Source organism: Acetobacterium fimetarium, assembly GCF_014284475.1.
Taxonomy (GTDB): Bacteria; Bacillota; Clostridia; order Eubacteriales; family Eubacteriaceae; genus Acetobacterium; species Acetobacterium fimetarium.
This window is the reverse complement of the sequence record NZ_WJBC01000008.1, coordinates 1-57,671: the sequence shown is the minus strand read 5'-3', so window position 1 is coordinate 57,671 and position 57,671 is coordinate 1. Positions and strand designations below refer to the sequence as shown.

Sequence of the window (57,671 nt, the reverse complement as noted above, 5' to 3'; positions counted from 1 at the left end):
CAATTTTACCGTCAGCCGTTGGGTTTTCAAGGGAAGGGTGATTGCTATTGTTTAAAATATTGGTGATTGAGGATGAGGCGAAAATCGCCGGCATCATGGTGGAAAACCTGTCAAAAGCGGGATATGATGCTGCAGCGGTGACGGAGTTTTGTGATATCCTGCCTGAATTTATCGCGTTCAAACCGGATCTGGTGCTGCTGGATATCATTCTGCCCTTTTATGACGGCTATTACTGGTGCGGTAAAATCAGGCTGCTTTCAAAGGTACCGATTATTTTTGTTTCATCCAAAAGCACCGATATGGATATCATCATTGCCACCAATATGGGCGGTGACGATTTTATTGTCAAGCCGTTTTCAATTGACATTCTGCTGGCCAAGGTCGCCGGGCTTTTGAGACGAACCTATTCCTATGATAATAGCGAAATGGATATTATTGCCCATGAAGGACTGATTTTCAACAGGAGCAGCGGGGTGGTGTCCGTTAATGAAAACACCATGAAACTCACCAAAAATGAAGCCCAGATCCTGGCGCTGCTGCTTAAAAACCGGGGCAGAGCAGTCAGCCGGGAAAGAATCATGAGAAGCCTCTGGAAAGATGCCAGTTTTATCGATGACAATACCCTGACGGTGAACATCACGCGCCTGAGAAAGAAGCTCAGGGATCTGGGGCTGGAAAATGTCATCGAAACGAAAAAGAATCAGGGCTATATGATATGAGGCTCAGGGATTATCTGTTTGATAAAAAGTTTCTGATCATGCTGTACCTGACGATGTTTGGTTTTGCCGGGGTCGTGATATCCGTTGGTGAAGCGGTTCCCTTCGGCCGGTCCAACGGCTTGTATGTGATTGAAGTCGCTGTTTTTCTGTTTTTCGTCTATCTGAGCATCGATTTTCTGTACCAGAAGAGTTATTATCAAAAGCTCAAAAGATTATCGGAGACCGAGGGCCTGGACTGGGTGAATTCCCTGCCGGCGTCGGCCAGTTCGCAACAGCGCATCTACCACGAACTCCTGCAGAAACAATATCGGGAGATCAATAAAAAGCTGCGCGAGTACCAGTCAAAAAGCAGCGAGGATACAGAGTTTATCACCATGTGGGTGCATGAAATAAAAACACCGATTGCTGCAGCCAAGCTGATCATCGAAAATAGTTTGAATGCGCCGTCAGAGGAAGTTCTGTACAGTATTGAGGACGAGATCGATAAAATTGAGGACTTTGTGCAGATGACGTTATTTTATTCCCGCGCGGATGATTTTGCGAAAGATTATCTGATCAGCAGCACCAGCCTGGATAAGGTTGTCAGGGAATGCATCAAACGGGAATATGCAAGCATTACAAACAAGCATCTGAATCTGCAGCTGGATCAGCTTGATTTTCAGATCGACACTGATGAAAAATGGCTGGGCTTTATCATCAAGCAGATTGTTGACAACGCCGTTAAATATTCATACCCCAATGGAAAAATCAGTATTTATGCCGAACAGCAGGAGGCAGAAACGGTGCTGATCATTGCGGATCAGGGCCCTGGTATCAAAGCAGAGGATATCCGGCGCGTTTTTGATAAACATTTCACCGGCAACAATGGCCGTAAATTTGAGGCGGAGACGGGTTTCGGACTTTATCTGAGCCAGAAGATTGCCCGCAAGCTGGGTCATCATATCGCCATTGCTTCCGATTATGAAAAGGGCACAAAAGTATCCGTCCATTTTCCGGTCTGGAACGATTATTATGATGTTTGACGTTGACAAAACGCTTGTGAGCTTCGCTGCCGGTTTGCGCGAACCAATTGTTACACTGTACGGCGGACAGTCTATCGACTGTTCGCCTACACGTTACACAACTGGTTGCGGAAACCGACAGCAAAGCAAATTTTGTTTGCGTTTTATGAGTTATGCAAGGATCTATGAATAAAGGCGAGGAGAGAAATAAATGAAACCTATTGTCGCGATACCCATGGGGGATGCCGCCGGAATCGGTCCGGAAATTATCGTCAAGGCGTTAGCCGATCCGCTGGTTCAAAAAAAAGCCCAATGCATCATTGTCGGCGATAAAAACGTCTTGCAGCAGGCGCTCGATTTTTGCAAGCTTAAGTTGAACATCAATGTTGTAACGGACCCTGCTGACGGAAAATACGAAGCGGGGATGCTGAATCTGATTGATCTTAAGAATATTTCCATGGAGCAGTTAAAAATCGAGGCAGTGCAGGCAATGACCGGCCAGGCGGCATATGACTACATCGAAAAAGCGACCCGGTTATGCCTGGAAAAAAAGGCGGATGTGCTGGCGACAACACCGATTAACAAGGAATCACTGAAAGCGGCAAAAGTGCCTTATATCGGGCATACCGAAATCATCGCTGCGCTGACAGCAACGGAAAAACCGCTGACCATGTTTCAGGTGCATGATCTGAGAGTTTTCTTTTTAAGCCGGCATGTCTCGTTGAAAGATGCCTGTGGTCTGGTAACCCCGGATAATCTGGCAGTTTTTATTGATCAGTGCGTCGAGGCATTGGAAATATTAGGGGTAAAAAAACCGCATCTCGCGATCGCGGGACTTAACCCGCACTGCGGTGAGCATGGCTTGTTCGGGCACGAAGAAGTCGATGCGGTGATGCCGGCAGTTGCAGCGGCCAGGGCGCGGGGGATTGCTATCGACGGACCCGTCGGCGCGGACAGTGTCTTTCATTTTGCGCTGAAGGGTGCCTACGATGCGGTGCTGTCTTTGTATCATGATCAGGGACATATTGCGACTAAAATGGTTGATTTTGAAAAAACCATCTCACTCACCATCGGCATGCCGATACTGCGCACATCGGTGGATCATGGAACCGCTCTGGATATCGCCGGAAAAGGCATTGCCAGTCCGGTGAGCATGATTGAAGCCATCCGTCTGGCGGTTGCGTACGCCCCGAATTTCAGGCAGAAAAAATAGTGGATAATGCGGCGGCGAAAGCAGGGATCGCCTTCGAAATAATAGAAAAAGACAAACCATTTGACGCCAATGATTATCTGGTTATGCATATCAAGGCAACAGGGGGAGCCTGTTTTAACTTGAAACATCATCATTGGGTCAATTTCGGTTTGTCGTTTTTCGTTTGCCATTTTGTCAGTGTTCCGTAGCAGTTTTTATCAATTGATTGAGTCTGAATGCTGTATCATCCATGAATACGCCTTGGGGATTTCAGAACTCAGACTCAGGAAGGTTAGCGTCGGTTCAGGTGTTTCGGCCGCCGGTAATCATCAGTGAATCACCGGTGATGAAGCTTGACAGATCGGAAGCGAAAAACAGTGCCGCCGTGGCGACTTCATCCGGATCGCCCATTCGGCCCATCGGAATGGCAGACAGGCGTTTCTCCCGGGCTTCATCACTGAGGTTTTCAAAATTGCGCTTGATCATGTCGGTATAAATCGTTCCGGGGGCCAGGGCATTGACCCGGATGCCGTAGGGGGCCAGAAATTTGGCGGCATATTTGGTCAGCGCGATGATTCCCGCTTTGGAAGCACCGTAATCCGGGCTGGTATTGCCACCGGTGATACCGGCGATGGAACCCATATTGACAATTGCCCCGCCGCCATGATCTTTCATATAGGCCGCCGCATACTTTGTTCCCAGAAATGCCGAGCGCATATTGATGTTGATGACCAGATCCCAGTCGCTGGCCGTGGTGCCGAACAGATCGTTTGATTTGGAGATGCCGGCGTTATTCACCATCACATCCAGGCGCCCCCATTTATCCACCGCGGCATCAATCATTTTTTTGACAGCCTCTTCATTGCTCATATCGCCCGCGACTAAAAGGACTTCAGCGCCATAGGCTTCGGCCTCTTTTTTCAGTGATTCCGCATGTTCGTCAATTTTCAGGTCATTTACAACCAGGCCTGTGCATTCTGCTTCAGCCATTTTTAAAGCAATGGCCCGTCCGATTCCCTTGGCAGCACCGGTGACGATGACGACTTTATCTTTTAAACTTACATTAATCATTAATTAGCTTCCTTTCATGATATTTAAGGTAAGATTCAACCCCAGTGCTTTTTAGATACAGCAGCCAGTTTATTGTAGACATCAGCGTCTCGCAAGGCCAGGAAGGTATCTTTGAAAATATTGTACATATCCGTATAAATTTTGTGATTTTCCATATTCGGTTCAATAATGCCAAAGGTGTGAACCATTTTATCCACCGCCTCCTCAATGCTTCCGAAGACGCCGGCCCCGGCAGCGCCCAGGATGGCAGCGCCCAAAGTCGTGCAGTCGGATACGTTGAGCTTTTCGACCGGTCGGCCGTAAACATCAGCCTGCATTTGGCACCACAGTTTTGATTTGGCGCCGCCGCCGGATAATCGAATCGCTTCAAAAGGCCGGCCCAATACATTTTCCATCGCTTCCACGCTCATTCGCAGTTCGTAGATGACGCCTTCCATCACGCCGCGGGCCATCATGCCGCGGTCATGGGCCAGAGTCAGTCCCAGCGAGCCACCGGTGGCATTGTCATGATAATAAGGTGAAACCTGGCTGTTGAAAAACGGCATAAACAGGTAGCCCTTGCATCCGACCGGGGCCTGTTCCGCTTCCAGGGTAATCAGATCATAGGGATCCAGACCCAGATCAGCGGCGGCTTCTTTTTCCGGTTGCGCAAAGGTATCACGCCACCAGCGCAGGGTCACGCCGGCCGCAAAGGTCAGCGCTTCCATGTCCCATTTGTTGGGCATCGCATGGCCGCCAAATAAAACGGTATGATTCACATCCGGTTTCGGGCTGTCCACATGGGCGACCATGACGGCGGCGGTTCCAATCGTGATTTCAGCCAGGCCTTCCCGGATCACACCGGAACCGATGGCGGCACACTGCTGGTCACCACCACCGCAGCAGATCGGCATACCGACCGCAAATCCGGTTAATTCAGAAGCTTTCTCAGAGATAACGCCAACCTGTGTCATCGATGTTTTCACCGGTGGCAGTTTGTCTTTGTCAATGCCGATCGCGTCCAGCAGTTCGTCGGACCAGTCCAGCGTTTTGACATCGAGCATGCCGTTGAGCGCCAGCGATGATGGATCGGTAAATAATTCCTTGGAACCTAAATTGTGCAGCAGCCATTCCTGGCCATTGACAAATTTCAAGGCTTTTTTATAGAGCTCCGGCCGGTTGTCCTTCACCCATTTATATTTGGCATAAGCCCACATGCCGGAAAGCGGATCGCCGCTGACTTCATGGTAGTGGTCCCGGCCAACATGTTCCTCGATCCATTTGACTTCTTCACCGGCGCGGCCGTCCGACCAGACGATGGAGTCGCACAGCGGGGTCCAGTCTTTGTCGATGGGCACAAAGGTGCCGCGCTGACTGGAGATGCCGAGCGAACCGATTTCTTTGGGATCGATTTCAGTTTTGGCCAATACTTCCCGGGATGCTTCACAAACGCCTTTCCATAAATCATTGATATCCTGCTCGACCCAGCCGGGATGCGGGAATTTGCAGGAATATTCCCGATAGCCTGAACCGATAAGTTTTCCTTCAAGGTCAAAAATCATTACAGTAGAACCGGTGGTGCCGGCATCAATACCTACAACATATTTTACCATTTTAATCCTCCTGATAATTTAGTTTCGGGTTAGCGGTGATGAAATGTTGTGTTGGATGCTTGTCATTACCTACGAAGAAATGAGAAATTCGAAGATCTGATTTCCCGTTTTTAATTCTGAAAGAATACGGTTATTTGGCAGCCGGCTGAAATAATTCAATATTGTAATGATCAGGATCAAGCAGGTAGAAAGCATAAGCGCCGGTGCTTGGTCCGTTATCAATGTAGGCAGGTTCATTTCTGGTTGGAATATTGTTGTCCTGGCAGCGCTGATAGGCCTTATGAATGTCGGTGGTGGCAAAACAAATATGACTGCTGCAGATGTTATGCGGACTGACATCCAGCACGACGCCTTGCGGTTCAACATATTGGATGAGCTCCAGACGCAAACCGGGACAAGATACAAATGCGACATTAAGAACACCGTCCGGATATCCCGTGACTTTTCTGATATAGGCCAGGTCGACATTGTAACGAATGTTTTCAAAAGTCATTTCCATGACTTCTGTGTAAAACTTAACGGAACGGTCAATATCTCCAACCGTTATACTGAAGTGATTGCAGCCACTGATAATTTTATCACCCATGTTTATCCTCCTGTTCTCGATTGTATTTCCTGAAAACGCAGAGACGGATTATTCGGAAAATAAAATCGTTTACAAGTTAATTCTATAGTGCATTGATTAAAATTCAATATAGAAAATATTTTCAGTAGCCGCAAATGAACGCTTTGCGATAATAGCGGGATAAATCAGGGCAATGAGCATGACTGAAAACTACGGAGATGAATTGACTTATTTGAAATTTTGATTTAGTATTGTAAATAACAAAGTATTTAAGAAAGAAGGTTTTGAAAATGGTTATTACATGGAATGAGATCATCGAATTAAACGATCGGGTTAGAGAAAATAATCTGGACTATAAAATTCATTTAAGCGATGCCTGCGGCGGTCAAAGCATGTGGATCGAATCACTGAAAGCCGACAACAGTTTTGAAGATCTGGATGTTCTGAACAAACTGATTGAAGACTATTTTACCGAGATCAAAGCTGAAATCGTATATAGTTGGGACAAAAAATCCTTCTGGATGAAAGATCGTTCGTTTTGACTGTTTGAAATAGAAACATCATAAATTTAAAAAGTGGACTATCGAAATTAAATAAAGACAAATCTGTCAGGGACAGCATATGATCCAATACAGGTTTGTCTTTTGTTTTATATTATTTTTTTATGTATTTATTCACGAGACGATAGGATGTAGTTTGGCTCAATCCAAGCGCTTCGGCCATCTCGTTGATGTTGCCGTCATAATTTTCATAATAATCTACGATAATATTTCGTTTGTAATTCTCAACAAGATCATCAAAAATGACGTTTCGTTTTTGGTGATCTTTATTATCAAAAAATGCTGCCAGCTGTTCGGGCAACTTATCCATTCCGATCACACTTCCGAGGCTCATAACAGCCATCTGTTCAACTGCGTTTTTAAGTTGTCTTACATTTCCCGGCCAATCATATTGAATCATCGATTCAATGACCTGATTTGAAAACACTTTATTTTGATTGTATTTTTGATTATATTCTTTCAGATAATACTGAGCGATGGGGAAGATGTCATCCCGTCTTTCTCTAAGTGCTGGAATGGTCTGAGTAATACCATTAATTCGCCAGTATAAATCTTCTCGAAACTTATTCTTTTCAACCAATTCTGCCAAATTTTTGTTAGTAGCGGTAATAATTCGCGTGTTGACGGTTTTTGATTCCAACCCGCCGACGGAAGTAAATCGTTGATTTTCCAAGAAATCCAGAAACTTTACTTGTATATTCGGCATTAATTCTCCAATTTCATCTAAAAATAAGGTGCCGTTGTTTGCCATTTCGACTAATCCCTTTTTTCCCTTTGGACTGGCTCCGGTAAAAGCGTAAGGTACATATCCGAAGAGCTCGCTTTCAATAAGGTTGTCAGGAATAGAAGTACAATTGATTGAAATAAAAGGGCTTGATTTTCTTGGACTGCAATCATGAATAAATTTGGCGATCAGACTTTTTCCGACACCACTTTCACCTAACAATAGTACAGGTATATCTGATTTAGCGGCTTTTTTTAGTTTGTGAAGGGTTTGGTAGAGAATATAGCTGCGACCGACGATATTATTGCTGGCTTTGTTTTTTTCGCCTTTATCCCTTCTTTTTTCCTTGGCTTCTGTTTCTACAATACTTTCTTTTTCAGGGTTTAGATAATCCAAATCAAATTCCACAAAGGATTCCCGTTTAAGCGTGTTATAGACAAGCATAATTAATTCATTTTCATTATTATATAAAGGGGTTGTAATGGTAATGTGTTCTTCATCGGGTAACAGTGAACGTTGTCTTGAAATAATTGTTCGTTTCTTTTCGATGGCGGCAGCTGTAGAAGGAGGCGTCCACAGACCCTGAAAAGATGTTAAAAAATTAAGCTTCCACATTTTTTCTGCGGAAATACCATGATACTGAAGGCACGCTGGATTGGCATATAATACATTTCCATTTTTATCGGTAACGGTTATTTCAAAAAAACAATTTTCTAATATTTCTAAAAAAAATTCATTTGGAAGCGTTTTCAAATAATCTAGGTATTCCTGACTATGTTCAAAGTAATTTCGCATTGTCTTTTCCTTTTCCTACAATTAATTGTAAGTATTCTCGCATTTAAGCTTCAATATCTTACTTTTTTTATGATTCAACTAATTTAATTATAATCTAAATTCTGGAATAAATCAAAATACTTTGCCGTGAAAGGCCTCAAAACATAATGGATTGTTAAAATTGGTAAATTATGGGTCCGTTTTTCATAATTGGTAAATAGTTAGTGTTTAAAAGTACTGAGATTGGCTATAATACTTATGATAAAGAATGAAGTTAGTTGGCACGGTTTTTGCGATACATAACATCAATAACTGACAGAAGATCCATTTAAGAAAAAATGAAAGGAGTAAACAAAGAAAGGGTGTAATCGTTTTGCTGTTTGTTGGAAAATAAAAAGTACGCAATTATATTAATTTAATGAAGGAGCGAAAAAATGTTTAGATTTACTGCAGATCAATTTGTTTATGACATCAATGGAACCAAAATAGGCGGTCAGCCTGGAGAATATCCGACGGTTTTAATTGGTAGCATATTTTATCGGGGACACAAAATTACCAAAGATTCTGAAAAAGGAATCTTCGATGAAGTGGCGGCCAAGGAATTATTAGACAGAGAAGCGGAATTATCGGAAGAAACAGGCAATCCAAGAATTGTCGATGTACTTGGAGACACGGAGATTGCATTAACCAAACATGTGGAATTTGTCTTGAAAAATACCACAACACCAATACTGTTTGACAGTCCAAGCCCAGAGGTAAGGATCGAAACGCTAAAACATTTTGCCAATGATACAGAAGCCATGAGCCGGATTATCTATAATTCACTGGAAGAAAGCTGCACCGAACATGAACTGGAAGTGATCAAAGAGTGTGGCGTTAAAACCGCAGTTGTGCTGGCGTTCAGTAAAAAACATTTGCAACCGGCTAAACGCGTTAAACTTTTAGTCGGGGATGAAAAAAACGAAGGCTTATTGACCAAAGCAAAAAGAGCTGGAGTTGAACAGTTTCTCATCGATCCAGGAGTCCTGGATGTAGCCAGCAGCAGTTGGACCGCAATGGCGATTCGGGATATAAAAGAACAATATGGTTATCCGGGGGGATGTGCATCATCGAATGCATTATATTTATGGAAGAAAATGAGAGCAAAGGGAAGTCCGTACTTTGAAGCAGCCGGGGCATCGGTATTCACTTTTCCACTGACACATGGCGCGGATTTTATTTTATACGGGCCAATGGCCAATGCGGCATGGGTATACCAAGCCGCCGCAACAACTGATGCGATGATGGCTTATTGCAATAAAATCACTGGTACAAAACTAGGAACCTTAAACACCCCACTTATGAAAATATTCTAAAAAAATGTGAACCAATTCTAAAACAGAAGGAGGATTTACTAAAATGCAAGAAAAACAAGCAAAGAATCGAACCGTATTGTACGTTTCAGCTGGAATAGCGATACTTTTCGTATTGGCCAGTATGCTTTTTACTGAAGGTACAACTACGGTATTTAATCTGTTGAATTCGTTGATTACAACTACTTTTGGCTGGTTATATTTGTTGGCAGTTGGTTTGTTTATTGTGTTTGCTATAGGAGTTGCCATCAGTCCCTTTGGAAAAATTATCTTGGGCAAGGATGATGATAAACCTGAATTTACTAATTTTCAGTGGTTTTCAATGCTGTTTGGGGGAGGAATGGGAATTGGATTAGTGTTTTGGTCAGTTTCTGAACCGATCATGCATTATCTCACTCCTCCCATGGGAGAGGGCGGAACACAGGCAGCGATGGAATTGGCCATGCGGACAACCTTTTTTCATTGGGGGCTTCATCCATGGGTGATTTTTGCAATTGGCGGTTTAGGACTTGCCTATTTTCAATTCAGAAAAAATTTGCCATTCTTAATCAGTTCTGCTTTTTATCCATTAATTGGTGAAAAAATACATGGACCAATTGGGAAAACCATCGATATACTGGCTGTCTTTGCAACAATTTTCGGGGTTGCCACCAGCCTGGGACTTGGTTCGACACAGATTGCCACAGGCTTGGAATACATCTGGGGGATAAAATCAAGTCCGCTGACAGTATCCATTATAATTGCGGTGATCACCGTTATTTTCACTCTGGCAACTGTTTCAGGACTGCATAAAGCCATGCAGGCAGCAGCGAATTTAAAAATTTGGCTGTCAGTGGCATTTATGGTATTCATTTTTGTTTTCGGCGGCTCGGTATTTATTTTAAATAACTTTACCAATACGTTAGGTTCTTATCTTCAAAATCTTGTGGGGCAGACCTTCTGGATGGGAAATGTCGAATGGTTAAATGGCTGGACCATCTTTTATTGGGCCTGGTGGATTGCCTGGGCACCGTTTGTTGGACAGTTTGTCGCACGGGTTTCAAAAGGCCGAACGATCAGAGAGTTTATTCTGGCAGTATCGTTATTACCTTCCGGTTTTTCACTGATTTGGATTGCCATTTACGGAGGAGCGGCATTTAATTTAAACGCCATCTCTGGTGGAGCGATCGAAGCTGCAGTTGGTGCTGATTATACCACTGCCCTTTATGCGCTTTTACAACAGCTTCCTTTATATGGACTTACATCTATTTTGGCAATTGTTCTGATCGTTGTCTGCTTTGTCGGAGCAGCAAACTCAGCAACCTATGTTTTAGCCATGCTGACGTCGGGCGGAGACATGGATCCAGACAAAAAATTAAGAGCCGGCTGGGGAATTGCCCAGGGTTTAATTACCATTATGTTAATCCTGGTTGGTGGAACATCTGCATTAAAGGCTTTGCAGACCGCTTCGATTGTAGCCGCGTTCCCATATATGTTTGTGATGATTGTCATGTGTTTTAGTATTTATAAAGCGCTGAAAGTGGATTATACGGAAAGTCAGTTATTACTGAAGAATAATGAATTAAAAGATGTTGGCAGCAGCCAGACGGCTGTAGATATACAAGAATAAAATTTTAAGAAGAAGAGGTATTTTATCATGTTACCAAAATTTGATATTTTGACGGATGAACAAATTAACAAGATTCATGAAAACAGTATGAGAATTCTCAAGGAAATTGGTGTTGAATTCTCCTATGATCCAGCCATTGAAGTTTTAAAAAAACATGGACAACGCGTCGAAGGACATCGCGTCTATTTTGATCCTGATTTTGTAAAAGAGATGGTGGCAAAAGCGCCATCACAATTTACATTGCATGCCCGTAATCCGGAACACAATCTGGTCTGTGGTGGTGAAGATATTATCTATATGCCAGGCTATGGGGCACCGTTTATTTATGAGGCAGATGGTGTAAAAAGAGATGCAACAATGGAAGACTACGACAATTTTGTCAAACTGGCTGGTGCCAGCAAATATATGCATATGACCGGTGGTACGGTGGTAGAACCAACCGATGTTCGCGATGAGATTCGTCATTTAGATATGGCCTATAGCCATATTGTCAATTCGGATAAATGCTTTATGGGAAGTTCCTCAGGATATGAATATGCGAAAGACACGATCGAAATTGCCGCGTTGCTTCATGGCGGAATGGATGTAATCAGAGAAAAACCGGCGTTAATCTGTTTGATTAATTCAGTGACACCACTGAAATATGATGATCGCATGCTCGGCGGCTTAATGGCTTATGCTGAAACTGGCCAGGCGATGGTCATTGCCTCATTGGTAATGTCTGGTTCAACTGGTCCGGCAACCATGGCAGGGGCCTTATCATTACAGAATGCCGAAGTATTGGCAGGCATTACGCTGGCCCAATGCATTAATCCAGGGACACCCGTTGTTTATGGATCGACATCGGCAGTTACAGATATGTCAACCGGTTCGCTGTCGATCGGGAATCCTGAAAATGCCCTGTTTACATCAGCAAGTGCTCAATTCGCACGGTTTTATGGGGTTCCATGCCGAGGCGGCGGGGGCTTGACCGATTCCAAAACAGTTGATGCTCAGGCCGGTTATGAGTCCATGATGGTGCTCTTTGCAGCCAGCACCACCGGTGTTAATTTTGTCATGCATACGGCAGGAATTCTTCAGTACTACATGGCTATGTCGTATGAAAAATTTATGGTTGACGACGAAATTGCCGGCATGATTTTACGATATCTTAAAGGTTTTGATTGTGAAAGTGAAGAAAAAATGGCGTTTGATGTAATCAATACCGTGGGACCAGGCGGACATTTCTTGACACAAAAGCATACCCGCAAAAACTTTAAACTTGAATTCTACAGACCTGAATTAAGTGATCGACAATCTTTCGACGGATGGTCAAAAGAGAGCCTCGATACAAACCAACGGGCAAAAATAAAATGGCAGGAAGTGCTTGCCAGCTATGTGCCACCAGCATTGGATCCTGTTGTTAAAGAAAAAATCGAATCGTTTATTGAAAAACGGGCAAAAGAATTACTAAACAAATAATGAAAATAATATAATAAAAGGAGAATGAGATGAACACAATTTTTGAAGAAATTAAAGATGCAATCGTTGATGGAGATGAGGATTTAGCAGTTGAATTGGCAGAAAGAGTAATAGCAGAAAAAGCTGATCCGGTTCAGGCTGTTCAGTTGGGATTCATCAAGGGGATCGAAGAAGTCGGAGCAAGCTGGATCAGCGGCGAAGCCTTTTTGCCGGATGTTATGATGGCAGCCGATGCGATGAAAGCAGGTATGGATGTGCTTGAAGAAGTATTAGCTGCAGGCGAAGGCGAAGGAGCCTATGAGGATAAGGGGAAAATTGTGCTTGGCACGGTGGCAGGCGACATTCATGATATCGGGAAAAATATTGTCGGCGCTCTTTTAACCTCAGCCGGATTTAAAGTCTATGATATTGGTATCGATCAAAAACCAGAAGACTTTGTCAAAAAAGCAGATGAAGTTGGTGCCAAAATACTGGCTGCGAGTTCACTGTTGACAACAACCATGAAATCTCAAAAAGTATTGATTGAATATCTGGTAGAACAGAATATTCGCGATCAATATAAAGTAATCATCGGCGGCGGTCCAACCAGTGCGAAGTGGGGCGAAGAAATTGGTGCCGATGGCTGGGCAGAAACTGCCGATGAAGCGGTACTGTTATGTAAGAAGTTATTAGGTTAAACAGCATCTTCCAATACTGTATGATATAATAAAAAATAATCCAGAGATTAGCGCCAAAAATTTACAAAGTATATTTTTGGCGCTAACTCACTAAGAAATTGAAAATGAAATGATGATAAACTGGTCTGAAAGACTAAAGAAATAATAAATATACTGATCATATACAACAGTAAAGAAGGTGGAGGTATGATTCTCTATGTTTCTGCAAACGTTTTAATTGCGTATGGTGGAAAAGGAAAATTGATCCGGGAAGGAGAATTCTCATGAAAAGCAGAAATAATCAAACAGGCGATTTTATCCCCAGAGACAGAGCCGAGGTTACAAATAATTGGGGGATTTTTGGCCATTTGGATTCAGCAGTATTCATTATTTCTGCAATAATATGTTTTGGATTTATTCTTTGGGGCGCTTTGGACAACAATTCATTATCTGTAGTGTTGGGGCAGGTTCTTTCAGTAACCGTTTCCAATTGGGGTTGGATGTACGAAGCAGGGGTGCTCTTTTTTGTTGTTTTTTGTTTTGTCCTTGCTATAAGTAAATACGGCAAAATTAAATTCGGAAAAGATGATGATAAACCAGAGTTTTCAAATTTTTCATGGTTTTCCATGCTGTTTGGAGCCGGCATGGGGGTCGGACTCATCTACTGGTCGGTGGCAGAAACGGTCTCTCATTTTCTAAATGGTCCGGCATATGCCGGTGCTTCGGGAAGTACTCAGGCAGCTGAATGGTCGATGGCGATTTCATTTCTGCATTGGGGAATCAGCCCCTGGGCTATCTATGTTGTTGTGGGAATTCCCATGGGTCTGGTGATTTTCAGAAAAGGATTGCCCGCCCTTGTCAGTTCCTGCTTTTATCCGATTTTAGGGGATCAGATTTACGGCCCGATCGGTAAATTCATTGATATTGTAGCCTTATGTATTACCTTTTTTGGGGTATCAACAACCGTTGGATTGGGGACAATGGAGTTGGGAGCCGGGCTCTCATTCAATTATGGAATCACGATGAATAACGAAGCTTACATAATTATTCTGGTTATCGTAGCGGCTGCTTATCTGGCATCGGCATGCCTGCCAATTGATAAAGGCATAAAAGTTGGCTCGGATATCAGCATGATTGCCTGTCTGGGATTGCTATTGTTTTTATTTTTAATTGGACCCACAAAATATATTTTAGATAACTTTGTCAACGCATCGGGATTATATGTACAGAATTTTATCAGGATGAGCACATGGACAGATCCCGTTGAGCAAGCAGGATGGCTAAACAGCTGGACAATCTTTTATTGGGCGTGGTGGATTTCATGGGCACCTTTTGTGGGAATGTTCATTGCAAAAATTTCTAAAGGCAGAACGATCAGGGAATTTGTATTTGCAGGCATTGTTGTACCAGCGATATTCGATATGATCTTCTTTGATATATTCGGTTCGACAGCACTTAATTTTGAACTTGAAGCGGCGACAAAGGGACTGATTGAAACAGCCATTACTTCAGACGTTGCCAGCGGTATATTTGTGCTTTTCCATCAATTCCCTTTAAGCGAAGTCACAACCGTCGTGATTCTTTTCGTCGTATTTACATTTTTTGTCGTTTCCACCGATTCCGCGACCATTGTATTGGGGATGCTCTCCAGCGGCGGAAATGATTCGCCAAGAACCAGTCTCAAGCTGTTATGGGGAATCGCATTGGCATTGTCGGCAGGGATCCTGATTATTATGGGGGGACTGGATGCGGTACAAACCGTTCCGATTGTTGCGGTGTTTCCATTTATTTTTATCATGTTTGCGATGTGTTATTCGACCATCAGGATGGTTCGTCAGGATCCGCTGATGCAAGCGGAGGAAGCCTTTAAAAAAGAAGTAGTAACGGCGATAAAAAATAAAAAAAATGCGGTGGCTGAAAACAGCGAAGAAGAAATTGAAAATTAAATTTGACAATAAAAAACAAACAACCGTGGTTTTATGACCTCGGTTATTTGTTTTTGAGAGTAAAATAAATGATCGTTTATAATTTTTCCAGCAAGTCTTTCTTTTTCTGATTGAATTCTGCTTCGCTGATAATGCCTTTTTCTTTTAGAACGGCTAATTTTTCGATCATCGCGATGGGATCTTCCTGGGGTGAGTCTGCTTGCTGATCGCCGGCTGTTTGCGGCTGAGCATCGGAACTAGCCGGCGCTGTTTCTTTGGAAGCACCGCTTTTGTAGTGGTTGTATATCTGGATCAGGCGCTCAGCTTCCCGGGAGTAGAGAATGCTGATGGTTTCAATGGCAGCGGCGGTATGGATTTCGGTATCGTTCGGGTTCATCCCAAGCGTGAGCGATAAATCCAGAAAAGAAACCGTGCTTTTCTGAGTCGAGATTGAAGTGATGTCATCATAGCTGAAGCTCTTGTCGGTATTCAATTCGCGGTCATACAGAACAATTTTATGATCGGTGCAGATGAGAAATTTCGTGGAGCCGAGGCTGTTCAATCCCCAGGCAAAATAGACCAGTTTTTCACCGCTGGTGACGAATTTGGTTGTGATTTCCCGTGTGGTCGGGTCAAGTTTTAGCGGGATAAAAGCACTGATCTGCTCGTCATCAATGGCGAAATCTTTTGCTTTGAGGCGTCTGAGGTATTCTGACAGGGTAACATAATCAAAAGTTTGGATTTCTGCCGTCGGCATGGTTATCAGCGGCACACTGTTGACCAGAAGCTGGAACTGCTGATCGTCCCGGCTGATACTGATGTCGATCAGTTTTTCTTTCGGGAGCGAGCCGATGCTGTAAAATGAAGTGTTTTCCGGGAAGATGACTTTAAAATAGAGATTAGTGGTTGTCACCAGAACAATCTGTTCTTTTGAATCCTTGAACTGAAACAGAAATTTTTCCTGAAGATTGTAGGTGGCGAATGTTTTCAGAATATTTTTCAGAACCTTTTCCTCGTCAGGGTGCATGTCGATTTTAGTTGCTGACGCGCTATTGGCCGGCAACAGCAGTTCTGTGGAAAAATTGCTGGTAAAAGCAACGAGCTCAGCATCATCGGCATCAATGAAAGGACGGGCCAGCGGGTCGATATTATTGGTGAGTTGACCCAGCAGAGTGTCGGTAAAGCCTTTAATGCGTTTTTCCATTTCTGCGCGGAGACGTTGCTGTTCTTCTTTTTTAAGTGCAATATCTTCCTGAATTGAATCAATACTATCCTTGGCCAGATCGGTAACATCTTTAAACAGATCTTTTAATCCCATGATTGCGCTCCTCTTTTTTATTTTGCTGAATAATTATCTTTCATTCTATCGAAGGATTCTTAAAAAGCAGTTAAAAACAAAAAAATAAACCTGCCTTCTGAATGAATGCTCGCATTAATCCAGAAGGCAGGTAAAACGACTTGCTCAAGGGCAACGTTTATTTAATGGTAAAGTGATCGGATCAGCCTTTTAGAATAGCAAGTGCTTCTTCGCGGCCGCATTCCATCAGATATGGGATCTTGGTTACGCTTGCGCATTCTTCGGTCAGAGACATCAATTCATTACGGGTAATGCTGTCGATGTTAAAGCAGCGGGCACCAGCCATCAGCTGTTGTAAACCGACACGAATCTTGTCAGAGTAGCTGTAGATGCCGATGGCACCCAGCGGAATGTTCTTGATTTCCTGAGAACCGACCAGATTCTTGACGGTTTCGTAACAAACGAAGATTTCTTCAGGAGTCGAGCCAAATTCACTGACGGTTTTGGGCAGATTGTTTTCCTTCATCCACTGATCGATGTTTTTTCCAACCATACCGGGAATCATCAGGGCACGGCCCATACAAACGGCTTTGACAAAAGGTGCGCCGAGAGCAAGCGCTTTGAAAACGCCGTCTTCGCTGCTGAAGCCGCCGGCAAATGCCAAGTCGGGAACCCGTTCGCCGTTATCGGATAAAATTTTTGCAAATTCATAGGCGGCTGAATGCAGGTAAATTGAAGGCATACCCCATTCTTCCATCATTCTCCAGGGGCTCATGCCGGTTCCGCCGGGAGCACCATCGATCGTCAATAAATCGATTTTGGCTTTTGAACACCATTTCAGAGCCATGGCCAATTCTCTCAGGCCGTAAGCGCCTGTTTTCAACGTGATGCGTTTGTAACCAAGGGCTCTGAGGCGTTCAACTTCTTCGATAAAGCCTTCTTCACTGATAAATCCGAGACGGCTGTGACGTTCGAATTCCTTGATCGCGCCCTGGTTGAAAGCGTTCTGAATAACGGGATCCATTGGATCAGGCGTGACAATATAGCCTCTTTTCTGGAGCTCCATGGCCCGTTCGAGCGAATTGACTTTGATTTCGCCGCCGATGCATTTGGCACCCTGGCCCCATTTTAGTTCAATGGTTTCGATATGATGCTTATTGATGATATATTCGGCAACGCCCAGACGCGTATCTTCAACATTCATCTGAATCAGCATTTCACCCTTGCCGGTATGATAGCGCTTGTATGCTTCGATTCGTCGGTCCATGTCTGGTGCTTCAATGACCTTGTTGTCTTTATTCAAAACCAGGCGCGGGTCGATCCCGCAGACGTTTTCACCACAAACGATGGTTACGCCGGAAATGGCGGCACCCACGGCAAAATGTTCCCAATTCTTGCGGGCGATTTCGGTGGAACCCAATGCGCCGGTAAAGATGGGCACGTTCATGGCGACTTTTTTATCCCAGCCATAAGCAGTTTCCGTATTGACGTTTGGAAAGCGTGCGTTGTCTGGGTCACCGACGGCGCCGCCCGGCAATCCCTTGGCGCCGAGAGCGTAACCTTGAATGTTTAAGTGTGAATAATCGATTGGATAATCTTTATCACCACCGGCGGTCACATCGCCAAAAGGACCTGGATAAATCAGTTCGCGGCCCCTGAAAGTGGCCTTGAATATTTCACAGTTACCGCGACATCCGTCGATACATCGTGAACAGATACCGGAACACGGTACTACACTTTTGGAACGATTAGAGGTTCCGGTGGCATCATTGCTGTTTGGTCGTTGAAGATTCATAATTTTCCCCCTTGAAAATTTTTATTAAATTGTCATTGAACTGTGAAGGATTGCAATTGATTTGGTAACAAACCCCATTGTTTTTAACATAGCGTCATTGCAAAACTTACTTTATCATTATAAATCAAAAATCGCAAAAATGTCAATAGATCTGGTCTCAACAAGCCCACAACGACAAAAAAGGCTATCGGTGGATAGCCTTTTTACAACGAACTCAGGAGGGGGGGCTCTGAGTTCGTTGATTTTGAGCAATTTAAACGTAGAATAGAATGTCTTCGTAATTCGGGAATGGCCAGTATTCTTTACCGACGATGGATTCCAGCGCATCGGCGGTGCTGCGGAGTGCTTCCATCGCGGGAATAATCGAGTTGCAGTGATAGGTGGCTTCAGCCTGAGCCGATTCGCAGTTCTGGGCAGCGGCCAGGGTGGTTTCCAGGCTGTCAATGGCTTTGATGAGTTCGCCGGACAGTTTGGAAATGCGTTCGGCCAGCGTGGTTTCAGCCGAGACATCGATGAAATCGCCGCAGGATTTTTTCGCCAGCAGGGTGTCGCAGACCTCTTTGGTGTAGGAGACGACCGCCGGCGAGATTTCGCGTTTGGCCATGTTCAGCATGGTCAGGGCTTCAATGTTGATGGTTTTGCTGTATTCTTCCAGATGGATCTCACAACGGGATTCCAGTTCAGCCGGCGTGTAGATATTGTGACGGCTGAACAGTTTTTCATTCTTTTCGGACGTGTATTCAGCCAAGGCTTCCGGTGTGGTTCTCAGGTTGGGCAGACCGCGACGAGCAGCTTCTTCAACCCATTCGTCGGAGTAGTTGTTGCCGTTGAAGACGATGCGTTTGTTTTCAATGACGGATTTCTGCAGCAGGGCATCCAGAGCGGTTTCGAAGTCAGCCGCTTTTTCCAGCGTATCGGCATAGTCGCACAGCACATCGGCGACGATGGTGTTGAGCGTAATATTCGGTCCGGCGATGGACTGGTTGGAACCCAGCATCCGGAACTCGAACTTATTGCCGGTGAAGGCAAATGGCGAGGTCCGGTTACGGTCCGTCGCATCCATGATCAGCTTCGGCAGGGTGGTGACGCCCATTTCAAGCACGAGGTCTTTCGCTTCCTTGACCGGTTTGCCGGTTTCGATGGACTTCAGCGCGGCGGTCAGCTGTTCGCCGAGGAAAATGGAAACAATGGCCGGTGGGGCTTCATTGGCGCCCAGACGGTGGTCATTTCCGGCGCTGGCAACCGTGATGCGCAGCAGTTCGCTGTATTTGTTCACGGCCTCGATGCAGGCGCAGAGGAACAGCAGGAACTGTTTGTTGTTGACCGGATCATCCCCGGGAGTAAGCAGGTTCTCACCGGTGTTGGTGGACATCGAAAAGTTGTTGTGTTTTCCGGAGCCGTTGACGAAATCAAACGGTTTTTCATGCAGCAGACAGGCCAGATCGTGGCGATAAGCAACCCGCTGCATGAATTCCATAACCAGCTGATTATTGTCCGTGGCAACGTTCGTGTTGGTGAAAATGGGAGCCATTTCATGCTGGGAAGGGGCAACTTCGTTGTGACGGGTTTTGGAAGCAATGCCCAGTTTCCACAGTTCCTTGTCCAGATCCGCCATGTAGTTGGCCACGCGGCCGCGGATACGGCCGAAGTAATGGGTTTCCATTTCCTGGCCCTTGGGCGGTTTGGCACCAAACAACGTCCGGCCGGTGAGGATCAGATCCTTGCGCTGTGTGAACAGGTCGCGTTCGACCAGGAAGTATTCCTGTTCGGCACCGATGGTGGTGGTCACTTTTTTGACATCATTTTTTCCGAACAGGTGCAGGATGCGGACCGCATGGGTATTGAGGACTTCCATCGAACGCAGCAGCGGTGTTTTCTTGTCCAGCACTTCACCGGAGTAGGAACAGAAGACCGTTGGAATGCACAGGGTGGAGCCTTTGATGAACGCATAGGAGGTCGGGTCCCAGGCAGTATAGCCGCGGGCTTCAAAGGTTGCCCGGAGTCCGCCGGAGGGGAAAGATGAGGCATCCGGTTCACCCTTGACCAGTTCTTTGCCGGAGAATTCCATGATGACCTTACCGTCTTCGGTCGGGGTGATGAAGGCGTCATGCTTTTCAGCGGTGATACCGGTCATCGGCTGGAACCAGTGAGTGAAATGGGTAGCGCCCATTTCCAGCGCCCAGTCTTTCATGGCATTGGCGACCACTTCAGCCACGTTTTCTTCCAGAGGCAGATCCTCTTTCATTGTTTTAAGCAGTGAAGCGTAGATGTGTTTTGGCAGGCGTTTTCGCATGACACCGGCATTAAAAACTTTTGATCCGAAAATTTCGTCGATGTTTTCGTGAGTTGTATTTGGCACGTGAGTGTCCTCCTATTTTTTAGTTTTGTTCTAACTGTCGCTCCATGCATTAATCGCATAGATCAACAGTTAGAAAGAATGATAGAAACAAAAAAAAGGCGCCCTAAAAAACGTATCTAAACGTTTAATAAGCACCATTGCTATTTTGATAATCACCAATATGAAGTTGACTTCATTATAGACCATGGCAAATAGCTTGTAAAGCGAATTTTTTCGGAATTAAGGGTGTAAAAGTTTTCAGAAAAATATTTAAAGAAAGCTGGGCTTCGATGACGTTGTCATTCCGGAAATCGATGGATCAGCTTCATTAAGAAAAGATTGGGTTAACCAAAAAATGAAATCCTTATCAATCGGAATTGCCCAAAATAAGAATTGAATATCGGGCTGAAGTGTGTTTTAATATAAAAAAGTACATTGTATACAGAATTGAATTAGGACATACGCAAAGAACAATGGGGTTCAGTCTTCCGAGAAAACAAGATTTCAGAGGGGGTGATTTCCGTGTTCTTTTTTTTGTTGAAACAAAGGCTATGAATTGGATCTGATCGCCATGTTCAAAGGCGTCTGACAGTCAACCACAGTGACGGTTGCAAGGTGTTTTTCGTTGGTTTAGGATTAAGAGAAGAACAAGCGTTGTCCGAATCATGCCGTTGTTTATGAAGTTCGGGATGGGGTAGAATAAATGAAAATAGTATAAGTAGAGCATCGCCGGCAATTCAGTGGTCGCTATTCGCGGTATTCAGGGGATCCGCTTTGCGGTTTCCAGTTGAAGATCTTCTAAATAAATCTTTTATAAATTGACACCAGACAAGGAAAACCCTTATCATAATAGTTATATGTACATAATAAAAAAAACGGAGGTGTAAAATGAGCCTAGAGAAAAAAATAATGGATGCGATGGAATTTATTGAGGAAAATGATGTCAAATTCATCAGACTTCAATTCTGTGATCTTTTCGGTCAGAATCGAAATATTGCAATCACACCCATGCAAATTCAACGCGCCCTGGCAACCGGGATTCCCTTTGATGCCTCATTGGTAGTTGGATTTTCCGAATCCAATCATTCCGATTTAGTGTTGTGTCCGGATATCAGTACCATTCAGATTTTACCATGGCGGCCGCAACAGGGGAAGGTGGCACGAATTATTTGTGATATCCGTTATCCGAACGGTGAAATATTTGAAGCGGATAGCCGCCTGATTTTGAAAGAAACACTGGCACATGCAGCCGCAGAGGGATTTCAGTTTAATACCAGCGCCGAATGTGAATTCTATCTTTTCAGGCAGGATGAGAATGGCGATCCCACAATCATGCCAACCGATCAGGCCGGATATTTTGATTTGGCACCCTATGATCGGGGAGAAAACACCCGTAGAGAAATTTGTCTGACTTTGGAAGACATGGGCTTTGAAATCGAAAGTTCCCGGCATGAAGCAGGTCGGGGTCAGCATGAAATAGATTTTAAACATGACGATGCCCTTTCTTCGGCTGATAATATCATGACATTTAAAACCGTGGTCAAAACCATCGGGCAACGAAACGGCGTTCATGCCTCATTCCTGCCGAAACCACTGGTGGATGAACCGGGCAGCGGCATGCACATTCATGTTTCATTGATAAAAGACGGAACAGATATCTTTGAAAGCAGAAACAATACCCTTACCGAAGAAGCCGGATATTTTATTGCCGGCGTCTTAGCCCATATCAAGGGGATCACGGCTTTTGCCAATCCGCTTGTCAACAGCTATAAACGTTTGACGGGTGGCAAGGAAGCGCCCCGGCATATCACCTGGGGATTCGGCAATCATTCATCACTGATTCGGATACCGCCCCTGATCGATAATTACTTCCGATTCGAACTGAGAAGTCCCGATCCCACGTGCAATCCCTATCTGACCTTTGCGCTGATCCTGGAAGCAGGTCTTGAAGGCATTGAGAAGAAGTTGCCGCTGATGGATGAATCGGATCTGGATGAAGATGAAATATTAAAAGACTCCCAAAAATATAAAAACATCGAAGAACTGCCGATCACCCTGATCGAAGCAATTGATGCGATGAAATCAGATGCTCTGATCAAAAGAGTATTGGGCGAAAACCTGGCAAATAATTACATCGAGCTTAAAACCCTTGAATGGATGGATTACATCAAGACCGTCCATCCCTGGGAAATTGATCGCTATCTTTCAACCTATTAATACGTGCAGCGGATTAAACTAATAAGGGCAGGAGGTGGAGGGGATGAGCAGCGTATTATTAGTATGTAAACAGAATGATGTTATCCGAGTGCTTGCCGATGTGTTGCGGCCGATGAATTTTCAGCTGATTGATTCAGCAACATCGGCTGGCGAAGGGCGTCGCCGGCTTCAGGAAATAGAGTATGATCTAGTGATCGTGAACACCCCCTTAGGTGACGAATTCGGCACTGATTTTGCCATTGATATTATGGATAAATTCATGGTTGGGGTGATACTCATTGTAAAAAGTGATTCAGTCAGCAGTGTTGAGGAAAAAATGATGGATACGGCGGCTTTTGTTGTGCCGAAGCCATTCAATCGCCAGCTGCTGGTTCAAAATGTCCGTTTTGTGCTCCAGTCACGGGATAAATTCCAACGCCTCCAAAAAAAGAACACCGAGTTAAAAGCAAAAATTGAGGATATCGGTATCGTCTATCGGGGAAAACTTTTTTTGATGGGCTATCTGGATATGACCGAAGACGAGGCGCATCGATACATTCAAAAAAAGGCGATGGATATGAGAATATCGCCACGAAAAGTAGCCGAGCAGATTATTGATACCTACAGCAAAAAGAAATAAACAACACCCCCGGTGGATTTGTATATTGCCACCGGGGGTGTTGCTGTTTATTGCTTTATATTAAATGTAGATTTTTTCATCAATGATTTCGGTGTTGAGCACAATGTTGAGATTCCCGTTTCGGCAGCGTAACTTGTCGATGAATTCTTTCTGGTTGATATCGTTTTTAAGGCGAAGAGCATAGACAATTTCGAACAGGGCACCGAAGTCGCTGGTTTTAACCCGTTGAATTTTGTAATCCTGAGTGTACTGATTCAGAATATCATCAAAACAGTTCTGGTAGTCCAGATCTTCCGGGATGGTAATTTTAAGCAGCATGTTTTTGTTTTTGGGTTTGGCATATTTTGTAATGCTGAGGATAACCATGACGGTGCAGAGAATGATGGCAAAAAGAATGCCATAAGCGATGTAGCCCATCCCGCAGGCAAGACCGACACCCAGGGTAAAGAAGACATAGGATATATCGATGGGGTCGCCGGGAGCGCTGCGAAAGCGAATCAGGCTGAAAGCGCCGGCCAAACTGAAGGCCCGGGCGATATTGTTGCCGACCAGCAGGATGATGATGGCAATGATGGCAGGAAGCATGATCAGGGTGATCGTAAAACCGGGTGAGTAACCTTCTTTACCCTGGGTTTTGATATAAACCATACTGATGAATAAGCCCATGACCAAGGCAGCAAAGATGGAAGTCAACGTTGCGGTAAAAGTCAGGGTTTCGGAAATCGTTGAAGCGAATACTGTTTCTAACATTAAGATTCTCCTTTATATATTGATGATTAATAATCGATAATTGCGAAAGTGTCGTAAGCTTTACGATCAGTTTTGCGAATCGTGACTATTTATTGATGCAAGGTTTTAATTCATTGCGGTTGAGTTCGGGGTTGGTCGGAATCGGCAGGGTGATGATTTTGCCCATGCTTTGTTTGCGGTAGGCCTTGTAGGTATTGCCGTATTTTGAAAAGCTTGAAGCATAGATCTTCAATTCCGATAGTGTTTGAGTGAGCCAGAGGGGGATTGCGCCTAAAATCTTAATTTCCATAAGATAGCTGCCTTCAGGTAAAAGCGGATTCCCGAAGTCGCCATTTTCCAAAGCGAGATCGTTCTGACGGGTTTTTATATTATGGTCAAAAGTGACCCGGAATTCCGGATCGTTTTTTCCGAAATAGGCGCTGCGCTCATAACTGATATAGGCTTTGGGCTCAATGCTGTGATGATCCAGAAAGACTTCAATTTCCTCCAGCACCAACTGATTAAGTGTATTGATGGTTTGGGGATATTCTCTGTTTGAGAGAAAACGGTTGGCTTCAGCCAGCGTCATGGTGGCACGTCGTTTGTTGACAATGCCGCCAATTTTCTTTTTCAATTCCAGGAAGACCATGTCGTCCGGAGAAGACGGAATGGCGTAGCTTCGTAGCCGAAGTTTCTCTTTGTAATATGGCTTTGAGAGGGAGTGCCGGATGATATCGTAGTTTTTTGTATCATAATAGATGTTATAGATTGAATAGATATCATTTTGCGATGTAAAAGAGTCGGGCACCATTTCTTTCAGCAGAATGGGAAGCAGCTGTTCAAACTGTGATGCACTCAATTGAAATTTTTTTTCATATCGTTTAAATGTTTTCGTGATCATTTTTTATACCTCCATAGTATCTTTGTGTTGATCGGGCGATGAGCCGTTAAGATTAGCGAAATAGGCTATCACTGTTTCTGACTTGACTATAGTATAAAGGTTCAATTTGTTAAGTGTTTGTTAATTTTGTGTTTTTTCTGTGAAGGTTGTAAAAATAAAGACACACATAAGTGCAGCTCAGGTTGTCAACCCGTACCGACCAATTGTTAATCAGTTGTTTGCTTGCAATTCGTACAGGCTGATCGCCTGTTCGCCTTGATGCAAAGAGCCTGCCCCTTAGGGTGCAACACGATGTAACAATTGTCGGTACTGCGTTCGTGCTTTGTCTACAGGCTTAGACGCATATCAGTGTGCTTGGAAAAGCGGATTTTTGAGATAAAAAAGCCCCGGAAACAACAAATGTTGTTACCGGGGCAAATTTGCGGGAAATTATATTTTCAGGGAAAACCAGAAGACCGAGCCTTCATTGATTTTTGAGGTAACACCACAGTCGCCCTGATGCATACTGATGATGTTTCTTACAATGGATAGTCCCAGACCGGTTCCGGTAACGGCCCGTTTGTGGGTTTTATCAACCTTGTAATACCGTTCCCAAATGTAGGTAAGATCGGCCTCGCTGATTCCCTCGCCGGTGTCAGCTACTTCAATCTTAACCCACTCAGAATCAGAATCCTCCGGATTATTGTAAATACTCTGAGTGACAAAAACCTTTTTATCAGACCCGGTATAGTTGATCGCATTGATCAACAAATTATAAAACACCTGGGAAATCCGGGTTTCATCAGCGATAACCTTGACGTTCTGATCTGATTTAAAGCTGATCGTGTAACCGTCCTTTTCCATCAGCTTATTCATGCGGTTGACGGTTTCGCTGATGCTGGATGTGAGATCATAACACTGTGACTCAATGTTGCAACTGCCGGACTGAAGTTTGGAAATATCCATGACGTCATTGACAAGTGTTGTGAGTCGTTTGGTTTCGTCGACAATGATTTGTGCATTCTCCGAATTGTTTTCATCGGGTAAATCCCGCATGGCTTCGGCATACCCGCTGATCAGAGTCAGAGGTGTCCGCAAATCATGGGAGATATTTGCGATCAATTCCTTTCGCAAGCCCTCAACCTTGGATAGTTCCTTTGCAGTATAGTTCAGAGTGTTGGAAAGTTCGGCAATTTCGCGGTAGCCTCTTCCTTCAAAACGGGTATCGTAGTCTCCGGTAGCCAGTTTTTTGGCACTGTCATTGATCGCTTCAATGGGTTTGGAAATCCATTTGGCAATGATAAGGGCCAGAATGACCGAAAACAGAATCATAAAGGCAGTGATGTAATACAGCTGGACACGGAGGGTATTAACCGTTGCATTAACCGGGGAAACAACTGAATTGAGAACAAGGGTTACATCATTGTTGTTAGCATCTTTTATCGATTTGGTGTAAATAATGTTTTCTTTTTCCCGGGCTATTTTATCGGGAATCGGTTCTTTCTGATCCGGTTTTAGAGTCGCATCAGGTGTAGTCGTTGCAGGATCAGTCGTTGTAGCAGAACCATCCGTCGTGCCGGCAGCAGCATCGGGAACAACAGCAGTATTGTCGGTTTCATTATGTTTGTAATACTGGTAACTCTCACCATCATTTTTATCAATTCCCGATGAAAGTGGATTTTCATCAAACGAGCGGGAATTATTGTGGATCATACACTCTTTCAGTACATGGGATGAATAAAGAACCTCTCCGCTGCTGGACAAAACTTCAATGCAGATGTCATTGTTGACCGAAATGCTGGAGACGATGCTTGAGATGCTTTCGCTGTCGATATTTTTTTCAATCGTATTGGCAGCGGTTTTTATTTCATTGACTTTAATGCTCTTATAAAAATGATCCAGGAAAACAACCTGAGAAAGCCAAAGCAGAACAAGGAGAACGCCGCAAAAACCGAGCAGGAAAAGAAAAATTTTCCATTTGACGCTGATATGGTTCGCTTTTTTTGCCGCTTGGATACGCTTGGATTTATTCTTGCTTCTCAACGGATTTACCCTTCAAATCGATAACCTACCCCGCGGAGGGTGGTAATCAGCCCGGCATATTCACCCAGACTTTTTCGCAGCAGTTTGATATGTGTGTCCAGGGTGCGGTCATCTCCGTAGAAATCATATCCCCATACTTCGGTAATGAGTTTTTCTCTTGTCAGAGCGATGTTTTTATTTCGGATAAAATAAAAAATCAGGTCAAATTCTTTGGGTGACATCTCAATATTTTCATCATCGATGAGAATTCTTCGGGCGGTAAAATCAGCGATCAGGCCGTCTTTCTGATAAAGCTCATGTTCATCGGAGTGGTCCTTGGAAGTTCTTTTCATGATGGCATCGATGCGCATCATTAATTCTTTGGGCGAAAAAGGCTTCACAACATAATCATCAATACCCAGTTCAAAGCCGTGGATTTTGTCGTATTCTTCGCCTCTGGCTGAAAGCATGATCACGGGGACATCCTGGTTTTTGCGGATTTCCTTGACAGCCGAAAAACCGTCGAGCTCAGGCATCATGACATCCATTATCACGATATCGAAGGTTTGATTGCGGCATAGTTCAATCGCTTCCATGCCGTTTGAGGCTTCCACCGCCGCATGGCCTTCAAAAATTGCATATTTTTTTATTAGTGTTCTGATCTTATCTTCATCATCGGTAATTAATATTTTATACATCCATTTCACCTCTTTAACCAATTATAATATAAATAGTGTAATATTGCTAAGTGTTTATTAAGTGAACAAGCCATGATTTATGACTGAAAATTATCCAGATAAAAACACCAACTGATGAAAAAACTCATATCAGTTGGTGTGTTAGAACAGTCAAGGAATCTGATTTACTTCTGTTCGATTTCGGGAAGTGAGTCAAAACCCTTTTGCAGGTCTTCATCGGTCGGGATATAGTCGGTCATGGTTCCGGCATTGTAGCTGGCATAGGCGGTCATATCAAAATATCCGGTTCCGGTCAAGCCGAACACGATGGTTTTTTTTGCGCCGGTTTCCTTGCAGGTCAAGGCTTCGTCAATGGCAGCTTTGATGGCATGGGCGGATTCCGGAGCCGGCAGGATGCCTTCAATCCGGGCGAATTTTACGGCAGCTTCGAAAACATCATTCTGCACGTAGGCTTTGGCCCGAATGTATCCTTCATGAAAAAGTTGAGAAATAATCGGGTTCATCCCATGGTAGCGCAATCCGCCGGCATGATTGGGTGAAGGCATAAATCCGCTGCCCAGGGTATACATTTTAATCAGGGGAGTTGTTTTTCCGGTATCGCCGAAATCCAAGGCGTATCTGCCACGGGTCAGGGTAGGACAGGAAGCGGGTTCAACAGCGACAAAGTCGATATCATTTTCGCCGTGGATTTTGTCTGCCATAAAAGGGGCAATCAGGCCCAGTAAATTGGAGCCGCCACCGGCGCAGCCGATGATGATATCCGGCTTGATATCATATTTGTCACAGGCGATTTTGGTTTCCATACCGATGATGGACTGGTGCAGTCCGACGTGGTTTAAGACGCTGCCGAGAACATATCTACATTGATCAGTGGTTACTGCCACTTCAATGGCTTCGCTGATGGCACAGCCAAGTGAGCCGTTGGTATCCGGTGTTTCGGCCAGGATTTTTCTTCCGGCGTTGGTCGTGTTGGACGGTGAAGCAATGACTTTTGCCCCGTAGGTTTCCATCACGGCACGACGATGCGGCTTCTGTTCGGCGGAAATCTTGACCATATAAACGGTTAAATCAAGATTGTAGTAGGCGCACGCCATGGACAGCGCCGTGCCCCACTGGCCGGCGCCGGTTTCCGTGGTTAAACAGGTGAGCCCCTGTTTTTTGGCATAATAGGCCTGCGCGGCGGCGGAATTCAACTTGTGCGAGCCGGAGGTGTTGCTGCCTTCGTATTTATAATATATTTCAGCGGGCGTATCCAAGGCTTTTTCCAGACAATACGCACGGACGAGCGGTGAGGGACGGTACATCTTATAGAAATCGCGAATTTCATCCGGGATTTCGATGTCGGTGTCCGTTACATTGAGCTCCTGGTCCACCAGTTCTTCGCAGAAGACGGGGAGAAGATCTTCCTTGGTGCAATATTCGCCGGTTGCCGGATTAACAAACGGTTCCGGGAGCGTTTTCATTTTTGAACGGAGATTAAACCAGTATCTGGGCATCTCATCTTCACTTAAATAAATCTTATAGGGTATTGTAGCCATAATCATACTTCCTTTCTGGATGTTTTAATATATATAAACATAAACTGTTTATATAAACAAAAAAATTAAGAAATATCAATCAGAAAAATCTGATCTTGACAAATATTTGGAAATGAAGTACAATCGAATTGTAAATAAATTGTAACGAAAATTAATTTTAATGTTAATCATTGAAATTAAAACGGAGGTTCTATGCAAGAAAAAAATACAGAAGGCCTTAAAAAAGGGAAAAAAACAGTTCTTAAACTGGGAATGACGGGAATAATCGTAACTTGCATCATCGGAACAACCTGTTCTTTTGCGTTTGCAAAGGAAGTGACGGTGAAGATTGGTGATACCGAAAAAGTCCTGAGCGGCAGAATTTTTGAAAATGTCGGGGATGTTCTTGAAGACAATGGAATTGAACTTACCGATGATTATACAGTCAGTGTTGATACCGGGACGGCATTATTCGCTGTTGACACGATTGAGGTGAAAGTCAAGGCCACCGGCAATCTTCTGGTCGATGGAGAAAGCATTGCTTATCAAACCGATGCCCAGACCGTTGGTGATTTGCTGGAAGAGAACAACATTCAACTGGAAGAGCTCGACCGTGTTGAACCGGGTAAAGCCACAGCGTTGAAAGATATCAGTCAAGTCAAGGTCATCCGGGTTGAAATCTCCGAGTTGCCAAGCCGACAGGCCATTGCCTACACCACCGAGAAAAAGGACAATCCTGATCTGGAAGTCGGAAAAACAAAAGTTGTTCAGGTCGGCATCGATGGAGCATCAAGCCAGGTTGAACGAGTTCTTTATGAAAACGGAGTTGAAGTTAAACGTGAAGTTATTTCCGAGGAGATTGTGAAGCAACCGGTTAAAGAAATAATTGAGGTCGGAACAAAAGAAACAGCAGTTGTAACGACACCAGTGGTGGAAACACCGGCAACAGCAACTCCAGCAGTGGAAACGCCGGCTGTGACAGCAACGCCGACAGCGCAAACGCCAGTAGCAACGACGCCGACAGCGCAAACACCAGCAGGTGAAACAACGACTACCATTCCAGAGGGCGCAGTACAGACAATCCTGAATTGTACCGCTTATACTGCAACCGGAAATGCAACCGCATCAGGCGTGATGCCGACCGCAAACCATACGGTAGCGGCATGGAGCGGATTGCCATTCGGAACAAAGATTTATATTCCGTCAATGGGGATAACCTATACGGTGGAAGATCGTGGCGGTGCTGTTACCGAGGGTATCGTTGATATTTACATGGATACCTATGATCAGTGTATCCAGTTTGGCCGACAGAATTTAGAAGCTTATATCACTTATCCATAAGAATAAAAAAGAGGATGCCGAAAGGTATCCTCTTTTTTTAATAGGTTTTTATGCAGGACGTGTCAGCGGTTACCCGTTCGGGGTCAGGGCGCAATCCGGATGGTTGAAAAAAGCGGCGCTGGTTAGCACTGATAAATAAACATAAAGCCCATTAAAAGCAGAAGCTTTTAATGGGCTTTTATAAATATCAGTGACGGTCAGCTCAATTATCGCTGCTGTTGAGATGCCGTAATCCCAATGTCCGGTAATCGAAGGGATTGGTGATATCCCGTGAATAGGGAACCGGCGCAATGTTCAGTTTGACTTCCGCATCGATGGCATCATATTCGGCAATCAGAGCATGAAAAGCTTCAGTAATACCTTGATTGATCAGCAGCTGGTTTTTCACGGAAGTGTTTTCCATAATGATGCTGAAAATATGTCCGTCGAGGATGTAAATAAGATGGGTATTGTAACAATGCTGCTTGATTATTTTCATGGTTTTATAAAGAATTTCGTCCCAAAGTCGGGAACCGTTAATGGATTTTAGGGTTTCCAGGTGGGAAATCGAAATCATTTCAAGCGTCAGAATGGTTTCACCTCTGGCCGCCCGTTCCATTGCGTATTTCAAATCTTTGTAATGTGCTTTTTCAATGGTCAGTCCCGGGCTTTCCTCCAGGTTATCGTAGGCAGCGATCTGGCGTTCCAGCGCTTTTTTGAATTCAAAAAGTTCACGTACTTTTTTGATCATAAGGGTACTGCTCGATAAAAGCAGGGGAATGATGACAATCCACCCAATCTGGTAGAGCTCAAAGGGAACCTCCAGATAAAACACAGAAATGAACGACAAGGCAATATAACTGCACAGAAGAAGGATCATAAAAAAGATACTGGCACTAAACGGCAGGGCAATGGTGAAAATAAGACAGGTGAACAGAATAAACAGCACCGAGTAATCCACGAAATTAAACGTCTGGGCCGCAAGCGTTAAAAATACGCCAAACAAAGCAAGTCCTGCTATAAAAAAGATCGCAGGCAGGATCATCGCCGTAAGGTTGGGTTTCGGAACGGCGGCTTTAATTTTTTTATCCGGAACGGCTTTTTTCTTTTTGGCAGCGGCCGATTTTCGTTTTTCCGGCAGCATCGTCGCTTCAAAGCGAGAAGGCTGTTCGGCTTCAGGTGCAATGGAATCCTTGCCGATTAGAATCGGCTCAGTGGGTGCTGCGGTTTGTTCGGCTGTCTTTGTTTGATCCGCGGCGAGAATAAACTCGGCGGCGGATGGCGGCGCAGTTTCTGATGGGCCGGTGACATCCGGGACAAGAGTGAAGGCGTCGGTTGATGGCTGAGTCATATCTGACACGTCAGGTTGATCCGAAACGAGAATAAATTCTTCGGCAGCGGCCGGAAAATCAGACGCTGTTTCGGATTCCGGCGATTCGGTTTGGATAAAGGCCGCATCGTTTTGAAAATCATCACCGGGAGATGTCGGTCGTCCCAGAATTTTGGAAAGCGTCGGCAGTTCTTCATCATCATCTTCTTCCGGCGTGATGGTTTCGGTGTCGAACCCTGGCATGCTTTTTGATGTTTTATCGATTAACAGATCATCGCCGGCAAAAGCCAGCTGATTTCCTTTGTTATCAAACGGTCGTGAATTACGAACGGCCTGGTCTAATGCATCATCATCTGAAATATCAATACCGGAAAGAAAATGATCTTCAGGTTGATTCAAATCATGAACATCCGGATTAAAAAGATCAGGATTCATTTCTCGGGAGATGATACCTTCTTCAACCAGGGATGCGAGCTTTTCATCAATACGTATCTCGCAAGCTTTTATGGATTCATCCAGGTATTGCTTTTTTTTAAGAATAATATCCAATTTTGTTGGCTGGACTTTTTCATTATCCATCGTATATCCATCGCTTTCGCATTTAAATTTCGGTACAATTAATTATTTCATTATTGACTTTATCATCATAATAAAGGATGATAAAGAAAGTCTGAAAAGGGTGCTCTCGAGACCGTCAGAACAGAGCAGTCCTTTATAACTAAACATTATAACAAAGAATGACGCGAGATTAAAGGAAAAAACGAAAAAATGCTATATTTTGAAGGATTCTTTGTTATCAACAGGGTTTAGATGTTTTCCTTATTGTCTGAGAAGTTGGAAATGGCTTTGCAAAAGGAATTAAAACAGCGGTTATTATTTATGAACATTTTTTGTGAATATGTGGATAAGTTCGGCAGGCAGTAATCAACAACTGATGAAAATAACGACGATTCCAGGAATCCCATGCTGGACGAGTTTTTATGGGATAAAATGAAAACAATAACAACTTGTCCACAATTAGTGGACAAAAATTGATGTTTTGTGGACAAAAGCTGTGAATAACCCCGAAATATCATCAAATAGTGCACAATGGAGGAGCTAAATGTGGATAACATTTTAAAAAATGGAGAGAGAATTGAGGATTTAGGGCTTAAGAATCTGAAGATTATACAGAATCCGGAGTATTTTTGCTTTGGAATGGATGCAGTGCTGTTATCCTGGTTTGTTTCAAAAAAGACAAAGGGAGCAATTGATATCATTGATCTGGGAACGGGAACCGGTATTATTCCCCTGCTGCTTTATGGAAAAACCCAGGCGAACTCCATCACCGGGATCGAAATTCAGGAACCGTTAGTGGAAATGGCGCGCCGCAGCATGGAATTGAACGGGCTTTCGGATCAGATCAGAATTATTCATGGGGATATTAAGAAGCCCGGCGACGAGATTTTGCCGAATTCCTATGATGTGGTCGTGAGCAATCCGCCCTATATGCGGGCCCAGGGCGGCTTGAAAAACAAGCAGGATACCAAGACCATTTCGCGGCATGAGGTGCTGTGCAATATCGAAGATATTCTTGTTTTCAGCAAACGCATGCTCCGGGATCGGGGCCGGCTCTTTCTCGTCCACCGCCCGGAACGCCTCGGGGATATTATTTTCCTGATGCGGAGCTATAAAATTGAGGTCAAGCACCTTCAGTTTGTCTATTCGGCTATTACGAAAGAGGCAAATCTTGTTCTGATAGAAGGGCGAAAAAGCGGTCGCCCGGGAATGAAAACAGATCCCCCCCTGATTGTTTACGATGAGAAAGGGCAGTACACCGACGAGATTTATAAAATTTACGGGATGAAAAAGCCGGAGTGAGGATGGGAGCACCCGGATGTCCTGACAAAAAACGTCGACTAAAAAGCCAGTTGTTCATGACGGTTGCTGACGGCAAACGTCGATGAATAACTGGCTTTTTTAATGCCGAAAAAATTTAGCGGCTTTTTTTGGCTTTCAGGATGCGGATATCCTCTCCGTGAAAAGCGACGGTTTTAAAATTTCCACAGATGCGGGATGAAAGACGCTCGTCGTAGAGCTCCTGTATTTTTATAACGGTCAGATTGGTTGAAATAATCATTTTTTTCTCGGCATTGAGACGGGTGTCGATGACTTCATAAAGCAGTTTCTGACTGTAATCAGAAGAATACTCCGCGCCCAGGTCATCAATAATCAGAAGGTCGCAGAGAATCAGCGGCTGGAAAATTTCATCGGAAGCTTTGCCCTCCCGGAAAATCTGATCCTGAATGCTGGAAACCAGATGGGCGGCAGTGATATAGACGATGCCGTAACCTTTTTTAGAGAGCTCATTCACGATACAGTTGGACATAAAGGTTTTACCGACCCCCGGCGGGCCGGTAAACAGCAGATGACCGGTCAGGGAGTCGAAATTACGGCAATATGTTTTCATCAGTCTTTTGTTGGTGGCAGCATTTTCGCTGGGACTGGGAACACCTTCGATGATGGGAACATCGGAATAAAACTTGAGGTTGAAAGTCTCGAAGGTCTCTTTCTGAGCTCTTGATTTCAAGTCGTAGGTTGAAAAACTGAGTTCCGACAGGCACTGGTTGAGGCACTGGCAGATTTCGGAACCGATCATCCCTTTATCCGCGCAGAGCGGACAGAAATAGGAATGGGTCAGCAGCTCCTCATTGCCCGCATACAATTCTTTCTTGCGGTTTTCCAGGGCACTCATTTGGTTACGGACGGATGCGGCTTTATTCGTGTCGCGGGCAATGGTTGCCCGGGTCAGGGCGATGCCCAGCCGGTTCATCTCATCGTCAATGGCGGAAAGCTCCGGGATCTTTTTATAGAGGGCTTCTTTCTTCTGGCGCTGTCTGTGCTGATGGGCGTTCTGCTTCTCCAGCAGCAAGGCGAATGCTTCTTTATAGGTCTTCATCATTTATCTCCAGTTCCGGCCATAAATCTTCGGTGAAGGCGACTTCCATATCCAGGTAGGCCTGCTTGCGTGAATCGCTCATCGGTTCGACGGTATCTTTTGCTGTTTTTCGTGGTTTGGGCTTGTCGGCTTTGATGTCTTCTAGTGTCTTAAAGCCCTTTTCGTGCCAGTTCTTCAAGATGCCGTCGATATATTTCAGGTTCGGTTTATTGGTTCGGGATAATGCCTGGACAATGATTTCCATGGAAAAACCATAGTCGTAAAACCAGGTGTCCATCATTGTTCGTTCAGAAACCATGGGATTGCGCCCGATGCCAAGATACTTGAAAATCTGATAATAGGATTTCCTTTTTTGGGCAGATTCTTTGATGTAAGTATCGGCTTCGATATGGTCCCGAACGCCGGCAGTGTAAAAGCCTTCGGCAACAGTTTCCAGATAATTAACCACCTGAGCCGAGGTAAAGGTCTTGTCTTTTTTGTTGATCATGTTCAGGGAATATTCAACGATGAGAATGATGGCTTCCGGGGTGAAATGGTATTCGTTGAGCCAGTGCTTGAAAAGGTAGGTTTCTTTTCGGGATAGCGTCCGGCTTTCATACATATCCTGAATGGTTTCATACATCCGGGCAATGCGGTCTTCCAGGGTATCACCTGTTTTTGGCTTTGGGGGTACCGCTGTTTTGGGAACCTCTTCATTTTTATAAATCATGGTGCCGGTGATGTTGAAGAACCGCACGAGGGCATCCCGGGTGCCGGTGTATTCGATGGCGATGATTTTTTCACAAGCCCAGTAATCCCATGCTTTTTTCACATCGGTTTCCAGCAGATTCAGATCTTTTGCGATATCCTCATTGCTGATCGGGGTCAGGCCCTGGTTAAAGCAACGTTTCAGACCATAGAGGTAGACTTTTACATAGTCCCCCTGCGCCTGGGGCATATAGTGGTTTATAAAAATATTTTCAATCGGCGTTACCCCCAGATCATCGTGGCTGGAAACTAATTCAAAACGGTTCATTTTTTTACCTCTTGCAGTTACAATCCTAAAAGGTTTGTTTTTTTATTTTATTTGCGGGTTTTCGCAGGCTGTCTGCACGTTCAAACACGCGAAGGGTATTGCTTGAAAAGCGCTGGATGATTTAAAAATTATGCTAATGTATTATACCATATGGAATCTCATTTGTAAGGAATTGATTTTGGACTTAAGGACATTAAAATATTTAAAGTAACGATTTCAGAGCTTGTGGTAAAAATGGCGCTTTGGGGGAAAGAAACATTTATCAGGCAAAATCACATCATTCCAGTTGACAAACAGGGCAAAAACGGATATAGTATTCCTAATAAAAACTACTAAACGAACAAAAAAGTATCGGTTTGGGTAAACCGGCAGCAAAGTTCACAGCAGTTTTGCAAGTGTTTAGTAAAATAAATTTAAGGAGAGTGGCGAGATGAAAAAAACACCATTTGTAACCAGAGAACAATTAGATGAAATCGTGAAGACCTATCCGACCCCTTTTCATATTTATGATGAAAAGGGCATTCGGGAAAATGCCAAAGCGGTAAAAGAGGCATTTTCCTGGAATAAAGGTTTTAAAGAGTATTTTGCAGTGAAAGCTACGCCCAATCCCTTCCTGATCGACATATTAAGAGATTACGGATGCGGATGCGACTGCTCGTCCTTGACAGAACTGATGCTTTCCGAGGCGATGGATTTAAACGGTGAGGACATTATGTTTTCATCAAATGAAACGCCAGCCGCTGAATATGAATATGCCAACAAAATCGGAGCGATCATCAATCTGGATGATTTTACGCATATCGACTTTCTCGAAAAAACACTGGGCAAATTGCCGGAAACATTAAGCTGCCGATACAATCCCGGCGGAATTTTCACGGTCAGCAACGGGATCATGGATAATCCCGGCGATGCCAAATACGGTTTCACGACCGAACAGCTTTTTGAAGGCTTTAAAATCATGAAGCAGAAAGGCGTAAAAAATTTCGGAATGCATGCCTTTCTGGCAAGCAATACCGTCACCAACGATTATTACCCGATGCTGGCAAAACAACTTTTTGAAGTGGCGGTCAAGCTGAAAGCAGAAACCGGAGCGGAGATCAAATTTATCAACCTTTCTGGCGGAGTCGGCATTCCCTATACACCGGACCAAACACCGAATGACATTCATGTGATCGGGGAAGGTGTCAGAAAAGTGTTTGAAGAAGTACTGGTGCCGGCAGGAATGGGCGATGTTTCAATCTATACAGAAATGGGACGCTTTATGATGGGGCCTTACGGCCATCTGGTGACAACCGCCATTCATGCAAAACATACCCACAAAGAATATATTGGTTGCGATGCCTGTGCCGTCAATTTAATGCGACCGGCAATCTATGGCGCCTATCATCATATTACCGTGATGGGAAAAGAAAATGATCCCTGTGATCACAAATACGATGTTGTCGGCTCACTTTGCGAAAACAATGATAAATTCGCCATCGACCGCATGCTTCCGGAAATCGAAAATGGTGATCTGCTGGTCATTCACGATACCGGTGCCCACGGTCATGCAATGGGCTACAACTACAACGGCAAACTCAAATCAGCGGAAATTCTGTTGAAGGAAGACGGCAGTGTTCAGCTGATTCGCAGAGCGGAGACGCCGAAAGATTATTTTGCGACACTGGACTGTTTTGATATTTACAGAAAAATGGGATTTTAGAAAAAATCGTAATTGCGAAAGTGGTGCAAGCTTTGCGATCAGTTTCGCACGAACCAATTTTTACACTGTACGGCGGACAGTCTATCGACTGTTCGCCTACACGTTACAAAATAGGTTGTGGAAATTGATCGCAAAGCAATCATTGTTCGATTGTTGCAATGACCAATAAAAAAAAACAAAGTGAGGGAAATAAAATGAAAATTAATGAGAACTTTCAGAAACTGCCGGCGGGATATCTTTTTTCGGAGATCAGCCGCCGCGTAGCGGAATTCAGAACCAATCATCCGGAAGTTAAACTGATTCATATGGGAATCGGCGATGTGACGCTGCCGCTGCCAAACGCTGTAATTGAAGCCATGAGCAAAGCCGTTCTGGATATGGCGGATGCCCAGACTTTTCACGGATACGGACCTGAACAGGGCTATGCATCGCTGCGTGATCTGATCGCTGAAAATGACTATAAAGCGCGGGGCGTTGATATCACTCCGGACGAGATTTTCATCAGCGATGGGGCCAAGAGCGACTGTGCCAACCTCGGGGATCTGTTCGATGTGGATAATATTGTCGCCGTTTGTGATCCGGTCTATCCCGTCTACGTCGACAGTAATGTTATGGCCGGTCGCGGTGGTGAACTGGATGAGACGGGAAAATGGTCTAATATCCTCTATCTGAACTGCTCGGCAGACAATGGCTTTGTCCCGGCCATTCCGGAATCCAAAGCGGATTTGATTTACCTGTGTTTTCCGAATAATCCCACCGGCGTCGTCGCCAGCCGGGATCAGCTGAAAGCCTGGGTTGATTATGCTCTAAGCAATCAGGCCGTCATCCTGTTCGATTCGGCCTACGAGGCGTTCATTACGGACGAATCAATTCCCCACAGCATCTATGAGATCGAAGGGGCCAAAGAATGCGCGATTGAAATCCGCTCCTTCTCCAAAACGGCAGGTTTTACCGGCATGCGCTGCGGCTATACCGTAGTACCAAAGGCATTGAAACGAGGTGGCGCCAGTCTTCGGGACATGTGGAACCGTCGCCAGAGCACAAAATTCAATGGCGCTTCCTACATCATCCAGTGCGGCGCGGCGGCTGTCTATTCCGACAGCGGGAAACGCGAAGTTCGTGAAAACATCGATTACTATATGAATAATGCCAAAATCATCGCATCGGCATTGAAGGCAGCCGGTATTTCCTTTTTCGGTGGCGAAAATGCGCCTTACATCTGGTTTAAGGCACCAAACGAAGCAGATTCCTGGGCACTGTTTGACCGCCTGCTGAATGAAGCGAATGTCATCACCACGCCGGGCGCCGGATTTGGCCCCTGCGGTGAGGGGTACATCCGTCTTACCGCTTTCGGCAACGCTACGGAAACAGCCGAAGCCGTCAAGCGCATTGTGAGTTTGATCCAATAATTAAGAAAAATTAATATGACAAAAGCGCTTCAAATCCTGAAAAGTTCAGTGAATTGAAGCGCTTTTGTCGTTGCCGATAAAAAAAAGACTGATTTTTCAACAATATCCTTCAGATTAGCCAAAAATTATGTTATTATAGTATGTCACGTTTAATAAAATTTACGGGAAACGAGATTTCTCCGAAAAATTAAACAATAAAAGCTTAATTGAGAAACGCGCTTTCTCGTGAAAGAATAATGAAAAAATGCGATCATACCAAGAGATTTCTTGATAATCGCTGGACTTATGATATAATAACCAATTGGATATTGCATATAGATGCATTGAAAGGAAAGTAATATGGATGCTTTTATTATAGAAGGAGGAAACCAGCTGCAAGGCGAGGTTTCAATCTCCGGGGCGAAAAATGCTGTGTTGGGAATTATTCCTGCGGCAGTGCTTTGTGCCTGTACCAGTAAAATAGAAAATGTTCCGGATATCAAGGATGTCAACAAGATGATCGACATTCTTGAAAAGCTTGGAGCTGAAATATATAAAGAACAAGATACTGTTATTATCAATACCGAAAAACCGATCTCCTATGACGTTTCGGATTATGAAGAAGAAACCGGACAAATGCGGGCTTCATACTACCTTTTGGGGGCGCTGCTGGGACGTTACCGCAAAGCGATCGTGCCACTGCCGGGCGGCTGCAATATTGGTGATCGCCCCATCGATCAGCATATCAAGGGTTTCCAGGCCCTCGGGGCAACCGTTGTGATTGAGCACGGGCAGGTAAAAATGGAGGCTCCGGAACTCAAGGGCGCCCATATATTTTTGGATGTCGTGAGCGTTGGGGCAACCATCAATATCATGCTGGCGGCGGTTCGGGCCGATGGAAAAACCGTGATCGAAAATGCCGCCAAGGAACCGCATATTGTCGATGTGGCCAATTTTCTGAATCTGATGGGCGCGAATATCAAGGGCGCCGGGACCGATGTCATCAAAATTACCGGCGTGGATGAGATGCACGGTTGCGAATATTCTGTTATTCCGGACCAGATTACGACCGGAACCTACATGATGGCAGCGGCGGCGACAGAAGGTGACGTGCTGCTTAAAAATGTTATTCCCAAGCATATGGAGGCCATCACCGCCAAGCTCACTGAAATGGGAGCGATTGTCAAGGAAGAGGACAATGGCATCCGGGTGATTGGAAAACGTCCCCTTAAGGCGATCAATGTCAAAACCATGCCTTATCCGGGTTTCCCGACCGATTTACAGCAGCCAATGGCGGTTTTAATGACCATCGCCGAAGGAACCAGTACCATTACCGAGAGTATTTTTGAAAGCCGTTTTAAATATGTCGACGAGTTGAGACGGATGGGAGCAAATATCTCGATTAACGGTCGAACCGCCAGTATCATCGGCGTCAAAAATCTGTCCGCCACCAAGATTCGGGCAACCGATCTCCGGGCGGGGGCAGCCATGGTTATTGCTGGTTTAATTGCGGATGGAGAAACAAAAGTCACGGACATTGTTCATATCGATCGGGGTTACGAAAAGCTCCAGGAGAATATGCGCAATATCGGAGCGGATATCCGACGCGTTTCCGAATAAGACGATCCAGGCATTTAGTTGAGATCTCACTCTGGTTTAACCTTAAAAGTCACAAAACGGTGTTAAGTCAGCTTTAAGTAAGTTTCGATAGGATAAACCCAACAATCTGATCCCTGGACCATTCGAAGTGGAATAATTTAAAAATAATGAAGTAATGAACATAGGGAGCGAAGATTGAAATTTTGTAGTTTATATAGTGGAAGTTCTGGAAACAGTTTATTTGTCTCAAATAACGGCACAAAACTACTTGTCGATGCTGGCCTCAGTGGTATTCGAATTCAAAGGGCTTTGAATGATATTGGAGAAAACCCGGATGAAATCTGTGGAATTCTCGTGACTCATGAGCATAATGACCATATTCATGGACTGGGTGTGCTGTCCCGCCGTTTTGATCTGCCGATCTATGCCAATGAAAAGACATGGGCAGCGATGGTTGACGACTTGGGAAAAATTGCCCCTAAAAATATCAGAACCTTTGAATTTGAAAAGACATTTGCGATTGAAGACCTGGAAATAGAGGCATTTAAGACATCGCATGATGCTGCCGATTCAGCGGGATTTCTGATCAACAACGGCAAAAAAAGTTTGGGAATCGCAACCGACTCCGGAATCATAACACCTGAGATGATAAAGACTTTGGGTGGCTGTGATTTGGCAGTGGTTGAATCCAATCATGATGTATCGATGCTTGAAGCCGGAAGCTATCCTTTTTATCTGAAACAGCGGATTAAAAGCGATTTTGGCCATTTGTCCAATGAGATTGCCGGCGGTCTTGCTTTGTCTTTGGTTGAAAAAGGCGCAAGACATCTGGTACTGGCCCATCTGAGTGGAGAAAACAATTATCCCCTGCTTGCTTATGAAACGACTGCGCGGATTCTGACCGGAGCAGGTGTTGTCATAAAAGAGGATGTTGATCTTTTGGTTGCCAAAAGAGAGTGCGTAAGCGAGATAATCGAACTGTGAGAGCTTCAACTAAAGTTGAGGTGAAGCAATGAATGATGATCTAAAAAATGACGGCTTGAAAAAAGAAAAGAACTATTTTCTGAAAAAGTATTTCCCCCTGTTGATTGGTCTGATCGGAGCAGTGATTGGCGGTCTGATTGTTGGCGGCGTATTCCTGGGAATCAGTTATTTGGGGAGTGGCAATACCGTTGTTCAGGGTGGAACAAAAGAGATTGTTGTCAATCAGGACAGTTCGGATTCGGTGGTGGAAGCCATCGCTCAGGTGGTTCCGACTGCGGTAGTCGGGATTGAAACAACCGCGGTCGCGAAGACGGTTTTTGGTCAGTCGCAGGAAGAGACCGGTGTCGGTTCAGGTTTTATTTTAACCAGTGACGGTTATATTGCAACCAACCAGCATGTTGCGACGGATAGTGCCACATCCATGGTTGTTTCGCTGGCGGATGGCAACACCTATGATGCCAAACTTGTCTGGTCCGATTCCAGTCTGGATCTGGCGATCATTAAAATTGATGCCAAAAACCTGCCAACGCTTGAGCTCGGCGATTCTGACAGTATTGCCGTAGGAGAACTGGCCGTAGCGGTCGGAAACCCGATGGGACTGAATTTTGAACGGTCAGTCACTTCCGGTATCGTTTCCGCACTCAACCGCAGCATTCCGCTCGATAATGGGCTGGCTGAAGATTTGATCCAAACGGATGCATCCATCAATTCGGGCAATAGTGGCGGACCGCTGGTAGATAAAAATGGCAAGGTCATCGGGATTAATTCCTACAAGCTGAGCACCGGCGAGGGAATGGGATTTGCCATTCCAATCAATATTCTGAAGCCGATTTTGAACGAAGTTGTTGCAACCGGAAAATTCAATTCATCAGTAATGGGAATTACCGCATATGACCGGGCCATTGCTGATTACTATCTGACCGACAGCTCAGTCAGCTTCTCTAAGGGTATTTATATTGCATCGGTGCAATCAGGTGGCGGCGCCGCCAATGCCGGTCTGCAGGTCGGCGATATTATTCTGCAAATCGATGGAACCGATACAAACACCATGCTGAAAATGAAGGAAATCCTATATGCCAAGAATCCCGGCGATAAAGTTTCAGTGACCTATGAGCGAAACGGACAGACGAAGACAACCGATGTGACGGTTTCGGCGGGAGAATAAAAACGGCAACAACCGGTTAAAAAAATAAAACACACATGATTTGTGATGGCAGTTAATCCTGTCATCACTTTTTTTATTCGGAAATTGCAAGTGATAATCCGGACGGCTGGTTTGGGACGGATCGGGCTCAAATTTGACAACGAAAAGCGGCTCAAAACACTAATTTCTAATTGACAGCGACTTGCTTTGATGCTAAAATTAAAAAGATTTTAAAAAATCGTTCGGTGGATATCAAGGAGGATATTCATTGAAATTGCGATCATGATTTAAGAAGTTATGAAAGGTAATAACAGGTGCTCCTGCTATTATCATTTTTTTTGTAAAAAAATAATTGAAATCATTTATCAAAGGCGATAACAGCCATGACTAGGCGACAACAGTCATGCTTGTTGTCGTCTTTTTTTTGTTTGAATGAGGTAATCATGAGAATGTTTATTTGCGAAAGGGGGGCCTTGCAAAATAAAGTGAAAGCATCAACGTATTTGACAAAAATAAATTAGAAAAGAGGAAATTATTATGTTTAATCCTGGTGATATTGCTTTTGTTGCCATCTGCTCAATGCTTGTATTCTTTATGACTCCCGGTCTCGGGCTGTTCTATGCTGGAATGGTTCGCAGAAAAAATGCGATCAATACGATCATGTCGGTGATGTTTGTCTGCGGCCTGGCTACCGTGATGTGGTTTGTTTTCGGCTATTCATTATCGTTTGGCCCAGATGCCGGAGGCTTTGGCGTGGTGGGAAATTTAAGCAATGCATTTTTCCATGGGGTCAGTGCTTCTGAAGCCGGCCCCTATACGGATACCATTCCCGGTGCGCTGTATGCTGTTTTTCAGCTCGTCTTTTGTATTGTGACGCCGGCCATTGTTGTCGGTTCATTGTCTGGAAGAATGAAGTTTTCGGCGCTGTTTGTGTTTGTCACTGCGTGGCTGGTGCTGGTCTATTATCCCATGGCGCATATGGTTTGGGGCCAGGGCGGTCTGATCGCAGGTCTCGGTGCGGTGGATTTTGCCGGCGGTTATGTGATTGAAATCAGTTCCGGTATTTCCGGTCTGGTGGCCTGTATTATTCTCGGTACCCGGAAAGGTTATGGGATTCAATCCTACCATCCGCACAATATTCCCTTGTTCGTGATCGGCGGTGCGATTCTGTGGGTCGGCTGGTTTGCATTTAATGGCGGATCGGCTTTGTCAGCCAATGAACTGGCTGTTCAGGCCATTGTCAACACGATGATCGCTTCGGCCGCCGCGATGCTGAGCTGGATGCTGATTGAAACGGTGCTGTATCAAAAGGTTACCGTGATGGGTGCCGTTACCGGGGCGATTGTCGGGCTGGTTTCGATCACGCCAGGTGCGGGTTTTGTTCCGTTTGAGGCAGCTCTGTTTATCGGCGGAGTCGTCAGTCCGATCTGCTTCTTTTTTCTGACAAAAGTCAAAGAAAAATTCGCCTATGATGATGCTCTCGATGCTTTTGGCTGTCACGGCATCAGTGGAATATGGGGAGTCATTGCGACCGGTCTGTTCGCACAGACGGCCATCAATCCGGTGGCCCACTGGGATGGCTTGTTTTTCGGTGATACGAGACTATTTGCCGCCCAGATGATGGCATTGGCTATTGCGGTGCTCTATTCTGCCGTGATGACAGCCATCATCATGCTGCTGCTCAAGAAGGTCATGACGATTCGCGTCTCACCAGAAGAAGAAGCACTGGGTCTGGATATCAGCGAACACAGTGAAGAAGGCTATCCGGCATTTTCAGGAATTGACCAATAGCGTGTTTTCGATTAAAATACTATTGAGCGTATTATTAATACCGGTTGTCGAAAAAAGCGACCAATCGTTAACCCATTGGAGACGTCAAGAAAGGAAAATGATATGAAATTAGTCGAAGCGATCATTCGTCCGGAAAAATTGGAACCATTGAAGGATTCATTCCTGAAGGCTGACATTAAAGGAATGAATGTGCGTCAGATTTTGGGGTGTGGCAATCAGCATGGCTGGATCGCCCATAACAGGGGTTCATCTGTCATGATGAACATGCTGCCAAAAATCGAAATCAAGATTGTTGTAGCGGATGATAAGGTGGAAGATACGGTTAAGCTGATCATCGATACGGTACGAACCGGTGAAATTGGCGATGGCAAGATTTTTGTTAAACCAGTTGAAGAATGTATCCGAATCAGAACCGGCGAAAGAGGGGATGACGCTCTTTAAGTCGGGATGACATTTTTTCAAAAATCCGTTGATCAAGGGGCTTGGCACAGGAATTGATTGTGCCAAGCCCCTTTTCGGATCATGCCGGGGAAATAAAAAAGAAAATCGTTTTCATAGCTACAATCATGAAAAAAGTTCAAAATGCTTATTGACAGCGCCGTTTTTCGATGCTATAATCAAAAACATTCACAGCACATTCAACAAAGATATCGATGATGATTAAGTTGTTGAATCAGACAAGAATAGAAAAACATGAATCAATGAATTGAATGATAGTATTGTTAATCAATGGTGATAACAGGATTTCCTGTTATCACTCTTTTTTTATGCAAGAAAAACCACGAAAAAATAAAAAAACATTGACAGCGATTTTAGGCAATGCTATAATCAACCACATTCACGGTAACATTCAACAAGATAACAATGATGATTGAACGGTTGAACAGACGGGATGAGAAAACATGAATTATGAATTGAATGATAGTATTGTTAATCAATGGTGATAACAGGGATTCCTGTTATCACTCTTTTTTTTATGTAAAAAAAAGGCAGAAACACAGAGTAAAACAAAAACCTGATCAAAAAAACAAATGAGTGATCCGATCAAAGAACTGCTGCCAGGATCGAATGAATTGCCGATAGGATTTCATTGCATAGTGCAGAAATAAAAAGCGAATATAGCCATAACGTTAATCAATGATGATAACAGGAAATAATCCTGTTATCATTTTTTTTTATGCCAATAAAAAGTGATCACCGTTAAAACGATCAAAGACGATAGCGTTTTTAAAGAAGATCATGTTTTTATCAATCAATGATATATATTGATTTTAGATTACCGGATCACACCCGGCAATTTAAAGATAAATATAAATATAAGTAAAATGGAGGAAGAAAATGACACGAGAAGAAATATTAGCCAAGCTAAAAGAATCGATTGTAGAAATGGATGAAGACTTAGCTGAAGAAGCTGCCCACGAAGCATTGGAAGCTGGGTTGGACCCTCTGATTGCCATAACTGATGGACTATCAGAAGGAATGTTGGTAGTCAGTGATTTATTTGATATTGGTGAAGCCTTTGTACCACAATTGATGGTTGCTGCAGAAGCATTTGAAAAAGCGGTAGAGGTTTTAACAAGCAACTTGACTGATGATGAAAAACAGGCCTCAAAATTGGGGAAAGTTCTGATTCATACAGTTCAGGGAGATGTCCACGACATCGGTAAAAATATTGTTAAAACAATGTTTGAAGCAAATAATTTTCAGGTTTTCGACCTTGGTCGAGATGTTCAGGTTGAACTGGTGGTGGAAAAGGCAAAAGAATATGGTGTTGATATTATTGCCGGATCCGCACTGATGACGACGACCATGCCAGCGCAAAAAGATATCATTCGTCTGCTTGCAGAAGAAGGTATCCGCGATGATTATATAATTATGTATGGTGGAGCACCGGTTTTCCAAGACTGGTGTGACAAAATTGGGGCTGACGGTTATGCAGATACCGCTGCGGGAGCAGTTGAGGTAGCCAAAAAACTATTAGCTCAAAAAGCCAGCTAAAAAAGTCTGGCTAAAAAGTTTGACAAAAAAATATTAAGAAAGGTGGTACCGGAAATGGGAGCAATTAAAAAAAGAGTGACTGTTTTTGATGTATATGACCGTGCCAAGATCGGCCCGAAAATGGCTGAGAATGACTGGGATTATAAATTAATACCAAAAACAGCCACAGCGCTCAAAAAGAAATACGGTATAAAGATTGATAAAACGAAAATTATACCGGATGATCCTGAACTGATGGACAATTTGTTCAAAGCAGGAATCGAAATGTTAGTCGAATGCGGAGTTTACTGCATCGATACTGGCCGTGTCATTAAATATACAGAAGAAGAGGTTTTAACAGCGATTAAGAATGCACCACAGGATGTTCCTTATGGTGAAGGAAAAGACGCAGTGATGTTAACACCACGACGCTACAGTGAAAAAAAGGCACCGATTATTCAGGGAGGACCAACTGGCGCACCCTGTTCAGAAGCATTATTTGTGCCGATTCATCAGTCTTATGCACAGGAACCAATCGTTGACACGATTGTTGATGGGGTATTACAAACGATTCTGGGGAAAGACCCGGTACCAAACAGTCCATGGGAAATCATGGCAGTCAAATCGGAGGCAGTATTCGTACGTGATGCTCAAATGCGAGCAGGACGTCCGGGTATGGGATTGTAGGGCAACGAAACTTCTTTGTCCCCCGCAGGAGTAATCGCAGCAGATTTTCCAGGCGGGATGAGGCCTTCTGATAGCCATGAAGTATCTCAGCTAAACGAGCTCAAAATCGACGTAGGTGCGTTGGTTGTTGCTGCTCACTATGCTTTAGCTGGCAATACAGTTATGGTAGAACAGATGCCGATATTTGGTGGATACGCCGGAGGTCTTGAAGAGACCGCCATTGTCGACGTAGCAACCACCATCAACTCTTTTGTGATGATGCAGGCGACCTGGCACTTGGATGGGCCGGTTCATGTTCGCTGGGGTATCACAACAGCAAGAGAAACCCTGGCCGTCGCCGCTCACGCAGCAATGGCAGTGGAAGCCAATTCACACTTGATGTTAGGAAACCAATATTACACCGCAGCCGGTCCATGTACCGTGATGTGTCTGTTGGAAACCGCCGCCCAGGCAATCACTGATACCATGAGCGGACGTGAAGTTCTCTCCGGCGTTGCCGCCGCAAAAGGCGTCTCGACAGACTTCTTTACCGGAATGGAAGCACGAATGATGGGTGAAGCTGCCCATGCCGTTGCCGGAATGGATGTTGCTGAGGTTAATATTTTACTTGATAAACTGATCAGCATTTATGAAAAAGATTATAAAACAGCTCCTGTAGGCAAATCATTTTCTGAATGTTATGACACATTGAAAATTGAACCGACTCAGGAATACTTAGATATTTATGATGAAGCGGTAAAAGTATTGACAGATTTAGGTTTAACCTACTGGAGTTAATACAAAAAATAATGCATCAAAAGCCGGACTGGCAGATGAAAGAGCTGTGACATAGGTATGTTGCAGCTTGGTCTGCCAATCAGGTTCAGATGCATCATCATGGAGGGTGAATCGTAGTGATTGCTTGGACTCTAAATCCGTGCAGTCGGGTGCAACTCCCGAACTCTCCGCCAAATTAATCAATTAATGAGTCTTATCATCATAAATTTATCAGGGATCCGGTTTCAGACATCAGAAAAAGTGCAAGCAGAGGGCTTGTTTCATCAATAGAGGAAAGGATCATGGTAAAAAAAATGAAAATTGAAATGACATCCAGTCAACTGGAGCGGTTGAAAGCACTTGGGGGAAACATCGAAGCGGGTTATTGTTTTGAAAGCACGGCTCAAAGAGAAGCTGAGTTTAAAAGGCTGGAAAAAGCCCTGGTTTTGGAAGCCAAAAAGAATTTGAATACATTACGCACCGGTGATCGAAGACCGATGCTGTGCAAAGTACAGGAACAGCTGGTTGAAGCTCTGACGAGCGAAGGGTTTGTCCAGGTCGTGACACCAACCATTATTTCAAAGAAGTTTCTGGAACGCATGACCATCGATGATGACCATGCGCTGCATACTCAGGTTTTCTGGGTGGACAAGAATAAATGCCTGCGACCGATGCTGGCGCCAAATCTTTATTCCGTTTCCAAAGACCTCCTCAATATTTGGGAGAAGCCGGTGCGTATTTTTGAAATCGGCTCCTGCTTCAGAAAAGAATCCCAGGGAAAAAGTCATCTGAATGAATTTACAATGCTGAATCTTGTGGAATGGGGAACGGCTATTGGCAACCGGGATAATCGAATCCGGGAATTGTCGGATCTGGTATTGAAAACCCTCAGGATTGAGGATTATGAATTTGAAGAGGAAGACTCGGTCGTCTATGGAAATACCATCGATGTTGTAAAAAACGGCCTGGAACTCGGTTCCAGTTCAAAAGGGTCACATCCGCTGGACGCCGCTTGGGGAATTACGGATTCCTGGGTTGGCATCGGGTTCGGCCTGGAACGGCTGCTGATGATTCGAGAGCAGAAAAACAATATTCATGCCCTCGCAAAAAGCATTGCCTATCTTGATGGTGTAAGACTGAATATAAAATAGAAAGAAAGGTGCGAACCGATGAAAAAAATAGATGAAATTTTAGAAAAGGCGTTGGCTGAAAAGAAATTGAATTTTGAAGAAGTCGTTTTTCTTTTATCACAGAGAGATAAGGACGAGATCAAGCGCATTCATGAAGCAGCCAGAATGTTAAGAACACGGTACTTCGACAACAGAATTTTTGCTTACGGTTTTGTTTATTTTTCCACCTTTTGCCATAATGAATGCACATTCTGTTTTTACCGGTATTCCAATGCCCAATCATTGCGGTACCGGAAAAATCGGGATGAGATTATTGATTTGTCGAAAGCCCTGGCAGAATCCGGCGTCCATCTGATCGATTTGACAATGGGTGAAGATGACCTTTTCTTAACGAATCCGGATTATTTCCTGGAGATGGTGAAAGCAGTTAAAGAGTCTACCGGGTTGCCGGTGATGATTTCACCGGGAAAAGTCAGTGAGCAACTGCTCGATAAGTTCATGGATGCAGGTGTGAGTTGGTACGCCTTATATCAGGAAACCTACAACCGCGAGCTTTACCGGAAGATGCGGCTGAACCAGGATTTTGACCAGAGAATGAACAAAAAAAGAAAGGCGCGCGCGAAAGGTTTTCTGCTGGAAGAAGGACTGCTGACCGGAATCGGCGATACCATTGAAGACCGGGCGACAGCGATGTTGGAAATGGGCAGTCTGGGTGTATCACAGGTAAGAACGATGACCTTTGTTCCGCAGAAAGGGACACCGCTGGAAAACCTGACACCAACAGACAGCCGGAATGAGCTGCTGAACATCAGCGTGCTGCGGCTGCTTTATCCGGACAAACTGATTCCGGCATCCCTGGATGTTGAGGGGCTGATCGGACTCGCGGATCGTCTGATGGCCGGTGCCAATGTGGTGACCTCCATCATTCCACCGCAGGAAGGCTTGGCCGGAGTATCCCAGAGCTCGCTGGATATTGACGATGGCAGTCGTTCGCTGCCAAAAATTATGCCGACCCTTGAGGCGTGCGGCTTAACTCTGGCGACAACAGCTGAATATGAAGCGTTTCTTGAACAGGAAAAAGCAAAACAGGATTGTGAAAAATTAGAACAGGGAGCATCGTGATGAAGATATTAATTGTTGGCGGAAAACTGCAGGGTGTCGAAGCGGCATATTTATCAAAAAAAGCGGGCTGGCTCAGCCTGCTCGTTGATAAAAATGATCAGGCGCCGGCAGCTGCAATGTGTGATAAATTTCTTTGTCTGGACGCCATGAATGAAGGGGCGATGGTTCAGTTATTCAGAAATGTTGATTTGGTCATTCCGGCGATGGAAAACCGAGCGGTACTGGAAAAATTGTTGAGCTATCAAAAAATAACCGGTACCCCGATGGTTTATGATCAGAAAGCGTATGATATTTCGTCGTCAAAAATAAAGTCGGACCGTTTATTCCAGACAAAAAAAATACCGGCACCGCGGCAATACCCGGCCTGTTCCTACCCGGTGATTGTTAAACCAAGTAACCGCAGCGGCAGCGAGGGTGTAGTGAAAATCAATTCAAGAAAAGATCTTGAACAAAATGTTGAATACCTGAACGGCAACTATGTTATCCAGGAGTATCTGGAAGGCCGATCCTATTCCCTTGAAGTCATTGGAAACGGGCGGTCATACAATGTTCTCCAGATAACCGAAATCATTATTGATGACGATTATGACTGTAAACGGGTAGTGGCACCGGCATCTGTTTCGGAAGATCTAAAAAAAGAATTCGTTAGAATTGCCGAAGAGATGGCTGAGATTATTCAGATAAACGGGATTTTCGATATCGAGGTCATCCTGGATAACGGTCAATTCAAAGTACTGGAAATCGACGCCCGCTTGCCCAGCCAGACACCGATATCCGTTTATCATTCCACTGGCATTAACATGATCGAGCTGATGGCGGAGGCGATTGAGGGCAACGTCAGAAAAGTTGCAATCAGCAGTAAAAAAGTTTGTCTCTATCAGCAGGTTATGGTCAACAGCAATGGCTGTTGCGTACTTGGCGAAAAAATCATGGGCAGCGCCGGTCCGCTGAAAGTGATTGATGGATTTTTCGGAGCTGATGAAGCCATTACAAATTATGAACCCGGAAAAACGGCGTGGGTGGCGACCGTGATTATTACAGCAGCGACAGAAAAAAAGGCCTATCTGAAATTTGATCAGGTATTTGCAAAAATTCAATCACAGATTGACGAAAATTACTGCATCAAGGAGGCCGTACTATGACACGTCTGGTAAAAAAAGATATCGAGTCGATCGACAGCAACCTGAATCATCTTGATCAGCGCTTGCGAGAATCAACCGGCCATTCACTGCTTGAAATCGGCGCTTTTGCGATGAGCAAAGAGCTTCCGCTGCGGCAAACGAAAGTTGCTGTTGTGCCGATCACCACCGGGTTGGGCATTATCGATGGGTTTTCTGAAAAAGTCAAAGAAATTCTGATTCATTTGGGGACAGACGCGTTTACAACAACAAAGACAGACATCGGCGGAATTCAGGAAGCGTTTGACCATCAAGCGGCGATTGTTTTTATGGCCGATGACGACGTGTTTAGTGCCTTCCACTTACACAAGCGGAGCTACTCTGACAATGGCGCGGCAACCGGCAGAGGGTTTGCAGCTGCGCTATACCTGGCTGCCGAACAAAATGCAGCAATGGAAGTGCTTGTTTTAGGTGCCGGTCCGGTGGGCCAGGCGGCGATTGAGTTCTTATTGGAAAAGAATGTTCAGATCGTACTGGCTGAATGTGACAAACCAAAAGCCGCACAATGCCAAAAAAAATATCCCGAAATAAAACTCGCAGACGATTGGGCAGCTCGTCATTATCAATACATATTAGATGCCACACCGGCGGCCAATCTTATAAAAACAAAAAACGTGACCGATGAAACCATTATTTCAGCACCTGGCGTGCCTTTGGGAGTGGCAGCTGAGGCGGCAGAAAATGCCGATCGGATCATCCACAATCTGTTGGAACTTGGCGTGGCAACCATGCTCTGCGCGGTTTCGTAAGGAGGCAGCAATGGATACTGTTTTGAAAGTAAACACGGAAACTGAAAAAAAAGCAACCCATGCGACGGACCGAGAGAAACTGACCAAAAGATATATTTCAAAAAATCAGGGGTTGTTCAAAGTCGTCAATAAAATAAAACTTTGGCCATCCAAGTCGGGGATGCTGCACAGCATCAAGTCGATTGATCGGAATGGCGACCTTGCGGTCATTACGACTTTCTGCGGGGAAACCTTTACGGTCCGAGATTCAAAAAACAGCCGCAGCGCCCGATGGCTGCGGAATCGATGGTATATGAAAGCCTGTCCCCGGTGCGGCATCCCGGACTGGAAACTGGCGAAGTATTCAACAACCGTTTTCTATGACGGAAGACAGCGATAAATCAAGCTGCCGACGGCGGTGTAAGCGTAAAAAATAGATGCTCAAGCGAGTGGTTATTTATAAATATCAAGAAAATTATGGAGGTGTATGATGGGAAAAGATTTGATTTTAAAAACATTGAGACATGAAAAGGTAGACGGCATTCCCTGGGTTCCGTTTGCGGGGGTCCACGCAGGTATTCTTAAAGGCTACACGGCCAAAGAAATATTGGTGGACGGCGATAAACTGTTTGAATCTCTGATGGAGGTTAACAAAATGTATACGCCTGACGGGATGCCGGTGATGTTCGATCTGCAGATTGAAGCCGAAATCATGGGCTGCGAGTTGCTGTGGGCAGAGGATAATCCCCCTTCCGTTGTTGCTCATCCCTACTCAGGTGATAAAGTGATTCCCTGTAAATGCAAAATACCAAAGAAAACAGACGGACGGATTCCGATGGTGCTCGATGTCATGCATCGGCTGAAAGAAGAAATTGGCGATCAGGTGGCATTATATGGTTTGATCTGCGGACCGGTTACCCTGGCTTCGCATATCCGTGGCAGTGAATTTTTCATGGATATCATCAAAGACAAGGAATTTGCGGCGCAAATGGTTGAGTTCTGTGCCGAAGTCTGTATCGCGATGTCCAACTACTATATCGAAGCGGGCATGGATGTCATTGGCGTTGTGGATCCGATCATCAGCCAGATTTCACCAAAAGCGATCGAAAAATTATTCCTGGATTCATTCACCGCAGTTTTTGACAATATCAAAAGCCAGGGCGTGCTCAGTTCCTTTTTCGTCTGTGGCGATGCCACGATTCAAATGGATGTGATGTGCAGAACCCATGCCGACGGGATCTCAGTGGATGAAAATGTCAATATCGCGGAAGCCAAAAAAATTACAGACCAGTATGGGATTGCGATGGGCGGTAATATTCCGTTGACCACGGTCATGCTGTTTGGAAATCAACAGGATAACATGAAATATGTTGTTGAAATGCTGGACAACATCAGCCATGAGAATTTAATCGTCAGTCCCGGCTGTGATATGCCGTACAGCGTCCCTATTGAAAATACGATTGCCTGCGTACAGGCCGTCAAACAGACGGATGATGTTCGGGAAATGATCAAAAATTACGAAGCTGTGGATGACACCATTGATGTGGATTTGCCGGATTATGATCATCTTGAGCGACCGCTGATCGAAGCATTTACCCTGGATGCAGCGACCTGTGCGGCATGTACTTACATGGTCAAGGCGGCGCTGCTGGCGAAAGAAGAATTTGGCGATAAAGTAGATGTTATGGAATATAAATACACCATCAAAGAAGACATTGCCCGGACAAAAAAAATGGGCGTGGAGCATCTGCCGTCACTGTACATCAACGGTGAATTAAAATGGTCTTCAATTATTCCCAGTCGGGAAGAATTGCTGGCGGTAGTCGGTCCGTTAATCTGAAAACAATAAAAATGAGGGTTTCCAATTCAACCGTACCTCATTATTGAAATATAGAAATAATTAAGAAAAGAGGAGTTAAAATGATTAATTCAGGAGATGTTGCATTTGTTCTAATCTGTACGATGCTCGTATTTTTTATGACCCCCGGTCTGGCCATGTTTTACGGAGGGATGGTTCGCAGAAAGAATACCGTCAACACGTTAATGTCCGTTGTGTTTTGCTGTGGCCTGGCAATTGTGATGTGGTTTGCCTTCGGTTATTCACTGGCGTTTGCACCGGATGCCGGCGGTTTCGGATTCATCGGTGATTTGAGTTATGCATTTTTCAATAATACCAGCAGCACCGAAGCCGGCTTCTATGCCGCCAACATTCCCAGCGCGCTGTTTGCCATTTTCCAACTCGTGTTCTGCATTATCACACCAGCCATCATTGTCGGATCACTTTCTGGAAGAATGAAATTTCCCGCCATCTTCGTTTTTGTAGCATTCTGGCTGTTGCTTGTCTATTATCCACTGGCCCATATGGTTTGGGGAGAAGGCGGCTTAATCCTCGGCCTCGGCGCCGTTGACTTTGCCGGCGGGAATGTTATTCATATCAGTTCCGGTGTTTCCGGATTAGTTGCCTGTATCATCCTCGGTTCAAGAAAAGGATATGGCATCCAGGCTTACCATCCACACAACATTCCGTTATTCTTTATCGGCGGTTCGATATTATGGGCGGGATGGTTTGCTTTCAACGGCGGCTGTGCATTGGGTGCAAATGGCCTGGCGGTTCAGGCAGTTACCAACTCAGTGATCTCGTCAGGAGCGGCTATGTTAACCTGGATGTTGATAGAGACCGTTCTATTTAAGAAGGTTACGGTTATGGGTGCAGTTACCGGTGCCATTGTTGGACTGGTTGCCATTACCCCAGCGGCTGGTTTTGTTCCTTTCTGGTCAGCCCTGATTATCGGTGGCCTGGTCAGCCCGATCTGCTTTACAGCAATGACCGTTATCAAACAGAAATTCGGCTACGATGATGCGTTGGATGCATTTGGCTGCCACGGCATTGGCGGAATCTGGGGCGGTATTGCAACCGGTCTGTTTGCTCAAACGGCCATCAATCCAGTTGCTCAATGGAATGGCCTGGTTTTTGGCGATACCCAACTGATTACCGCTCAGCTGATGGCGATTTGTATATCAGTCCTCTATTCTGGAGCAATGACAGCATTGATTATGTTTGTCTTGAAGAAGGTCATGAAAGTTCGCGTATCACCGGAAGAAGAGGCCCTTGGTCTGGATATCAGTGAACACAGCGAAGAAGCTTACCCCGCTTTTTCTGGCATTGATCAATAAAGTTTATATTGCACAATTGGCCTATTAAAAGATGATTCAAGAAAGGATAATGAAATGAAATTAGTCGAAGCAATTATTCGTCCGGAAAAATTGGAACCATTGAAGGATGCATTTCTGAAATATAAAATTAATGGATTGAATGTTCGACAGGTTTTGGGATGCGGCAATCAGCATGGCTGGACAGCCCATAACCGGGGAACATCGGTTATTATGAACATGATTCCAAAAATCGAAATCAAAATTGTGGTAGCAGATGAAAAGGTCGAAGATACCATTAAAGTGATCATGGATGTAGCCCGAACGGGAGAAATTGGCGACGGAAAAATCTTTGTCAAATCCGTTGAAGAGTGTATTCGAATCAGAACTGGCGAAAGAGGTGACGTTGCTTTATAAAAAAGCAGCCTAAACTCCGATCAGATTCATTCTTAAAAGGGCTTTTGTAAAACAGCGACAGGCTGTTGGGCAGAAGCCCTTTTAATTAATCAGGTGACTTCACTGAAATGAAAGGAAGATATATCAAGATGAAACTTGTTTTAATAACGGGGTTTTTGGGGGCGGGAAAGACGACGCTGCTGCAAAATCTGCTGAAAGAATATGCCGGCACAAAAATGGGTGTGCTGATGAACGAGTTTGGCGAGGTGAGTATTGACGGGAAACTCATCAGCACTCAGGATTTTGATCTGATTGAACTGACCAATGGATCAATATTCTGTGCCTGTCTCAAAGAAAATTTCATTAAAGGACTGGCAGAGTTTCTCAACTATGATTTGGAAACTGTCTTTATTGAATCTTCAGGCGTGGCCGATCCATCGAATATGCAAACCATTCTGGAAACCACAACAAAAATCGCCCAAAAAAGTTATGATTATCGCGGTTCAATCTGCATCGCCGACGGACTGTATTTTCTTGATCAGCTGGATCTGATTCCGGCACTTGAAAGACAGGTGTTTTATGCCAATGCGGTTATTGTCAATAAATCAGATCTTCAGGAGCCGGATGTTTTAAAAGAAATTGAAGCAAAAATAACAGCAATTAATCCGGCCGCTGAAATTTTCAGAACATCTTTCTGTGAAGTACCGGTCAGAGCGCTGGTTGAAACCATGGGCGGGGCAAAACAGATCGCTGACAAGGAAACCGGCAATACCTGGGAATCCAGACTGAAAACATCGGTTCTAAGAACAACCGCCACTTTGAACATGCAGCAGCTCAGATTATTCCTGGACGAAATTAAAAGCTCAGCCCATCGTATCAAAGGATTTGTACAAACGGATCAGGGAAATTTCGAGATCAGCTGCGTCAATAATTTCGCCGTGATGAATTCATGGAATGAATCCGTTTCCGAGACCGAAATCGTAATTATTTCATCGGTCGGGATTCGGATCATCAGCGAATTTCATCGACTGTGGGAGAAATATTTTGCAGGGATTTCGTGTGAAATCAGGTAGCATCACGGGAACCAGTTGAAATAGAACACAACGGTTATCAATTTCAAGAAGAGAAATGAGGAGGGTAGAAGTATGAATAACGTGACGCAGATTCCCTATCGGATCGATCAGTCAGAATTATTTGCGCGGATGAAAGTTACCGAAAAAAATCCGCTGTACCGGAAGTTCCTGCGGTCTTATCAGGATATCCTCGAGAAACTGCCGGAATTATTGAATATTCAGGGAACCTTTCAATTGCGAGCAAATGATGCAGCAGAAAAACTGCATCAGAGATTATCCGGCGTCAGTCATATTGTTTACTGTATGGTGACGCTGGGATCTGGAATTTCAGAAAGATCGAATGCTTATTTTCAGGAAAAGGATTTTCTGAAAGGTCTGATGATTGACAGCATCGCAGACATTCTGGTATTCAATGCTTCCAATGATTATTACGCGATCATCAAAGAAGAAGTATTCAGAAAAAACGGCTACGCAATGACGATGCGTTATTCACCGGATGATTCATTGATCCCCATCAGTTTTCAGAAAGATATTCTGGAACAAGTTAACGGCCGAAAGCTCATGGCGGTCGACATCACGGAAGGGTATATGTATAATCCGGTCAAAACACTGGGCTATCTTTACGGTGCCGACAAGGACATCGAACTGGCGAAAAAAGATCATGACTGCGTGGTTTGTTCAAATGACATCTGTGAATACCGGAAATAAAAAGAAAATCGTTTTCATAGCTACAATCATGAAAAAAGTTCAAAATGCTTATTGACAGAGGCGTTTTGGGATGCTATAATCAAAAACATCTTAAGAGATTGTTCAAACGGCATCGAGGATGATGGTTCTTTTGAAACAGGATTTTAAGCACCAAAAAGATTATCAATGACGATAACGGGTTTTACCTGTTATCGTCTTTTTTTATTTCAAAACAGAATACTACAAACAATTTATCAATGACG

The 57,671-nt window shown here is 44.5% G+C and carries 47 protein-coding genes and 1 pseudogene; 33 read left to right on the top strand and 15 right to left on the bottom strand.

Annotated elements, in window-relative coordinates:
* Positions 1-47 precede the first annotated feature (47 nt).
* From GH808_RS07190 to GH808_RS07175, 4 genes are all read left to right on the top strand, one after another.
* A complete protein-coding gene (locus GH808_RS07190; protein WP_186842104.1) occupies positions 48-719 on the top strand; it encodes a response regulator transcription factor in 672 nt (223 codons plus the stop codon).
* Positions 716-1,741 carry a sensor histidine kinase gene (locus tag GH808_RS07185; protein ID WP_186842103.1) on the top strand — a complete coding sequence of 342 codons (1,026 nt, stop codon included), beginning with the start codon at positions 716-718 and terminating at the stop codon, positions 1,739-1,741. Before GH808_RS07190 ends, GH808_RS07185 begins: the two co-directional genes overlap by 4 nt.
* Positions 1,742-1,931: 190 nt before the next feature.
* Complete coding sequence (gene pdxA / locus GH808_RS07180; protein WP_186842102.1) at positions 1,932-2,933, top strand: 4-hydroxythreonine-4-phosphate dehydrogenase PdxA; 1,002 nt, start codon at positions 1,932-1,934, stop codon at positions 2,931-2,933.
* The gene (locus GH808_RS07175; protein ID WP_186842101.1) at positions 2,933-3,121 is read left to right on the top strand and encodes a hypothetical protein; all 189 of its coding nucleotides are present in this window, start codon (positions 2,933-2,935) and stop codon (positions 3,119-3,121) included. The genes pdxA and GH808_RS07175 overlap by 1 nt, the downstream gene beginning before the upstream one ends.
* 94 nt (positions 3,122-3,215) lie before the next feature.
* On the opposite strand, the gene GH808_RS07170 is transcribed toward GH808_RS07175, so the two are convergent.
* The 3 genes from GH808_RS07170 to GH808_RS07160 form a co-directional block, all read right to left on the bottom strand.
* Positions 3,216-3,983 (bottom strand): SDR family NAD(P)-dependent oxidoreductase, encoded by a 768-nt coding sequence (locus GH808_RS07170; protein ID WP_186842100.1) that lies wholly within the window; start codon positions 3,981-3,983, stop codon positions 3,216-3,218.
* 35 nt (positions 3,984-4,018) lie between these two features.
* Positions 4,019-5,575: an FGGY-family carbohydrate kinase gene (locus GH808_RS07165; protein ID WP_186842099.1), complete on the bottom strand. Its 1,557-nt coding sequence runs from the start codon at positions 5,573-5,575 to the stop codon at positions 4,019-4,021.
* A 130-nt stretch (positions 5,576-5,705) separates the two neighbouring features.
* Complete coding sequence (locus tag GH808_RS07160) at positions 5,706-6,161, bottom strand: VOC family protein (RefSeq protein WP_186842098.1); 456 nt, start codon at positions 6,159-6,161, stop codon at positions 5,706-5,708.
* A gap of 269 nt (positions 6,162-6,430) precedes the next feature.
* Here GH808_RS07160 and GH808_RS07155 point away from each other — a divergent pair, with 269 nt between their 5' ends.
* Positions 6,431-6,682 (top strand): RDAC family protein, encoded by a 252-nt coding sequence (locus GH808_RS07155; RefSeq protein WP_186842097.1) that lies wholly within the window; start codon positions 6,431-6,433, stop codon positions 6,680-6,682.
* 112 nt (positions 6,683-6,794) lie between these two features.
* On the opposite strand, the gene GH808_RS07150 is transcribed toward GH808_RS07155, so the two are convergent.
* Complete coding sequence (locus GH808_RS07150) at positions 6,795-8,219, bottom strand: sigma-54 interaction domain-containing protein (RefSeq protein ID WP_186842096.1); 1,425 nt, start codon at positions 8,217-8,219, stop codon at positions 6,795-6,797.
* Between the two features lie 413 nt (positions 8,220-8,632).
* Here GH808_RS07150 and mtgA point away from each other — a divergent pair, with 413 nt between their 5' ends.
* From mtgA to GH808_RS07125, 5 genes are all read left to right on the top strand, one after another.
* Positions 8,633-9,553 carry a [methyl-Co(III) glycine betaine-specific corrinoid protein]--tetrahydrofolate methyltransferase MtgA gene (gene mtgA / locus GH808_RS07145; RefSeq protein ID WP_186842095.1) on the top strand — a complete coding sequence of 307 codons (921 nt, stop codon included), beginning with the start codon at positions 8,633-8,635 and terminating at the stop codon, positions 9,551-9,553.
* A gap of 43 nt (positions 9,554-9,596) precedes the next feature.
* Positions 9,597-11,159, top strand: coding sequence for a glycine betaine uptake BCCT transporter (locus tag GH808_RS07140; protein WP_186842094.1), 1,563 nt, complete (start codon positions 9,597-9,599; stop codon positions 11,157-11,159).
* A gap of 27 nt (positions 11,160-11,186) precedes the next feature.
* Positions 11,187-12,620 carry a glycine betaine--corrinoid protein methyltransferase gene (mtgB, locus tag GH808_RS07135; protein ID WP_186842093.1) on the top strand — a complete coding sequence of 478 codons (1,434 nt, stop codon included), beginning with the start codon at positions 11,187-11,189 and terminating at the stop codon, positions 12,618-12,620.
* 29 nt (positions 12,621-12,649) lie between these two features.
* A complete protein-coding gene (gene mtgC, locus GH808_RS07130; protein WP_186842092.1) occupies positions 12,650-13,297 on the top strand; it encodes a glycine betaine-specific corrinoid protein MtgC in 648 nt (215 codons plus the stop codon).
* 263 nt (positions 13,298-13,560) lie between these two features.
* Complete coding sequence (locus GH808_RS07125) at positions 13,561-15,222, top strand: glycine betaine uptake BCCT transporter (protein ID WP_186842091.1); 1,662 nt, start codon at positions 13,561-13,563, stop codon at positions 15,220-15,222.
* Positions 15,223-15,298: 76 nt separating this feature from the next.
* On the opposite strand, the gene GH808_RS07120 is transcribed toward GH808_RS07125, so the two are convergent.
* The 3 genes from GH808_RS07120 to GH808_RS07110 all read right to left on the bottom strand — a co-directional run bounded on the left by GH808_RS07120 (position 15,299) and on the right by GH808_RS07110 (position 20,652).
* Positions 15,299-16,519, bottom strand: coding sequence for an SHOCT domain-containing protein (locus tag GH808_RS07120; protein ID WP_186842090.1), 1,221 nt, complete (start codon positions 16,517-16,519; stop codon positions 15,299-15,301).
* 181 nt (positions 16,520-16,700) lie between these two features.
* Positions 16,701-18,293: an FMN-binding glutamate synthase family protein gene (locus tag GH808_RS07115; RefSeq protein ID WP_186842089.1), complete on the bottom strand. Its 1,593-nt coding sequence runs from the start codon at positions 18,291-18,293 to the stop codon at positions 16,701-16,703.
* Between the two features lie 253 nt (positions 18,294-18,546).
* Complete coding sequence (locus GH808_RS07110) at positions 18,547-20,652, bottom strand: glutamine synthetase III family protein (protein ID WP_186842088.1); 2,106 nt, start codon at positions 20,650-20,652, stop codon at positions 18,547-18,549.
* An 867-nt stretch (positions 20,653-21,519) separates the two neighbouring features.
* Between GH808_RS07110 and glnA the strand changes: the two genes are divergently transcribed.
* Together glnA and GH808_RS07100 are read left to right on the top strand one after the other, a co-directional pair.
* On the top strand, positions 21,520-22,848 hold the full coding sequence (gene glnA / locus GH808_RS07105; RefSeq protein WP_186842087.1) for a type I glutamate--ammonia ligase: 1,329 nt from the start codon (positions 21,520-21,522) through the stop codon (positions 22,846-22,848).
* Between the two features lie 43 nt (positions 22,849-22,891).
* A complete protein-coding gene (locus GH808_RS07100) occupies positions 22,892-23,467 on the top strand; it encodes an ANTAR domain-containing response regulator (protein WP_186842086.1) in 576 nt (191 codons plus the stop codon).
* Between the two features lie 60 nt (positions 23,468-23,527).
* Here GH808_RS07100 and GH808_RS07095 read toward each other — a convergent pair whose 3' ends face one another.
* From GH808_RS07095 to GH808_RS07075, 5 genes are all read right to left on the bottom strand, one after another.
* A complete protein-coding gene (locus GH808_RS07095; RefSeq protein ID WP_186842085.1) occupies positions 23,528-24,217 on the bottom strand; it encodes a DUF4956 domain-containing protein in 690 nt (229 codons plus the stop codon).
* Between the two features lie 85 nt (positions 24,218-24,302).
* Positions 24,303-25,097, bottom strand: a complete 795-nt coding sequence (locus GH808_RS07090; protein WP_186842084.1) for a polyphosphate polymerase domain-containing protein — start codon at positions 25,095-25,097, stop codon at positions 24,303-24,305.
* 429 nt (positions 25,098-25,526) lie between these two features.
* The gene (locus tag GH808_RS07085) at positions 25,527-27,119 is read right to left on the bottom strand and encodes a sensor histidine kinase (protein WP_207722277.1); all 1,593 of its coding nucleotides are present in this window, start codon (positions 27,117-27,119) and stop codon (positions 25,527-25,529) included.
* Between the two features lie 5 nt (positions 27,120-27,124).
* Positions 27,125-27,796, bottom strand: a complete 672-nt coding sequence (locus GH808_RS07080) for a response regulator transcription factor (protein WP_186842083.1) — start codon at positions 27,794-27,796, stop codon at positions 27,125-27,127.
* 164 nt (positions 27,797-27,960) lie between these two features.
* The gene (locus GH808_RS07075) at positions 27,961-29,334 is read right to left on the bottom strand and encodes a TrpB-like pyridoxal phosphate-dependent enzyme (RefSeq protein ID WP_186842082.1); all 1,374 of its coding nucleotides are present in this window, start codon (positions 29,332-29,334) and stop codon (positions 27,961-27,963) included.
* A gap of 192 nt (positions 29,335-29,526) precedes the next feature.
* On the opposite strand from GH808_RS07075, the gene GH808_RS07070 reads away from it, so the two are divergent.
* Positions 29,527-30,654: a 3D domain-containing protein gene (locus tag GH808_RS07070; protein WP_186842081.1), complete on the top strand. Its 1,128-nt coding sequence runs from the start codon at positions 29,527-29,529 to the stop codon at positions 30,652-30,654.
* A gap of 202 nt (positions 30,655-30,856) precedes the next feature.
* On the opposite strand, the gene GH808_RS07065 is transcribed toward GH808_RS07070, so the two are convergent.
* Entirely contained in the window at positions 30,857-32,542 is a 1,686-nt protein-coding gene (locus GH808_RS07065) for a hypothetical protein (RefSeq protein ID WP_186842080.1), read from the bottom strand.
* Positions 32,543-33,067: 525 nt separating this feature from the next.
* Here GH808_RS07065 and GH808_RS07060 point away from each other — a divergent pair.
* Complete coding sequence (locus tag GH808_RS07060) at positions 33,068-33,823, top strand: tRNA1(Val) (adenine(37)-N6)-methyltransferase (protein ID WP_311135761.1); 756 nt, start codon at positions 33,068-33,070, stop codon at positions 33,821-33,823.
* A gap of 115 nt (positions 33,824-33,938) precedes the next feature.
* Here GH808_RS07060 and GH808_RS07055 read toward each other — a convergent pair whose 3' ends face one another.
* On the bottom strand, positions 33,939-34,904 hold the full coding sequence (locus tag GH808_RS07055) for an ATP-binding protein (protein ID WP_186842078.1): 966 nt from the start codon (positions 34,902-34,904) through the stop codon (positions 33,939-33,941).
* The gene (locus tag GH808_RS07050; protein WP_186842077.1) at positions 34,888-35,916 is read right to left on the bottom strand and encodes a DnaD domain protein; all 1,029 of its coding nucleotides are present in this window, start codon (positions 35,914-35,916) and stop codon (positions 34,888-34,890) included. The genes GH808_RS07055 and GH808_RS07050 overlap by 17 nt, the downstream gene beginning before the upstream one ends.
* Before the next feature lie 430 nt (positions 35,917-36,346).
* Between GH808_RS07050 and GH808_RS07045 the strand changes: the two genes are divergently transcribed.
* From GH808_RS07045 to GH808_RS06955, 19 genes and pseudogenes are all read left to right on the top strand, one after another.
* Positions 36,347-37,618, top strand: coding sequence for a diaminopimelate decarboxylase (locus tag GH808_RS07045; RefSeq protein ID WP_186842076.1), 1,272 nt, complete (start codon positions 36,347-36,349; stop codon positions 37,616-37,618).
* A 194-nt stretch (positions 37,619-37,812) separates the two neighbouring features.
* Positions 37,813-39,027 (top strand): LL-diaminopimelate aminotransferase, encoded by a 1,215-nt coding sequence (locus GH808_RS07040; RefSeq protein WP_186842075.1) that lies wholly within the window; start codon positions 37,813-37,815, stop codon positions 39,025-39,027.
* Positions 39,028-39,366: 339 nt separating this feature from the next.
* The gene (locus tag GH808_RS07035; RefSeq protein WP_186842074.1) at positions 39,367-40,626 is read left to right on the top strand and encodes a UDP-N-acetylglucosamine 1-carboxyvinyltransferase; all 1,260 of its coding nucleotides are present in this window, start codon (positions 39,367-39,369) and stop codon (positions 40,624-40,626) included.
* 174 nt (positions 40,627-40,800) lie between these two features.
* On the top strand, positions 40,801-41,589 hold the full coding sequence (locus tag GH808_RS07030; RefSeq protein WP_186842073.1) for an MBL fold metallo-hydrolase: 789 nt from the start codon (positions 40,801-40,803) through the stop codon (positions 41,587-41,589).
* Positions 41,590-41,617: 28 nt separating this feature from the next.
* A complete protein-coding gene (locus GH808_RS07025) occupies positions 41,618-42,754 on the top strand; it encodes a S1C family serine protease (RefSeq protein WP_186842072.1) in 1,137 nt (378 codons plus the stop codon).
* A gap of 513 nt (positions 42,755-43,267) precedes the next feature.
* Positions 43,268-44,524, top strand: coding sequence for an ammonium transporter (locus tag GH808_RS07020; protein ID WP_420797524.1), 1,257 nt, complete (start codon positions 43,268-43,270; stop codon positions 44,522-44,524).
* A 102-nt stretch (positions 44,525-44,626) separates the two neighbouring features.
* On the top strand, positions 44,627-44,965 hold the full coding sequence (locus tag GH808_RS07015) for a P-II family nitrogen regulator (protein WP_186842070.1): 339 nt from the start codon (positions 44,627-44,629) through the stop codon (positions 44,963-44,965).
* Positions 44,966-45,862: 897 nt separating this feature from the next.
* Entirely contained in the window at positions 45,863-46,522 is a 660-nt protein-coding gene (locus tag GH808_RS07010; protein ID WP_186842069.1) for a corrinoid protein, read from the top strand.
* A gap of 54 nt (positions 46,523-46,576) precedes the next feature.
* Positions 46,577-47,965: pseudogene (locus GH808_RS15355) on the top strand (monomethylamine:corrinoid methyltransferase).
* Between the two features lie 281 nt (positions 47,966-48,246).
* A complete protein-coding gene (gene pylSc / locus GH808_RS07000) occupies positions 48,247-49,095 on the top strand; it encodes a pyrrolysine--tRNA(Pyl) ligase large subunit (RefSeq protein ID WP_243166145.1) in 849 nt (282 codons plus the stop codon).
* Between the two features lie 18 nt (positions 49,096-49,113).
* Positions 49,114-50,196, top strand: coding sequence for a methylornithine synthase PylB (gene pylB, locus GH808_RS06995; RefSeq protein WP_186842068.1), 1,083 nt, complete (start codon positions 49,114-49,116; stop codon positions 50,194-50,196).
* Entirely contained in the window at positions 50,196-51,338 is a 1,143-nt protein-coding gene (pylC, locus tag GH808_RS06990; protein ID WP_186842067.1) for a 3-methylornithine--L-lysine ligase PylC, read from the top strand. Before pylB ends, pylC begins: the two co-directional genes overlap by 1 nt.
* The gene (gene pylD, locus GH808_RS06985; protein ID WP_186842066.1) at positions 51,335-52,123 is read left to right on the top strand and encodes a 3-methylornithyl-N6-L-lysine dehydrogenase PylD; all 789 of its coding nucleotides are present in this window, start codon (positions 51,335-51,337) and stop codon (positions 52,121-52,123) included. Before pylC ends, pylD begins: the two co-directional genes overlap by 4 nt.
* Positions 52,124-52,133: 10 nt before the next feature.
* A complete protein-coding gene (gene pylSn / locus GH808_RS06980; RefSeq protein WP_186842065.1) occupies positions 52,134-52,502 on the top strand; it encodes a pyrrolysine--tRNA(Pyl) ligase small subunit in 369 nt (122 codons plus the stop codon).
* Positions 52,503-52,592: 90 nt separating this feature from the next.
* A complete protein-coding gene (locus tag GH808_RS06975; RefSeq protein ID WP_186842152.1) occupies positions 52,593-53,942 on the top strand; it encodes a uroporphyrinogen decarboxylase family protein in 1,350 nt (449 codons plus the stop codon).
* A gap of 80 nt (positions 53,943-54,022) precedes the next feature.
* Positions 54,023-55,276, top strand: coding sequence for an ammonium transporter (locus tag GH808_RS06970; RefSeq protein ID WP_186842064.1), 1,254 nt, complete (start codon positions 54,023-54,025; stop codon positions 55,274-55,276).
* A gap of 54 nt (positions 55,277-55,330) precedes the next feature.
* Entirely contained in the window at positions 55,331-55,669 is a 339-nt protein-coding gene (locus GH808_RS06965) for a P-II family nitrogen regulator (RefSeq protein WP_186842063.1), read from the top strand.
* 107 nt (positions 55,670-55,776) lie between these two features.
* Positions 55,777-56,721, top strand: a complete 945-nt coding sequence (locus GH808_RS06960) for a CobW family GTP-binding protein (protein ID WP_243166143.1) — start codon at positions 55,777-55,779, stop codon at positions 56,719-56,721.
* A gap of 72 nt (positions 56,722-56,793) precedes the next feature.
* Positions 56,794-57,429: a 5-methyltetrahydrofolate--homocysteine methyltransferase gene (locus GH808_RS06955; RefSeq protein WP_186842062.1), complete on the top strand. Its 636-nt coding sequence runs from the start codon at positions 56,794-56,796 to the stop codon at positions 57,427-57,429.
* The last annotated feature ends 242 nt before the right edge of the window (positions 57,430-57,671 follow it).

Bases quoted from the DNA above. Each gene is read 5' to 3' on its own strand.
- GH808_RS07165 (WP_186842099.1), bottom strand. From the start codon at position 5,575: ATGGTAAAATATGTTGTAGGTATTGATGCCGGCACCACCGGTTCTACT.
- GH808_RS07045 (WP_186842076.1), top strand. From the start codon at position 36,347: ATGAAAAAAACACCATTTGTAACCAGAGAACAATTAGATGAAATCGTG.
- GH808_RS07125 (WP_186842091.1), top strand. From the start codon at position 13,561: ATGAAAAGCAGAAATAATCAAACAGGCGATTTTATCCCCAGAGACAGA.
- mtgC (WP_186842092.1), top strand. From the start codon at position 12,650: ATGAACACAATTTTTGAAGAAATTAAAGATGCAATCGTTGATGGAGAT.
- pylD (WP_186842066.1), top strand. From the start codon at position 51,335: ATGACACGTCTGGTAAAAAAAGATATCGAGTCGATCGACAGCAACCTG.
- GH808_RS07090 (WP_186842084.1), bottom strand. From the start codon at position 25,097: ATGATCACGAAAACATTTAAACGATATGAAAAAAAATTTCAATTGAGT.
- GH808_RS07185 (WP_186842103.1), top strand. From the start codon at position 716: ATGAGGCTCAGGGATTATCTGTTTGATAAAAAGTTTCTGATCATGCTG.
- GH808_RS07115 (WP_186842089.1), bottom strand. From the start codon at position 18,293: ATGAATCTTCAACGACCAAACAGCAATGATGCCACCGGAACCTCTAAT.
- GH808_RS07075 (WP_186842082.1), bottom strand. From the start codon at position 29,334: ATGGCTACAATACCCTATAAGATTTATTTAAGTGAAGATGAGATGCCC.
- mtgA (WP_186842095.1), top strand. From the start codon at position 8,633: ATGTTTAGATTTACTGCAGATCAATTTGTTTATGACATCAATGGAACC.
- pdxA (WP_186842102.1), top strand. From the start codon at position 1,932: ATGAAACCTATTGTCGCGATACCCATGGGGGATGCCGCCGGAATCGGT.
- GH808_RS07065 (WP_186842080.1), bottom strand. From the start codon at position 32,542: ATGGATAATGAAAAAGTCCAGCCAACAAAATTGGATATTATTCTTAAA.
- pylC (WP_186842067.1), top strand. From the start codon at position 50,196: ATGAAGATATTAATTGTTGGCGGAAAACTGCAGGGTGTCGAAGCGGCA.
- GH808_RS07015 (WP_186842070.1), top strand. From the start codon at position 44,627: ATGAAATTAGTCGAAGCGATCATTCGTCCGGAAAAATTGGAACCATTG.
- GH808_RS07055 (WP_186842078.1), bottom strand. From the start codon at position 34,904: ATGATGAAGACCTATAAAGAAGCATTCGCCTTGCTGCTGGAGAAGCAG.
- GH808_RS07070 (WP_186842081.1), top strand. From the start codon at position 29,527: ATGCAAGAAAAAAATACAGAAGGCCTTAAAAAAGGGAAAAAAACAGTT.
- pylB (WP_186842068.1), top strand. From the start codon at position 49,114: ATGAAAAAAATAGATGAAATTTTAGAAAAGGCGTTGGCTGAAAAGAAA.
- GH808_RS07160 (WP_186842098.1), bottom strand. From the start codon at position 6,161: ATGGGTGATAAAATTATCAGTGGCTGCAATCACTTCAGTATAACGGTT.
- GH808_RS07080 (WP_186842083.1), bottom strand. From the start codon at position 27,796: ATGTATAAAATATTAATTACCGATGATGAAGATAAGATCAGAACACTA.
- GH808_RS07150 (WP_186842096.1), bottom strand. From the start codon at position 8,219: ATGCGAAATTACTTTGAACATAGTCAGGAATACCTAGATTATTTGAAA.
- GH808_RS07035 (WP_186842074.1), top strand. From the start codon at position 39,367: ATGGATGCTTTTATTATAGAAGGAGGAAACCAGCTGCAAGGCGAGGTT.
- GH808_RS07155 (WP_186842097.1), top strand. From the start codon at position 6,431: ATGGTTATTACATGGAATGAGATCATCGAATTAAACGATCGGGTTAGA.
- GH808_RS07170 (WP_186842100.1), bottom strand. From the start codon at position 3,983: ATGATTAATGTAAGTTTAAAAGATAAAGTCGTCATCGTCACCGGTGCT.
- pylSn (WP_186842065.1), top strand. From the start codon at position 52,134: ATGGATACTGTTTTGAAAGTAAACACGGAAACTGAAAAAAAAGCAACC.
- GH808_RS07050 (WP_186842077.1), bottom strand. From the start codon at position 35,916: ATGAACCGTTTTGAATTAGTTTCCAGCCACGATGATCTGGGGGTAACG.
- GH808_RS06965 (WP_186842063.1), top strand. From the start codon at position 55,331: ATGAAATTAGTCGAAGCAATTATTCGTCCGGAAAAATTGGAACCATTG.
- GH808_RS06960 (WP_243166143.1), top strand. From the start codon at position 55,777: ATGAAAGGAAGATATATCAAGATGAAACTTGTTTTAATAACGGGGTTT.
- pylSc (WP_243166145.1), top strand. From the start codon at position 48,247: ATGGTAAAAAAAATGAAAATTGAAATGACATCCAGTCAACTGGAGCGG.
- GH808_RS07040 (WP_186842075.1), top strand. From the start codon at position 37,813: ATGAAAATTAATGAGAACTTTCAGAAACTGCCGGCGGGATATCTTTTT.
- GH808_RS07140 (WP_186842094.1), top strand. From the start codon at position 9,597: ATGCAAGAAAAACAAGCAAAGAATCGAACCGTATTGTACGTTTCAGCT.
- GH808_RS07095 (WP_186842085.1), bottom strand. From the start codon at position 24,217: ATGTTAGAAACAGTATTCGCTTCAACGATTTCCGAAACCCTGACTTTT.
- GH808_RS07025 (WP_186842072.1), top strand. From the start codon at position 41,618: ATGAATGATGATCTAAAAAATGACGGCTTGAAAAAAGAAAAGAACTAT.
- GH808_RS07010 (WP_186842069.1), top strand. From the start codon at position 45,863: ATGACACGAGAAGAAATATTAGCCAAGCTAAAAGAATCGATTGTAGAA.
- glnA (WP_186842087.1), top strand. From the start codon at position 21,520: ATGAGCCTAGAGAAAAAAATAATGGATGCGATGGAATTTATTGAGGAA.
- GH808_RS07100 (WP_186842086.1), top strand. From the start codon at position 22,892: ATGAGCAGCGTATTATTAGTATGTAAACAGAATGATGTTATCCGAGTG.
- mtgB (WP_186842093.1), top strand. From the start codon at position 11,187: ATGTTACCAAAATTTGATATTTTGACGGATGAACAAATTAACAAGATT.
- GH808_RS07120 (WP_186842090.1), bottom strand. From the start codon at position 16,519: ATGGGATTAAAAGATCTGTTTAAAGATGTTACCGATCTGGCCAAGGAT.
- GH808_RS06955 (WP_186842062.1), top strand. From the start codon at position 56,794: ATGAATAACGTGACGCAGATTCCCTATCGGATCGATCAGTCAGAATTA.
- GH808_RS06975 (WP_186842152.1), top strand. From the start codon at position 52,593: ATGGGAAAAGATTTGATTTTAAAAACATTGAGACATGAAAAGGTAGAC.
- GH808_RS06970 (WP_186842064.1), top strand. From the start codon at position 54,023: ATGATTAATTCAGGAGATGTTGCATTTGTTCTAATCTGTACGATGCTC.